At 53.9% G+C, this 56,996-nt stretch carries 57 protein-coding genes, 1 other RNA gene and 1 other annotated feature (2 of these 59 running past the window's edge); of the genes, 28 read left to right on the top strand and 30 right to left on the bottom strand.

All coding sequences use genetic code 11. From position 1 onward, the window contains the following. The 6 genes from sufS to QQZ17_RS06670 all read right to left on the bottom strand — a co-directional run. Nucleotides 1-648 carry the 5' portion of a cysteine desulfurase SufS gene (gene sufS / locus QQZ17_RS06695; RefSeq protein ID WP_152404876.1) on the bottom strand. It extends 573 nt beyond the left edge of the window, so 648 of the gene's 1,221 nt are visible here — the first part of the coding sequence; it begins with the start codon at nt 646-648; the stop codon falls past the left edge of the window. Next, nucleotides 645-1,916, bottom strand: a complete 1,272-nt coding sequence (gene sufD, locus QQZ17_RS06690; RefSeq protein ID WP_152404877.1) for a Fe-S cluster assembly protein SufD — start codon at nt 1,914-1,916, stop codon at nt 645-647. The genes sufS and sufD overlap by 4 nt, the downstream gene beginning before the upstream one ends. Then, on the bottom strand, nt 1,891-2,637 hold the full coding sequence (gene sufC, locus QQZ17_RS06685; protein ID WP_152404878.1) for a Fe-S cluster assembly ATPase SufC: 747 nt from the start codon (nt 2,635-2,637) through the stop codon (nt 1,891-1,893). The genes sufD and sufC overlap by 26 nt, the downstream gene beginning before the upstream one ends. Nucleotides 2,638-2,646: 9 nt before the next feature. Further along, nucleotides 2,647-4,134: a Fe-S cluster assembly protein SufB gene (sufB, locus tag QQZ17_RS06680; RefSeq protein ID WP_152404879.1), complete on the bottom strand. Its 1,488-nt coding sequence runs from the start codon at nt 4,132-4,134 to the stop codon at nt 2,647-2,649. An 8-nt stretch (nt 4,135-4,142) separates the two neighbouring features. Further along, a complete protein-coding gene (sufA, locus tag QQZ17_RS06675; RefSeq protein WP_152404880.1) occupies nt 4,143-4,511 on the bottom strand; it encodes a Fe-S cluster assembly scaffold SufA in 369 nt (122 codons plus the stop codon). Between the two features lie 473 nt (nt 4,512-4,984). Further along, on the bottom strand, nt 4,985-5,860 hold the full coding sequence (locus tag QQZ17_RS06670; protein ID WP_152404881.1) for a LysR family transcriptional regulator: 876 nt from the start codon (nt 5,858-5,860) through the stop codon (nt 4,985-4,987). A gap of 124 nt (nt 5,861-5,984) precedes the next feature. On the opposite strand from QQZ17_RS06670, the gene QQZ17_RS06665 reads away from it, so the two are divergent. Then, nucleotides 5,985-6,836 carry a Vmh family MBL fold metallo-hydrolase gene (locus QQZ17_RS06665; protein WP_152404882.1) on the top strand — a complete coding sequence of 284 codons (852 nt, stop codon included), beginning with the start codon at nt 5,985-5,987 and terminating at the stop codon, nt 6,834-6,836. 70 nt (nt 6,837-6,906) lie between these two features. On the opposite strand, the gene QQZ17_RS06660 is transcribed toward QQZ17_RS06665, so the two are convergent. The 3 genes from QQZ17_RS06660 to ydiJ form a co-directional block, all read right to left on the bottom strand. After that, on the bottom strand, nt 6,907-7,095 hold the full coding sequence (locus tag QQZ17_RS06660; RefSeq protein WP_042320056.1) for a YdiH family protein: 189 nt from the start codon (nt 7,093-7,095) through the stop codon (nt 6,907-6,909). Between the two features lie 100 nt (nt 7,096-7,195). After that, nucleotides 7,196-7,606 (bottom strand): 1,4-dihydroxy-2-naphthoyl-CoA hydrolase, encoded by a 411-nt coding sequence (gene menI / locus QQZ17_RS06655; protein ID WP_152404883.1) that lies wholly within the window; start codon nt 7,604-7,606, stop codon nt 7,196-7,198. Continuing rightward, nucleotides 7,603-10,659 (bottom strand): D-2-hydroxyglutarate dehydrogenase YdiJ, encoded by a 3,057-nt coding sequence (gene ydiJ / locus QQZ17_RS06650; RefSeq protein WP_152404884.1) that lies wholly within the window; start codon nt 10,657-10,659, stop codon nt 7,603-7,605. Before ydiJ ends, menI begins: the two co-directional genes overlap by 4 nt. Nucleotides 10,660-10,864: 205 nt before the next feature. Here ydiJ and ydiK point away from each other — a divergent pair, with 205 nt between their 5' ends. From ydiK to QQZ17_RS06605, 9 genes are all read left to right on the top strand, one after another. Next, entirely contained in the window at nt 10,865-11,977 is a 1,113-nt protein-coding gene (ydiK, locus tag QQZ17_RS06645; protein ID WP_152404885.1) for an AI-2E family transporter YdiK, read from the top strand. A 186-nt stretch (nt 11,978-12,163) separates the two neighbouring features. Continuing rightward, an RNA gene (gene rprA, locus QQZ17_RS06640) (antisense sRNA RprA) lies at nt 12,164-12,271 on the top strand. 151 nt (nt 12,272-12,422) lie between these two features. Next, nucleotides 12,423-12,779 (top strand): YdiL family protein, encoded by a 357-nt coding sequence (locus tag QQZ17_RS06635; RefSeq protein WP_152406335.1) that lies wholly within the window; start codon nt 12,423-12,425, stop codon nt 12,777-12,779. Nucleotides 12,780-12,908: 129 nt separating this feature from the next. Then, nucleotides 12,909-14,126: an MFS transporter gene (locus tag QQZ17_RS06630; RefSeq protein WP_152404886.1), complete on the top strand. Its 1,218-nt coding sequence runs from the start codon at nt 12,909-12,911 to the stop codon at nt 14,124-14,126. A gap of 246 nt (nt 14,127-14,372) precedes the next feature. Next, nucleotides 14,373-15,617, top strand: a complete 1,245-nt coding sequence (locus QQZ17_RS06625; protein WP_152404887.1) for an MFS transporter — start codon at nt 14,373-14,375, stop codon at nt 15,615-15,617. A 23-nt stretch (nt 15,618-15,640) separates the two neighbouring features. Continuing rightward, nucleotides 15,641-16,507, top strand: a complete 867-nt coding sequence (gene ydiB / locus QQZ17_RS06620) for a quinate/shikimate dehydrogenase (RefSeq protein ID WP_284554118.1) — start codon at nt 15,641-15,643, stop codon at nt 16,505-16,507. Nucleotides 16,508-16,540: 33 nt separating this feature from the next. Continuing rightward, the gene (gene aroD, locus QQZ17_RS06615) at nt 16,541-17,299 is read left to right on the top strand and encodes a type I 3-dehydroquinate dehydratase (protein WP_152404889.1); all 759 of its coding nucleotides are present in this window, start codon (nt 16,541-16,543) and stop codon (nt 17,297-17,299) included. Nucleotides 17,300-17,444: 145 nt separating this feature from the next. Next, nucleotides 17,445-19,040 carry an acyl CoA:acetate/3-ketoacid CoA transferase gene (locus QQZ17_RS06610; RefSeq protein WP_152404890.1) on the top strand — a complete coding sequence of 532 codons (1,596 nt, stop codon included), beginning with the start codon at nt 17,445-17,447 and terminating at the stop codon, nt 19,038-19,040. 13 nt (nt 19,041-19,053) lie between these two features. Further along, a complete protein-coding gene (locus QQZ17_RS06605) occupies nt 19,054-20,205 on the top strand; it encodes an acyl-CoA dehydrogenase (RefSeq protein WP_152406336.1) in 1,152 nt (383 codons plus the stop codon). A gap of 85 nt (nt 20,206-20,290) precedes the next feature. Here QQZ17_RS06605 and QQZ17_RS06600 read toward each other — a convergent pair whose 3' ends face one another. Next, nucleotides 20,291-21,181 carry an AraC family transcriptional regulator gene (locus QQZ17_RS06600; RefSeq protein WP_152404891.1) on the bottom strand — a complete coding sequence of 297 codons (891 nt, stop codon included), beginning with the start codon at nt 21,179-21,181 and terminating at the stop codon, nt 20,291-20,293. 328 nt (nt 21,182-21,509) lie between these two features. Here QQZ17_RS06600 and QQZ17_RS06595 point away from each other — a divergent pair, with 328 nt between their 5' ends. The 5 genes from QQZ17_RS06595 to fadK all read left to right on the top strand — a co-directional run bounded on the left by QQZ17_RS06595 (nt 21,510) and on the right by fadK (nt 26,584). Continuing rightward, complete coding sequence (locus QQZ17_RS06595) at nt 21,510-22,277, top strand: electron transfer flavoprotein (protein ID WP_152404892.1); 768 nt, start codon at nt 21,510-21,512, stop codon at nt 22,275-22,277. 20 nt (nt 22,278-22,297) lie between these two features. Next, nucleotides 22,298-23,233: an electron transfer flavoprotein subunit alpha gene (locus tag QQZ17_RS06590; RefSeq protein ID WP_152404893.1), complete on the top strand. Its 936-nt coding sequence runs from the start codon at nt 22,298-22,300 to the stop codon at nt 23,231-23,233. Between the two features lie 56 nt (nt 23,234-23,289). Then, nucleotides 23,290-24,579: an FAD-dependent oxidoreductase gene (locus QQZ17_RS06585; protein WP_152404894.1), complete on the top strand. Its 1,290-nt coding sequence runs from the start codon at nt 23,290-23,292 to the stop codon at nt 24,577-24,579. After that, nucleotides 24,576-24,869, top strand: coding sequence for a ferredoxin family protein (locus QQZ17_RS06580; RefSeq protein WP_046480326.1), 294 nt, complete (start codon nt 24,576-24,578; stop codon nt 24,867-24,869). The genes QQZ17_RS06585 and QQZ17_RS06580 overlap by 4 nt, the downstream gene beginning before the upstream one ends. Before the next feature lie 86 nt (nt 24,870-24,955). Further along, nucleotides 24,956-26,584, top strand: a complete 1,629-nt coding sequence (fadK, locus tag QQZ17_RS06575) for a medium-chain fatty-acid--CoA ligase (RefSeq protein WP_152404895.1) — start codon at nt 24,956-24,958, stop codon at nt 26,582-26,584. A gap of 419 nt (nt 26,585-27,003) precedes the next feature. Here the strand turns inward: fadK and ppsA are convergent, their stop codons facing one another. Beyond that, entirely contained in the window at nt 27,004-29,382 is a 2,379-nt protein-coding gene (gene ppsA / locus QQZ17_RS06570; RefSeq protein WP_152404896.1) for a phosphoenolpyruvate synthase, read from the bottom strand. Nucleotides 29,383-29,715: 333 nt separating this feature from the next. Between ppsA and ppsR the strand changes: the two genes are divergently transcribed. The 3 genes from ppsR (at nt 29,716) to hemP (ending at nt 32,078) form a co-directional block, all read left to right on the top strand. Next, nucleotides 29,716-30,549 carry a posphoenolpyruvate synthetase regulatory kinase/phosphorylase PpsR gene (ppsR, locus tag QQZ17_RS06565; protein WP_094465393.1) on the top strand — a complete coding sequence of 278 codons (834 nt, stop codon included), beginning with the start codon at nt 29,716-29,718 and terminating at the stop codon, nt 30,547-30,549. Nucleotides 30,550-30,705: 156 nt separating this feature from the next. Beyond that, nucleotides 30,706-31,752, top strand: a complete 1,047-nt coding sequence (gene aroH / locus QQZ17_RS06560; RefSeq protein WP_152404897.1) for a 3-deoxy-7-phosphoheptulonate synthase AroH — start codon at nt 30,706-30,708, stop codon at nt 31,750-31,752. A gap of 143 nt (nt 31,753-31,895) precedes the next feature. After that, complete coding sequence (hemP, locus tag QQZ17_RS06555) at nt 31,896-32,078, top strand: hemin uptake protein HemP (protein WP_152404898.1); 183 nt, start codon at nt 31,896-31,898, stop codon at nt 32,076-32,078. Between the two features lie 4 nt (nt 32,079-32,082). Here hemP and selO read toward each other — a convergent pair whose 3' ends face one another. The 14 genes from selO to thrS form a co-directional block, all read right to left on the bottom strand. Further along, on the bottom strand, nt 32,083-33,525 hold the full coding sequence (selO, locus tag QQZ17_RS06550; protein WP_152404899.1) for a protein adenylyltransferase SelO: 1,443 nt from the start codon (nt 33,523-33,525) through the stop codon (nt 32,083-32,085). Between the two features lie 61 nt (nt 33,526-33,586). Then, nucleotides 33,587-34,300, bottom strand: coding sequence for an EAL domain-containing protein (locus tag QQZ17_RS06545; RefSeq protein ID WP_178823907.1), 714 nt, complete (start codon nt 34,298-34,300; stop codon nt 33,587-33,589). 223 nt (nt 34,301-34,523) lie between these two features. Beyond that, nucleotides 34,524-34,988 (bottom strand): C40 family peptidase, encoded by a 465-nt coding sequence (locus tag QQZ17_RS06540; protein ID WP_152404901.1) that lies wholly within the window; start codon nt 34,986-34,988, stop codon nt 34,524-34,526. A gap of 77 nt (nt 34,989-35,065) precedes the next feature. Next, nucleotides 35,066-35,815, bottom strand: coding sequence for a vitamin B12 ABC transporter ATP-binding protein BtuD (gene btuD / locus QQZ17_RS06535; RefSeq protein WP_152404902.1), 750 nt, complete (start codon nt 35,813-35,815; stop codon nt 35,066-35,068). Beyond that, complete coding sequence (locus tag QQZ17_RS06530) at nt 35,815-36,366, bottom strand: glutathione peroxidase (protein ID WP_152404903.1); 552 nt, start codon at nt 36,364-36,366, stop codon at nt 35,815-35,817. Before QQZ17_RS06530 ends, btuD begins: the two co-directional genes overlap by 1 nt. A gap of 63 nt (nt 36,367-36,429) precedes the next feature. Then, nucleotides 36,430-37,410, bottom strand: a complete 981-nt coding sequence (btuC, locus tag QQZ17_RS06525) for a vitamin B12 ABC transporter permease BtuC (RefSeq protein ID WP_152404904.1) — start codon at nt 37,408-37,410, stop codon at nt 36,430-36,432. A 100-nt stretch (nt 37,411-37,510) separates the two neighbouring features. Further along, the gene (gene ihfA, locus QQZ17_RS06520; protein WP_001229265.1) at nt 37,511-37,810 is read right to left on the bottom strand and encodes an integration host factor subunit alpha; all 300 of its coding nucleotides are present in this window, start codon (nt 37,808-37,810) and stop codon (nt 37,511-37,513) included. A gap of 4 nt (nt 37,811-37,814) precedes the next feature. Next, entirely contained in the window at nt 37,815-40,202 is a 2,388-nt protein-coding gene (gene pheT, locus QQZ17_RS06515) for a phenylalanine--tRNA ligase subunit beta (protein WP_152404905.1), read from the bottom strand. Between the two features lie 15 nt (nt 40,203-40,217). Further along, nucleotides 40,218-41,201: a phenylalanine--tRNA ligase subunit alpha gene (gene pheS, locus QQZ17_RS06510; protein ID WP_152404906.1), complete on the bottom strand. Its 984-nt coding sequence runs from the start codon at nt 41,199-41,201 to the stop codon at nt 40,218-40,220. Nucleotides 41,202-41,263: 62 nt separating this feature from the next. Further along, nucleotides 41,264-41,387: a sequence feature (Phe leader region), on the bottom strand. Beyond that, the gene (gene pheM, locus QQZ17_RS06505; RefSeq protein WP_001386830.1) at nt 41,338-41,382 is read right to left on the bottom strand and encodes a pheST operon leader peptide PheM; all 45 of its coding nucleotides are present in this window, start codon (nt 41,380-41,382) and stop codon (nt 41,338-41,340) included. (Overlaps the previous feature by 45 nt.) Nucleotides 41,388-41,506: 119 nt before the next feature. Continuing rightward, nucleotides 41,507-41,863, bottom strand: coding sequence for a 50S ribosomal protein L20 (gene rplT / locus QQZ17_RS06500; protein WP_000124850.1), 357 nt, complete (start codon nt 41,861-41,863; stop codon nt 41,507-41,509). A gap of 93 nt (nt 41,864-41,956) precedes the next feature. Beyond that, nucleotides 41,957-42,154: a 50S ribosomal protein L35 gene (gene rpmI, locus QQZ17_RS06495; protein ID WP_003030583.1), complete on the bottom strand. Its 198-nt coding sequence runs from the start codon at nt 42,152-42,154 to the stop codon at nt 41,957-41,959. Between the two features lie 96 nt (nt 42,155-42,250). Beyond that, the gene (infC, locus tag QQZ17_RS06490; protein WP_052746887.1) at nt 42,251-42,793 is read right to left on the bottom strand and encodes a translation initiation factor IF-3; all 543 of its coding nucleotides are present in this window, start codon (nt 42,791-42,793) and stop codon (nt 42,251-42,253) included. Nucleotides 42,794-42,796: 3 nt separating this feature from the next. Beyond that, a complete protein-coding gene (thrS, locus tag QQZ17_RS06485; RefSeq protein ID WP_043000876.1) occupies nt 42,797-44,725 on the bottom strand; it encodes a threonine--tRNA ligase in 1,929 nt (642 codons plus the stop codon). Between the two features lie 362 nt (nt 44,726-45,087). Between thrS and QQZ17_RS06480 the strand changes: the two genes are divergently transcribed. The 3 genes from QQZ17_RS06480 (at nt 45,088) to yniD (ending at nt 46,465) form a co-directional block, all read left to right on the top strand. Continuing rightward, nucleotides 45,088-45,399: a DUF6506 family protein gene (locus QQZ17_RS06480; protein WP_152404907.1), complete on the top strand. Its 312-nt coding sequence runs from the start codon at nt 45,088-45,090 to the stop codon at nt 45,397-45,399. A 27-nt stretch (nt 45,400-45,426) separates the two neighbouring features. Continuing rightward, nucleotides 45,427-46,236, top strand: a complete 810-nt coding sequence (locus QQZ17_RS06475) for a helix-turn-helix domain-containing protein (protein ID WP_152404908.1) — start codon at nt 45,427-45,429, stop codon at nt 46,234-46,236. Between the two features lie 121 nt (nt 46,237-46,357). Continuing rightward, entirely contained in the window at nt 46,358-46,465 is a 108-nt protein-coding gene (yniD, locus tag QQZ17_RS06470) for a small membrane protein YniD (RefSeq protein WP_086512613.1), read from the top strand. 135 nt (nt 46,466-46,600) lie between these two features. On the opposite strand, the gene QQZ17_RS06465 is transcribed toward yniD, so the two are convergent. After that, on the bottom strand, nt 46,601-47,359 hold the full coding sequence (locus tag QQZ17_RS06465) for a DUF481 domain-containing protein (RefSeq protein WP_152404909.1): 759 nt from the start codon (nt 47,357-47,359) through the stop codon (nt 46,601-46,603). Nucleotides 47,360-47,645: 286 nt separating this feature from the next. On the opposite strand from QQZ17_RS06465, the gene pfkB reads away from it, so the two are divergent. The 3 genes from pfkB (at nt 47,646) to QQZ17_RS06450 (ending at nt 49,936) form a co-directional block, all read left to right on the top strand. Continuing rightward, nucleotides 47,646-48,578 (top strand): 6-phosphofructokinase II, encoded by a 933-nt coding sequence (gene pfkB / locus QQZ17_RS06460; RefSeq protein WP_152404910.1) that lies wholly within the window; start codon nt 47,646-47,648, stop codon nt 48,576-48,578. A gap of 100 nt (nt 48,579-48,678) precedes the next feature. Beyond that, the gene (gene ghoS / locus QQZ17_RS06455) at nt 48,679-48,969 is read left to right on the top strand and encodes a type V toxin-antitoxin system endoribonuclease antitoxin GhoS (RefSeq protein ID WP_152404911.1); all 291 of its coding nucleotides are present in this window, start codon (nt 48,679-48,681) and stop codon (nt 48,967-48,969) included. Between the two features lie 106 nt (nt 48,970-49,075). Continuing rightward, entirely contained in the window at nt 49,076-49,936 is an 861-nt protein-coding gene (locus QQZ17_RS06450; RefSeq protein WP_152406337.1) for a fructosamine kinase family protein, read from the top strand. 42 nt (nt 49,937-49,978) lie between these two features. Here the strand turns inward: QQZ17_RS06450 and QQZ17_RS06445 are convergent, their stop codons facing one another. Next, nucleotides 49,979-50,515 (bottom strand): YniB family protein, encoded by a 537-nt coding sequence (locus QQZ17_RS06445; RefSeq protein ID WP_152404912.1) that lies wholly within the window; start codon nt 50,513-50,515, stop codon nt 49,979-49,981. A gap of 137 nt (nt 50,516-50,652) precedes the next feature. Here QQZ17_RS06445 and hxpB point away from each other — a divergent pair, with 137 nt between their 5' ends. The 4 genes from hxpB to tcyP all read left to right on the top strand — a co-directional run bounded on the left by hxpB (nt 50,653) and on the right by tcyP (nt 54,441). Then, entirely contained in the window at nt 50,653-51,321 is a 669-nt protein-coding gene (hxpB, locus tag QQZ17_RS06440) for a hexitol phosphatase HxpB (protein WP_152404913.1), read from the top strand. A gap of 148 nt (nt 51,322-51,469) precedes the next feature. Continuing rightward, nucleotides 51,470-52,231, top strand: coding sequence for a 2-dehydro-3-deoxy-D-gluconate 5-dehydrogenase KduD (gene kduD / locus QQZ17_RS06435; protein WP_152404914.1), 762 nt, complete (start codon nt 51,470-51,472; stop codon nt 52,229-52,231). Nucleotides 52,232-52,326: 95 nt separating this feature from the next. Beyond that, nucleotides 52,327-52,917, top strand: coding sequence for a metal-dependent hydrolase (locus QQZ17_RS06430; protein WP_152404915.1), 591 nt, complete (start codon nt 52,327-52,329; stop codon nt 52,915-52,917). A 132-nt stretch (nt 52,918-53,049) separates the two neighbouring features. Further along, nucleotides 53,050-54,441 (top strand): cystine/sulfocysteine:cation symporter, encoded by a 1,392-nt coding sequence (tcyP, locus tag QQZ17_RS06425; RefSeq protein ID WP_054176635.1) that lies wholly within the window; start codon nt 53,050-53,052, stop codon nt 54,439-54,441. A gap of 52 nt (nt 54,442-54,493) precedes the next feature. On the opposite strand, the gene cedA is transcribed toward tcyP, so the two are convergent. The 3 genes from cedA to QQZ17_RS06410 all read right to left on the bottom strand — a co-directional run. Then, nucleotides 54,494-54,748 carry a cell division activator CedA gene (gene cedA, locus QQZ17_RS06420; RefSeq protein WP_152404916.1) on the bottom strand — a complete coding sequence of 85 codons (255 nt, stop codon included), beginning with the start codon at nt 54,746-54,748 and terminating at the stop codon, nt 54,494-54,496. Nucleotides 54,749-54,929: 181 nt separating this feature from the next. Continuing rightward, complete coding sequence (chbG, locus tag QQZ17_RS06415) at nt 54,930-55,688, bottom strand: chitin disaccharide deacetylase (protein ID WP_152404917.1); 759 nt, start codon at nt 55,686-55,688, stop codon at nt 54,930-54,932. Between the two features lie 11 nt (nt 55,689-55,699). Further along, nucleotides 55,700-56,996, bottom strand: the 3' portion of a protein-coding gene (locus QQZ17_RS06410; protein WP_152404918.1) for a 6-phospho-beta-glucosidase. It continues 59 nt past the right edge of the window; 1,297 of the gene's 1,356 nt are visible here — the last part of the coding sequence; its start codon lies off the right edge, out of view — the gene reads right to left on this strand; the stop codon is at nt 55,700-55,702.

The following is a 56,996-nucleotide window of genomic DNA, read 5'->3' as shown; positions in this document are numbered from 1 at the left end:
GTCCAGCGCCTGAACGTCTACCGGGTGGTGCATCACCGCCTGCGCACCGTCCACCAGCACCTTCGCGCCATGCTGATGCGCCAGCGCGGTCATTTCGGCGATCGGGTTTTCAGTGCCCAGCACGTTTGAGACGTGAGTGATCGCCAGCAGTCGGGTTTTCTCATCAAACAGGGTGGGCAGGACTTCCTGTTGCAATGTGCCGTCGGCGTTCAGCGGGATCACCCGCAGCTCGGCCCCCACGCGCGCGCACAGCATCTGCCACGGCACAATGTTGGCATGGTGCTCCATCTCACTGATGATGATGTTATCGCCCGCATGCACGTTCTCTGGTCCCCAACTGTTGGCGACCAGGTTAATGCCCTCCGTCGTACCACGCACAAACACCAGTTCTTCCGCCGAGCGCGCGTTAATAAACAGCGATGCCAGCTTACGCACGTTTTCCATTTTTTCGGTCGCCTGGGCGCTGAGGGTGTGGATCCCCCGATGCACCGCCGCATAGCCGTGACGATAAAACTCGGCTTCTGCGTCAATCACCTGCGCCGGTTTTTGTGCGCTGGCGGCGCTGTCAAGATACGCCAGCGGCAGGCCGTTCACTTCACGCGTGAGGATGGGGAAATCCGCACGCACCTTGTCGATGGGAAATGTCATGCTACGCCTCCCGGCAGACGCTGACCGATCCGCGCCAGCACCTGGTGTTTCAGTACCTCGTCGCTCAACGCTTCCGTCAGTTCTGCGGCAAAGGCATAAAGGATCATCTGCTGCGCATCCCGCTGAGCTATCCCGCGCGAACGCAGGTAGAACATCTGCTCATCGTCAATGCGCCCTATCGTCGCTCCGTGGCTGCACTTCACGTCATCGGCGTAAATCTCCAGTTGTGGTTTGGTATCCACCTCCGCGAGCTTTCCGAGCAGCAGGTTGTTGTTCGTCATCTGCCCGTCCGTTTTGATCGCGTGTTGGGCAACGTTAATCAGCCCGTTAAACACCGCACGGCCCTTATCGCTGACGATCGTTTTATGCAGTTGTCGGCTGTTGCAGTAGCCTTTGTTGTGCTCAAGCCAGGTGCGGGTATCGCAGACCTCATTTTTCACCGGCATCGCCAGGCTGTTGATCCTGAGCGTCGTGTTCTCTCCGTTCAGTTGAGTACTGGTGTTATGACGCAGCACCGCATCGCCAAGCAGAAAACTGTGGCTGTGGGCCGAGGCATCCGCCGCCAGCAAAATATCGTTATGGGCGAAGTGATGGCTGAGCGGATTTTCAAACACCAGCTTGATGTGACGCAAGTGCGCGTTTGCCGCCACGTTCATGGTCAGGCGCGCGCCGGTGAAATGTCGGGCATCGTTCAGACTGACGTAATGTTCGATGATCGTCGCCTCCGCGCCTTCCGCCAGCTCAAGGTGATGGCGATAGTGCGCCGTGTTTACTTCCTCAGCGGATACGCCCTGGGTGATGTGCATCAGCACCAGCGGTTTTACCGGGCGCTGATTACGCTTAACGCGGATATGCGTTACGCCGCGCGCCAGGCCTTCAGTAAGATGCAAAAACACCTCTGGCTGTACCGCAGCCGGCAGGGTCTGGCGTTCATCGTTGATCGCCACCTCAAAGCCGCTGTTTTCCCAGTTGTCGCTAAGCGCCGGGCTGAACTGACCGTCAACAAACACCAGCCGCAGCGCCTCAACGTTGAGCGCTAACGCGTCGCGCTGCGCCGGGGTAACATCGGCGTTACGACTGACAAACAGACTGTTGGTGAGGCCTTCCAGCGGCGTATATTTCCAGTTCTCATGCTTGCGCGTCGGCAGCCCCAGGCGCAGAACCTGCTGGAGATGCTGTTGCGCCTGCTGTGAGCGCGTCTCGCCCTGCGCTTCAAACAGATGATGCCATTGTTGCAGCGCATTACTGCTGTTCGGTAAGCCAGCCATATCCCTGCTCCTCCAGTTGTTTGACCAGCGTGAAATCGCCAGACTTCACAATCCGCCCCTGATACAGGACGTGGACAAAATCAGGTTTGATATAGTCAAGAATACGCTGATAGTGGGTGACAATAATGAACGAGCGCTTACCGTCACGCAGTGAGTTGACGCCATCGGCAACCACTTTCAAGGCATCAATATCCAGCCCGGAATCCGACTCATCGAGAATACACAGTTCCGGCTCCAGCACCGCCATTTGCAGAATGTCATTACGCTTCTTCTCGCCACCGGAAAAACCGACGTTCACCGAGCGGGTTAGCAGATCTTCCGGCATCTTCAACAGCGCGATTTTCTCTTCCATCAGATCCTGAAAATCGAAGCGATCCAGCGATTCCTGTCCGCGATAAGTACGCACCGCATTGAGCGCCGTTTGTAGGAAAAACTGATTGCTGACGCCAGGGATTTCCACCGGATACTGGAAGGCCATAAAGATGCCTTCACCCGCTCTCTCTTCCGGCGCCAGGTCGAGCAGGTCTTTCCCTTTAAACATCACCGACCCGCCGGTGACTTCATAATCTTCACGCCCTGCCAGCGTCGCAGAGAGCGTACTTTTCCCGGAGCCGTTCGGTCCCATAATGGCATGCACTTCCCCTGGACGAACCTCAAGGCTCAACCCACGCAGGATCGCTTTCTCTTCCACACTGACCTGTAAATCTTTAATCGTTAACATGTTGCTTCCTTAACCGACGCTGTGTTCAAGGCTAATGGCTAATAATTTTTGCGCTTCAACGGCGAACTCCAGCGGCAACTCAGAGAACACGTCCTTACAGAAGCCGTTGACGATCATCGAGATCGCATCCTCTTCGCTGATGCCGCGCTGCAGGCAGTAGAACAGCTGATCTTCACCAATCCGCGAGGTGGTTGCTTCATGCTCCAGCTGCGCGCTGTTGTTCCGGCATTCGACATACGGGAAGGTATGCGCCCCGCAGTCGGCGCCAATCAGCATTGAGTCGCACTGGGTGAAGTTACGGGCATTGGTGGCCGTCGGCATAATTTTGACCAGACCACGATAGCTGTTCTGGCTGTGTCCGGCAGAGATCCCCTTTGAGATAATGGTCGACCGGGTGTTCTTGCCAATGTGGATCATCTTGGTGCCGGTATCCGCCTGCTGATGTCCGCTGGTCAGCGCCACCGAATAAAATTCGCCGATGGAGTTGTCGCCACGCAGAATGCAGCTTGGGTATTTCCAGGTAATTGCCGATCCGGTCTCTGACTGGGTCCACGACATTTTGCTGTTCTCACCCTCGCACAGCGCACGTTTGGTGACGAAGTTCAGAATACCGCCGGTGTTGTTATCGCCGGGGAACCAGTTCTGAACGGTGGAGTATTTCACCTCGGCGTCTTTGTGGATGATCACTTCCACTACCGCCGCGTGAAGCTGATAGCTGTCGCGCACCGGTGCTGAACAGCCTTCGATATAGCTCACATAGCTGCCTTCATCCGCTACCAGGATCGTGCGCTCAAACTGCCCGGTCTTCTCGGCGTTAATGCGAAAGTAGGTGGAAAGCTCCATCGGACAGCGCACGCCTTTCGGCACATAAATAAAGGTGCCATCAGAAGCGACCGCCGCATTTAGCGCGGCGAAGAAGTTATCGTTGCCGGGTACGACGGTGCCAAGATACTGTTTCACCAGTTCGGGATGATCGTGAATCGCTTCGCCGAACGAGCAGAATATGATCCCCTGCTCCGCCAGTTTTTCACGATAGGTGGTGGCAACAGAGACAGAGTCAAAGATGGCGTCAACTGCCACCTCACGGCCTTCGCGCACCGGTACACCGAGCTGTTCAAAGGCAGCCTCCACCTCTTTACTGAGGAAAGCATTCGCCCCGGTTTGCTGTACCGCTCCCGGTTCCGACACGCAGGTCTCATCACAATTCCCGCACGAGGGCGCGGAATAGTAGCTGTAGTCCTGATAATTCAGCTTCTCATAGTGCGCCTTTAACCAGTGCGGCTCCTGCATGTCGACCCAGGCCCTGTACGCATTGAGGCGAAACTCCAGCATCCACTCAGGTTCATTACGTTTGGCCGAAATGGCGCGTACCACCTCTTCGTTGATCCCTTTCGCCAGCTCATCCGTTTGCAGTTGGGTAAAGAAACCCTCCTTGTAATTCAGAGGGCCGCCGGTCCAGGTTTTGACATCGTCAGTTGCTTCAGTATTACGAGACATAGTACCGCCTATACCCCAAAGCTTTCGCCACAGCCGCATTCGTTCTGGGCCTTCGGGTTATGAAATTTGAATAACTGGTTTAATCCTTCGCGGACGTAATCCACTTCCGTGCCGTCGATGAATGGCATCGCCTGCAGCGGGACGTAGAGCTTCGCACCCTCAACCTCGAACAGCAGATCGTCTTTCTCCGGCTCGCTGACGGTATCCAGCACATAGCCAAAACCGGCGCATCCCGTCTGCTTAACGCCCAGGCGCACGCCCAGCATGCCAGGCTGCTTTGCGACCAGTTCGCGAATATGCGCTGCTGCCGCAGGGGTGAGCGTCAATCCGCGCCAGGCGAAATCGTCCGGATTAAATGTTCCTGAATGCAATTCCATAGGGTTACCTCGCATAATGAGCCATCAGGCTATAACACCATGTTAGTGATAACGATTCTCACTTCAACCCCTCAACAGCAGGGGCATTCTGGCGTTTCACCCTTTTTGACCACTTTTATTAAGCATAGACCCTGCCGCGCGGGTTAAGAGGAATGGATGAATTTGTTCAATGCATTGATTGATAATGACTTTAACGTTCATCATCGACCTGGCAGGTCAAAACAGTAAAGATGTATAGAAAATGACTATTTCAGGGATAGGAATAACATGAGGAGGGTGAAAGCACAGAAAAACAAAACCCTTAAGGTTGTCAGTAACAGCCTTAAGGGTTCCGGCCCCATCCGGCGCTTATCTCCGGCACTCACGATGGCTTAGCTCTTGAAGGGGCGATAAGAATAGTCTCATATTGCCGAAGGTCATTTTTAACACAAATTGCTATCCCGCACTTTTTTGTGGCGGATCAATTCCATGCGTTACGACATCGTTGCCTGGATTGCCTCCAGAAACAGCCGAAGCCCAACGGGCTGATGCTCACGGGAAAGATACAGACCGTACACGGCAAGGCGTCGGGGTTGCAGCATCGGCAGCAGGCGTACCAGTTGCCCCTGCGCGAGTCCTTCACGCGCTTCCTTTTCCGGCACCAGCGCGATCCCCATGCCTGCCAGCGCAGATTCGCACAGCAGAGACGAGATCCCGGCGCTCAGATTTCCCTTTATCGCCACCGAGGCCGCCTCGCCCCGTTCGTCGAGAAAATGCCACGATTTCCCGGCAAACCCACTGTAATACAGGCAGTTATGCTGAGCGAGATCCTCCAGCGTCTGCGGGATGCCGTGCTGGCGCAAATACGCCTCTGACGCACACAGAACCGATTCGCAGTCGCCGAGTCGGCGGGCAATCGTACCTGGCTCGGGGTTATCGGTAATACGAATCGCGACATCAATGCGTTCACCGACCAGACTGACCGGCTGATTGTTTATCTCAACTTCAATGCGCAATTCTGGATACCGTGCTAAAAAACCTGGCAGCACCGGCGCGAGAATGTGCATTGCCGTAAAGTGCGCACACGCGACGCGCAGCGTTCCGGTGGGAATCTCTGTCGCCGACGCCGCACCAATCGCCTGCGACAGCTGCGCCAGCGTTCGCGTCTTCACCAATGCCTCTTCTCCGGCTGGCGTAATCGTCAGCCTGCGCGATGAACGATGAATCAACCGCGCGCCTGCCCATTTCTCCATCTCATCAAGATAACGGCTCACCATCGGTCGGGAGAGTCCCAGTGCCCGCGCCGCCGCACTCAGGCTGCCTAAATCGCAGATATGATTGAATACCGTCGCCGCCATGACTCTGTCCATTGCTACCCCATCCGATCGTTTTATGAAACTCAGCATGTCCTGATACAGGAATTCTAACAGATCCAAATTTCCTTAAAATACAGGCCACACCCAGAACAATTTCATCTGCATAAGGTTATCCCTCATGAAAAGTAAACTGCTGACCCTGTTGTTGCCTGCTGTCGCCTCTCCACTGTTTGCCGCACCGCTGCAACTTGACGTCTATAACCCACAGGAAAACGCCATCTTCCCTGTTTCCTCAACGCTGGTATCCGGCCCGACGGAAGCGATATTGTTTGATGCGCAGTTCAGCACTAAAGACGGGGCAAAACTGGTGGAGATGATTAAATCCCGTGGCAAAACGCTGAAAGCCATCGTGATTACCTCCGGCGATCCAGATTTCTATTTTGGCCTGGAGCCGATTGTGAAGGCTTTTCCTGACGCGAAGGTACTGGCGACACCATCGGTCGTTGAGCATATTCGTGCCACCAAAGAGGCTAAGCTGCAGTATTGGGGACCACAGATGAAGGATGGCGCGCCAACGGCGCCGATCGTTCCGCAGACCACCGCTGAAACGCGTTTTAGCGTAGATGGTGAAACGCTGGAATTGCGTCATCCTAATGATTACGCGGCGTATGTCTGGGTACCGGCTAACCGGGCGATCCTCGGCGGCACGGGCGTGGCGGCAGGCATTCATGTCTGGACGGCTGACACCCAGACACCGGAGCAACGCGCATCATGGCGTAATATCCTGACTGAAATGCACAGCCTGCAACCAAAGCAGGTCATTCCCGGTCATTACCTTGGTCAACGCCCAGCAGGCGATGGCGCTATCCGCTTCACGCAGGATTACCTGCAATCGTTTGAACAGGCGCTGGCATCGAAACAAGGTTCGGCCTGGGTCATTAAGACGATGAACGCCGCGTGGCCAGGACTGGCAGATGAAAGCTCGCTGGAATTGAGCGCGAAAGTGAATTCGGGCGAGATGACGTGGTAGCACCGCTGCGTAAGGACCAAAAAAAACCCGACTCAGGTGTCGGGTTCTCTTTACGCTGACAATCACAGAATCAATGAACGCCAAGGCGCCAGGCAAAATAGATCTCTTCTTTTAACTCGGTGGAAGAGAGCGTCAGTAAATCGGTAAATTCGAGCTCAAGTTGTTTTAGTTTTTTAAGGTATTGGGCTGGAGAGAGCTCTGTTTTATCACGACGTAAAAACTCAATTGCCAGTTGGGCCGGGTCTAGTTGGCTAGTCATATCATCCTCGCTTATGGTCAAAACCTGCACAGTATATCACCTTTTGCTGCGCAGATTATGACCAAAAGCAATAGTGATCACACTTTTTCCGGTGACAACGTCACACAACGGCCGTTGTCAACCGCGAGGTACAGCACAGTCGCTGCTGCTCATCGTAGATGTCAATCTGCCAGACCTGATGTCGGGAGCCGGTATGAATTGCCTTACAAACTCCCTTTACGCGCCCTTCCCGCGCGGAGCGAACGTGATTAGCATTGACCTCCAGCCCCACCACTTTTTGCTCGCCCTGAGTACACAGGTAACCCGCAACCGAACCGATGCTTTCAGCGAGCACAACAGAGGCTCCGCCGTGTAGCAGGCCAAACGGCTGCTTCGTGCGCCCGTCAACGGGCATTGACGCTTCAAGCGTATCGTCGCCGATATGCTCAAAGCGAATATCCAGCAGGCCAACCATATTGCCTTCCCCCATCGCATTGAGGGCGTCGAGGGTCACTTCACGTTTCCAGATCATCCAATAATCTCCAGTAATGCCTGCACAGGATGGCGCACGCCAGTGCCTTCGACGCGTTTCACCTGGCTGCGGCAGGAATATCCCGTCGCGAGGCAACGACTACGCGGCAGTCGCTCCATCGCCTGGTGCCACGACAACTCGTAGATACCCAGCGAACTCGCATGGTTCTTTGCCTCATGACCGTAAGTACCGGCCATACCGCAACACCCCACGCTGACATTTTCCAGCTTCGCGCCAAAGCGGGCAAAAATTGACGCCCATTGCGCCGGCGCGCCGGGCAGCGCGGTCACTTCGGTACAGTGGCCGAAGAAATACCAGGATTCACCGCTAACGTCACGCGGTTCGTGCGAGGCCAGCGCCGTTGCCAGCCACTCATTAGCGAGTTGGACATGGAAATCGCCGCGCTGTTCGCCTAGCGCCAACTTGTACTCATCGCGATAACAGAGCACCAGCGCCGGATCGACGCCGACCATCGGCATGCCCAGTGTCGCCACGCGGTTCAAAAAATCAGAGGTCTTTTTGGCGGTCTTCGCAAAACGCGTCAGGAATCCTTTGATGTGCTGTGCTTTACCGTTTGGCGAGAACGGCAGAAGAACCGGCTGCATCCCCAGTTTTTCGACCAGACGGACGAAATCCGCCACGACCTGCGCGTCGTAATAGCTGGTAAACGGATCCTGCACCACCAGCACCGTATTGGCTTTCTGCGCATCCGTGAGCGCTTCGAGCTGTTCCAGCGTCATGTTCGCCGAGCGATGACCAACCATCTGCTGTTGCAATGACGGCGTCGACAGCAGCGGCAGATCGACCATGCCAATATGTTTTGCCGACAGCTTGCGCACCAGCGGCTGATTAATAAAGAAGTTGAAGGTCTTCGGCGCCCGCGCCATCAGCGGCGCATAGGTTTCGACCGTCGCCACCAGATGGTCACGCAGCGGGCGCAGGTAGCGGGTATGGTAAAGCTGCAGGAAGCGCGAGCGGAATTCCGGGACGTCGATTTTGATCGGACACTGCGTCGAACAGGCCTTACAGGCCAGACAGCCGGACATCGCCTCCTTCACTTCATGCGAGAAGTCATACTCGCCCTTACTGGCATGCCAGGTGTTACGGGTGCGCGAAATCAGAGACCGCAGACTGGGCCGTTTGCTCGCCAGCGCGTTTTCCAGTCGTACCGGATCAACACCGCGATCCGCCAGCAGACGCAGCCATTCACGCACCAGCGTCGCGCGCCCTTTTGGCGAATGGATGCGATTGAGGCTGATTTTCATCGACGGGCACATCGGGCTCTTCGCATCAAAGTTAAAGCACAGACCGTTACCATTACATTCCAGCGCGCCTCGCCAGGTCTGGCGCACGGCCAGCGGGATTTGTCGGTCCCAGGTGCCGCGTTTGACCGCATCGACTTTCATCATCGGCGCGTCGATACCTTCCGGCGGACAAATTTTCCCCGGATTCAGCCGGTTTTGCGGATCGAACGCCGCTTTGACCTTCCGCAGTTCCGCGAAGAGTTCATCGCCGAAAAACGCCGGGCTGTATTCGGCGCGAAAACCTTTGCCGTGTTCACCCCACAGCAGACCGCCATATTTCGCCGTCAGCGCCACCACCTCATCGGAGATTTGCTTCATCAGCACTTCCTGCTGCGGGTCGCACATATCCAGCGCCGGCCGCACATGCAGCACCCCGGCGTCGACGTGGCCGAACATACCGTAGCTCAGGCCGTGGCCATCAAGCAGTGCGCGAAATTCTGCGATGTAGTCGGCAAGATGTTCCGGCGGTACGCAGGTGTCCTCGGCAAACGGGATTGGTTTTGCCGCGCCTTTCGCATTTCCCAGCAACCCCACCGCTTTTTTACGCATTGCGTAGATACGCTCAACGCCCGCCAGTTCAGTACATAACTGCCAGCCAATCACCCCCGCCTCTTCACGCGCAATCAGCTCATCCAGGCGCTCGCACAGGGACGCAACCTGTCCGTCGATAACGGCTTCATCATCACCGGCAAATTCGACGATGTTCAGGCCGAGCATCTCTTTGTCCGGGACGTCGGTAATCAGTTCGCTCACCGAATGCCAGATGATGTCTTCACGCGCCAGATTCAACACTTTTGAGTCAACCGTCTCCACCGACAGCGCGCGCGCGTCCACCATGAACGGCGCATTCCGCAGTGCGGAGTCAAAAGAGTCGTATTTCACGTTCACCAGTCGGCGCACTTTCGGCAGTGGCGTAATGTCCAGCCGCGCTTCCGTAATGAACGCCAGCGTCCCTTCCGAACCGGTGAGGATCCGGGTTAGATCGAATTCACTCATGTCATCGTTAAAGACATGGCGCAAGTCGTAACCCGTCAGGAAGCGGTTCAGTTTGGGGAATTTATCAATGATCAACTGACGCTTTTCGCGGCAGCGCTCAAACACGGTGCGATAAATACGGCCAATGGCGGTGTTGCTCTGACCAAGCGTCTGTGCCAGTTCAACCGGCAGCGGCTGCGTATCGAGAATATCGCCACCCAGCAGTACTGCCCGCACGCCCAGCACGTGATCGGACGTCTTCCCGTAGACCAGCGACCCCTGCCCGGAGGCGTCGGTATTAATCATCCCCCCCAGTGTCGCCCGGTTACTGGTGGACAGTTCCGGGGCAAAAAAATAGCCATACGGTTTGAGATACTGATTCAGTTGATCCTTGATCACCCCGGCTTCCACCCGCACCCAGCCCTCTTCCGGGTTGATCTCAATGATGCGGCTCATATAGCGGGACATATCGACGATGATGCCCTGGTTCAGCGCCTGTCCGTTAGTCCCCGTACCGCCGCCGCGCGGGGTAAAAATCAGCGAGATAAAGCGTGGTTGCGCCGCCAGACGGGCAATCAGCGCCACATCGGCCGTTGAACGGGGGAAAACCACGGCATCGGGGAGAAGTTGATAGATACTGTTATCTGTCGACATCGTCAGACGATCGGCATAACTGGTTGCCGTATCACCGGTAAATTCTTGTTGCTCCAGCTCTTGCAAAAAATTAAGCACCAACTGAACGACGCCGGGTGCCTGAGAAATTTGTGGAATCATTATCGTGACCCTTTCCTGCGGTCTGTGTGTTGTGGGAGTTAATCGTTTGCTTATTGTTGTATCACATTTTTTTCTAATACACCCAACAGAAATACTGGCAGAATCCGCCTGTCAAAAACCGCTGAAATTGCTCATCATTATGAGACGTGTTTCACACGGTCGTGTCGCGTCAACGATCTGACGCACTACATAGGTGAAAGAGTTTATGGTCAATATTCGTCAGCCCAGGGATATCGCACAAGTGCTGCTGTCGGTGCTGTTTTTAGCCATCATGATTGTGGCGTGTCTCTGGATTGTTCAACCTTTTATTCTGGGCTTTGCCTGGGCCGGGACTATCGTCATTGCGACCTGGCCGGTTTTACTGCGCCTGCAAAAATTACTCTGGGGGCGGCGTTCGCTGGCGGTTCTGGTGATGACGCTCTTATTAGTGCTGTTGTTTGTGATCCCGATTGCGCTGCTGGTCAACAGTCTCGTTGATGGCAGCGGCCCTCTGATTCACGCCATCACAAGCGGTGATATGACGCTACCGGATCTGGCCTGGCTGAACAGCATTCCACTGGTCGGCGCGAAACTGTATGCCGGCTGGCATAACCTGCTGGATATGGGGGGGACGGCGATCATGGCGAAGGTCCGTCCGTACATTGGCACCACGACCACCTGGTTTGTCGGTCAGGCCGCTCACATCGGTCGCTTTATGATGCACTGTGGCCTGATGCTCTTATTCAGCGCCCTGCTGTACTGGCGCGGTGAGACGGTGGCGATGGGTATTCGTCATTTTGCCTACCGTCTGGCCGCAAAACGTGGCGACGCGGCGATGCTGCTGGCCGCACAGGCAATCCGCGCGGTGGCGCTGGGTGTGGTCGTCACAGCGCTGGTGCAAGCGGTGCTGGGCGGCATCGGTCTGGCCGTTTCCGGCGTACCTTACGCCACACTGCTCTCCGTGGTGATGATCCTCTCCTGCCTGGTACAACTGGGGCCGTTACCGGTTCTGATTCCAGCCATTATCTGGCTTTACTGGACTGGCGATACCACCTGGGGAAGCGTGCTGCTGGCGTGGAGTTGCGTGGTCGGGACACTGGATAACGTGATTCGCCCGATGCTTATCCGTATGGGTGCAGATTTGCCGCTGATCCTGATCCTCTCTGGCGTTATTGGCGGCCTGATTGCGTTTGGCATGATTGGTCTGTTTATCGGTCCGGTACTGCTGGCCGTTTCCTGGCGACTGTTCTCGGCCTGGGTCAACGAAGCGCCTGTGCCGGGCAGCAAACCAGAGGAACTTCTCGAGGAACTGAGCGAAATCGAAGGCCTTAAAAAATAACACGATAGCAGGCGACTCCGGTCGCCTGATTGTTTAATCTCGCTAATCAATCACGTACTTCTGCTTATCTGTAGCGCCTGTTACCGCTTCGTCATCCCTGATTTGTGTCGCAAATTCTTTACAGTTTTTAAACTATTGAGACGAATCTGATCGACGCTAAAACGCCCGATACCCTACTATTAGGTCACGGTTATAGATCAAGACATTGATTTATAAGTATGGAAATCCCCTGAGTGAAACAACGAATTGCTGTGTGTAGTCTTTGCCCATCTCCCACGATGGGCTTTTTTTTATCCTGAAATCGCCTCCGTCACTTGCCTGCAAGTAATATTCACAGACCGATAACAAAGAATATTGCACAAGATATTGTGACTCTCTTCATGCCGAAATCTGTTTAATAGTGTTATTTATGCCTTATTGTTTTTTAATATGGGGTCATTCAATGATGAACGCTTATGAACTACAGGCATTACGTCAAGTTTATGCAATGACCATTGAAGAGTGCGTGTCATGGATTGCGCCAGATTATAATGTCACCAACTGGCAGCAGTGGGAAAATGGCGAATGTGAACTGCCTCCCGCGATTGTTGCAACACTACTGGAAATGCGCAGAAAAAGAAAACTACGTATTAATGCCATTATAGAGAAGATAAACAATCGCATTGGCAATAATACCATGCGTTTCTTTTCTGATTTAACCGATTTCCAGTCAGTCTACCGTGATGGCACTTTTCTTGACTGGAAAATTTATCAATCCGTTGCTGCCGAACTCTATGCCCACGACCTGGAACGATTGTGTTAGACCACATATTTCCTGCCACCGGCGATTCATACTAAGAAACGTTAAATAAACAGATCGATTGTACTTTTAAGGCACGGGTATTTAACCCGTACCAGGGAAAATCATTAGCAATTTCGCTGAGCAGGCATCATGAAAAATCACTATTTCCCCACCGCGATGGGGCTGTATCTCAATTACCTGGTGCATGGCATGGGAGTCATCCTGATGAGTCTCAACATGGCATCGCTCGAACAACAGTGGCAGACAAATGCCGCAGGTGTGTCTGTCGTTATCTCCTCATTAGGGATCGGGCGCTTAAGCGTCCTGTTTTGCGCCGGATTGCTATCCGACCGGTTTGGTCGCAGACCCTTTATTATTCTGGGGATGCTCTGCTATGTGACGTTCTTTTTCGGTATTCTGACGACCCATAACATCATCATCGCTTATGCGTTCGGGGTCCTCGCCGGCATGGCGAACAGTTTTCTGGACGCGGGCACCTATCCCAGTCTGATGGAGGCCTTCCCTTCTTCGCCGAGCACCGCCAACATCCTGATTAAGGCCTTTGTCTCCGGTGGGCAGTTTTTACTCCCCATCATCATCAGTCTGCTGGTCTGGGCGGAACTGTGGTTTGGCTGGTCATTTATCGTTGCCGCCGCGATCATGTTGATTAACGGCCTGTTTTTACTTCGCTGCTCTTTTCCCCCGCATCCTGGGCGCCGCGTCGCGCCGGTCGCACCGGTACACGAACAGCGCCCGGCAGAAAAACATCGTTGCGCATTTATCGATCTGGCCAGCTATACCCTGTATGGCTATATCTCGATGGCCACGTTTTATCTCATCAGCCAGTGGCTGGCGCAATACGGTCAGTTTGTCGCCGGAATGTCGTATACGCTGTCGATAAAATTGCTGAGCATTTATACCTGCGGTTCGCTGCTTTGCGTATTGATTACCGCCCCGCTGGTACGCAAAACGGTACGTTCAACCACCTTACTGATGCTGTACACCTTCGTCTCATTTATCGCCCTGTTGACGGTGTGCCTGCATCCCACGGTGTATGTTGTGATTGTCTTTGCTTTTGTGATCGGCTTTTCGTCAGCCGGAGGGGTGGTACAGATAGGCCTGACCCTGATGGCAGCCCGCTTCCCGCATGCCAAAGGGAAAGCCACCGGCATTTATTACAGTGCAGGCAGCATTGCGACTTTCACGATCCCGCTGGTGACGGCCCATCTTTCACAAAGAAGCATCGCCGATATTATGTGGTTTGATACCGGCATTGCCGCCATGGGTTTCCTGTTGGCGCTGTTTATCGGCTACCGCAGCCGTCTCGAAACAAAACGCCAGTTGATGATATCGCCTTTAGCGGAATAAGGCTGAATCCGTCGTAAGCAATATTGTTATCGCTGACTGCAATATAATTTGTATAACGTCAATAACATCAGCAAAACGTCGCAGGAGAAGTGGGCTTTCACACTTTCATCTGCAATATACCTGGTAATGAAAACGTCATGTTATGTAGTTCATGCCGTTGCACAGCCGTATATTAATAAAAAATCGCCGGATATAAAAATGCCGACGAAAACAGAATTAAATTAACCGGCAAGGAGCGTTGAAAAAATGTCACAGAATAAGGCCTTCAGTACGCCATTTTTCCTGGCGGTCATCTGTATTTATCTCAGCTATTTTCTCCACGGCATTAGCGTCATTACGCTGGCGCAAAATATGACTTCCCTCGCCGCTAAGTTTTCTACCGACAGCGCGGGGATCGCCTATTTAATTTCCGGTATCGGGCTGGGGCGTCTGGTCAGTATTCTGTTTTTTGGCGTCCTGTCGGATAAATTTGGTCGTCGGGCAATCATTCTGCTGGGCGCCGCGCTCTATATTCTCTTTTTCTTCGGTATTCCTGCCAGTCCCAACCTGATGGTGGCCTTTGTGCTCGCCGTATGCGTTGGCGTCGCTAACTCTGCACTGGACACCGGAGGCTATCCGGCGCTGATGGAGTGTTTCCCGAAAGCGTCAGGTTCGGCGGTGATCCTGGTCAAGGCAATGGTCTCCTTCGGGCAGATGCTCTATCCGATGCTGGTCGGCTATATGCTGCTCAACAACATCTGGTACGGCTATGGTGTGATCATTCCTGGCGTTCTGTTTGTGCTGATTACCCTGATGCTGCTGCGCAGTAAATTCCCTGGCCAACTGGTGGATGCCAGCGTCGCCAAAGAGTTGCCGCAGATGAACAGCAAACCGCTGGTCTGGCTGGAAGGCGTGGCTTCTGTCATGTTTGGCGTAGCGGCGTTTTCCACCTTCTATGTCATCGTGGTCTGGATGCCGAAATACGCTATGGCCTTCGCCGGAATGGAAGAAGCGGATGCGCTGAAAACCATCACCTGGTATAGCCTGGGCTCGCTGGTTTGCGTCTTTATCTTTGCCGCGCTGCTGAAAAAAATGGTTCGCCCCATCTGGGCTAACGTCTTTAACGCCGGTCTGGCGACCGTGACCGCCGCTGTCATTTATCTCTGGCCGTCTCCGCTGGTGTGTAACGTGGGCGCGTTTGCGATTGGTTTCTCCGCAGCGGGGGGGATTTTACAACTGGGCGTGTCGGTAATGTCGGAATTCTTTCCGAAAAGCAAAGCCAAAGTCACCAGCGTTTATATGATGATGGGCGGCCTCGCGAATTTTGTTATTCCGTTGATTACTGGCTACCTCTCCACCATCGGCCTGCAATACATCATTTTACTGGACTTCGTTTTTGCCCTGCTGGCCTTCATCACCGGCATTATCGTATTTATTCGCTATTACCGGGTCTTCAATATTCCGCAGAACGATATCCGTCTGGGCGAACGTTATTTTTCAACAAAAAGTTAAGCGACAATTTAAGGAGTCATGTTATGGATGTAACCGCGAAATATGAACTGATCGGCTTGATGGCTTACCCTATCAGACACAGTCTGTCACCTGAAATGCAAAATAAGGCGCTAGAGAAAGCCGGATTGCCGTTTACCTATATGGCCTTTGAGGTCGACAACAGCACCTTCGCAGGCGCCATCGAAGGGCTGAAAGCGTTAAAAATGCGCGGTACCGGCGTATCGATGCCCAATAAGCAGTTGGCCTGTGAGTTCGTTGATGAACTGACTCCGGCGGCGAAACTGGTGGGCGCCATTAATACCATCGTCAATGATGACGGTTATCTGCGCGGTTACAACACCGATGGCACGGGCCACATTCGCGCGATTAAAGAGAGCGGTTTCGATATCAGGGGTAAAACCATGGTATTACTGGGTGCCGGTGGTGCATCCACTGCCATCGGCGCGCAGGCGGCCATTGAGGGGATCAAAGAGATTAAACTCTTTAACCGTAATGATGAGTTCTTCCAGAAAGCGCTGGATTTCGCCAAACGAGTGAATGAAAACACGGACTGCGTGGTGACAGTGACAGATCTTGCCGACCAGCAGGCCTTCGCAGACGCGCTGGCGACGGCGGATATCCTGACCAACGGCACCAAAGTCGGCATGAAGCCACTGGATAATGAATCTATCGTCAGCGACGTGAGTCTGCTACGTCCGGAACTGCTGGTCACGGAATGTGTCTACAACCCGCATATGACGAAGTTACTGCAGCAGGCGCAACAAGCCGGTTGCAAAACAATCGATGGTTACGGCATGTTGTTGTGGCAAGGTGCTGAACAGTTCAAACTGTGGACCGGTAAAGATTTCCCGCTGGAATATGTAAAACAGGTAATGGGGTTTGCGGCCTGACGGCCAGGAACTAAGACTGATAAAAGGTATTAAATGAAAACCGTAACCGTAAATAACCTCGTGGTTGGCGAAGGGGCTCCAAAAATAATCGTCTCGCTGATGGGTAAAGATCTCGCCAGCGTCCGCTCAGAAGCGCGGGCCTATCGCGACGCGGATTTCGACATTCTGGAATGGCGCGTTGACCATTTTGCCGATGTCGCCTCTGCCGATGCCGTGCTGGAGGCTATCCGCGCGATCCGTGCCGAGATGCCTAAAACTCCCCTGCTGTTTACCTTCCGCAGCGCGAATGAAGGGGGTGAGCAGGCTATTTCGACTGACGCCTATCTCGCGCTGAATCGCGCGGCTGTCGACAGCGGTCTGGTCGATATTATCGATCTCGAACTGTTTACCGGTGATGAGCAGGTCAAGGCGACGGTTGACTATGCGCACAGCAAAAACGTCAAGGTCATCATGTCCAACCATGATTTCCACAAGACCCCAGCAGAAGAAGAGATCGTGGCGCGACTGCGCAAAATGCAGGAACTCGGTGCCGATATTCCGAAGATAGCCCTGATGCCACAGAGCCATAGCGATGTTCTGACGCTGCTTTCCGCCACGCTGAAAATGCAGGAGCAGTACGCCGACCGTCCGGTTATCACCATGTCGATGTCAAAAACCGGTGTGATTTCGCGCCTGGCGGGTGAAGTCTTCGGGTCAGCGGCAACCTTTGGTGCGGTTAAAAAAGCCTCCGCGCCCGGACAAATATCCGTTAGCGACCTGCGCACGGTATTAACGATTTTACATCAGGCTTAATGCACTAAATAAAGGCGGGAAGAATATCCTCCCGCCATAAAATATAAATTTCACCCCATAGTGAATATTTCACATAAATATTCAGCGGATGCCTACGCCTGAACACCAGCGATGTACGGTTTCTGCCGGGTACCCAGGAGTTAATATGAAACCTGAAAGACCACCCCGCGTGAATGGTCGCGTGCCTGTGCTCTCGGCCCAGGACGCGGTTAATTATATTAAAGATGAAGATGTGCTGTGTATATTAGGTGCAGGTGGCGGTATTCTGGAAGCCACCACCTTAATTACCGCATTAGCCGATAAATATAAACAGACGCAAACGCCGCGTAATTTATCGATTATCAGTCCGACCGGTCTGGGCGATCGCGCCGATCGCGGAATCAGCCCGCTGGCCCAGGAAGGGCTGGTGAAATGGGCCCTGTGCGGACACTGGGGGCAGTCGCCGCGTATTTCGGACTTAGCGGAACAGAACAAAATTGCCGCCTATAACTATCCGCAGGGCGTACTGACCCAGGCGCTGCGCGCTTCTGCCGCTCATCAGCCGGGGATCCTCAGCGATATTGGGATCGGTACTTTTGTTGACCCACGCCAACAGGGTGGCAAGCTCAATGAGGTCACCAAAGAGGACCTCATCAAACTGGTGGAGATTGATAACAAAGAATATCTCTACTACAAAGCGATTGCGCCCACCGTGGCGTTTATCCGCGCCACAACCTGCGACAGCGAAGGCTACGCCTCGTTTGAAGATGAGGTGATGTACCTCGACGCGCTCGTGCTGGCTCAGGCGGTACATAACCACGGCGGCATCGTGATGATGCAGGTGCAGAAGATGGTCAAAAAAGCCACGCTGCATCCCAAATCCGTGCGTATCCCCGGCTATCTGGTGGATATCGTGGTCGTTGACCCGGATCAGACGCAACTGTACGGCGGCGCGCCGGTGAACCGTTTTATCTCGGGCGATTTCACCCTCGACGACAGCACTCAACTCTCCCTGCCCCTCAACCAGCGCAAACTGGTCGCTCGCCGCGCGCTGTATGAGATGCGTAAAGGCGCGGTGGGTAACGTCGGCGTCGGCATCGCGGATGGCATTGGGCTGGTGGCCCGGGAAGAAGGCTGTGCGGATGACTTTGTGCTGACCGTCGAAACCGGCCCCGTTGGCGGCATCACCTCACAGGGCGTCGCCTTCGGCGCGAACGTCAACACTCGCGCCATTCTTGATATGACCTCGCAGTTTGACTTCTACCACGGCGGAGGACTGGACGTTTGCTATCTGAGCTTTGCGGAAGTCGACCGTCATGGCAACGTCGGGGTACATAAATTCAACGGCAAAATCATGGGTACCGGCGGTTTTATCGATATTAGCGCCACCTCGAAGAAAATTGTTTTCTGCGGCACGTTAACCGCCGGCAGTCTGAAAACAGAGGTTGCCGACGGTAAATTAACCATCGTCCAGGAAGGCCGGGTGAATAAATTCATCAGCGAACTGCCGGAAATCACCTTCAGCGGAAAAATCGCGCTCGAGCGCGGACTGGACGTGCGCTATATCACCGAGCGCGCGGTATTTACGCTGAAAGAGGACGGTCTGCATCTTATTGAGATTGCCCCAGGGGTGGATCTGGAACGCGATATTCTGGCCAAAATGGATTTCGCACCGGTTATTTCGCCGAACCTGAAACTGATGGATGAAAGATTATTTATCGACGCCACCATGGGTTTTGAACTGCCGGAAGCGGCTAATTAAAAGGAGTACGATGATGGACTTTTCTTTAACCGAAGAGCAAGAGCTGCTGCTTGCCAGTATTCGAGAACTGATCACCAGCAATTTTCCGGAAGAGTATTTCCGTACCTGCGATCAGACGGCGACCTACCCCAGAGAGTTTATGCGCGCGCTGGCCGACAACGGTATTTCTATGCTGGGCGTACCGGAAGAGTTCGGCGGCATTCCGGCAGACTACGTGACGCAAATGCTGGCCCTGATGGAAGTGTCAAAATGTGGCGCCCCGGCCTTTTTGATCACCAACGGCCAGTGTATTCACAGCATGCGCCGCTTTGGTTCGCCAGAGCAACTGCGCAAAACAGCGGAAAGCACACTGGAAACCGGCGATCCGGCCTATGCGCTGGCGTTAACCGAGCCGGGTGCGGGTTCTGATAACAACAGCGCCACGACCAGCTACACGCGCAAAGACGGCAAGGTTTATCTGAACGGTCAGAAGACGTTTATTACGGGCGCAAAAGAGTACCCGTATATGCTGGTGCTGGCGCGCGACCCGGAGCCGAAAGATCCGAAGAAAGCCTTTACCCTCTGGTGGGTGGAGTCCAATAAGCCGGGGATCAAAATCAACCCGCTGCACAAAATCGGCTGGCATATGCTCAGCACGTGTGAAGTCTATCTCGACAACGTTGAGGTGGATGAAAGCGACATGGTGGGCGAAGAAGGCATGGGCTTTCTCAACGTGATGTACAACTTTGAGATGGAACGACTGATCAACGCTGCGCGCAGTACCGGTTTTGCCGAATGCGCCTTTGAGGATGCCGCGCGTTATGCCAACCAGCGCATTGCGTTTGGTAAACCGATTGGACACAACCAGATGATCCAGGAAAAACTGGCGCTAATGGCTATCAAAATCGACAATATGCGCAATATGGTGCTGAAGGTGGCATGGCAGGCCGATCAGGAGCAGTCGCTGCGTACCAGTGCCGCCCTGGCGAAACTGTACTGCGCCCGGACGGCAATGGAAGTGATTGACGATGCAATCCAGATTATGGGCGGGCTGGGTTATACCGACGAAGCGCGCGTCTCCCGATTCTGGCGCGATGTACGTTGTGAGCGTATTGGCGGCGGGACGGATGAGATCATGATTTATGTCGCAGGTCGGCAGATCCTGAAGGATTATCAGAACAAGTAAACGCCAGGCCGGATACGGTGCTTGCACCGCTATCCGGCGGTTCGTTCGCTAACCGATATTTGCTAACCGATAATGGAATAAAAACTCAGGCGTCAGACAACAGGCAGGCCTGCTCTGCCAGATTGTTTTTAAACTGTTTACGGTAATCGCCTGGCGAACAGCCAACGTGGCGCAGAAACAGCTTCGCGAAGTGGTCGACATTCTCGTACCCAACGCGCCAGGAAATTTCGGCCTGTGAATAATCGGTATTGGTTAGCGCAAATTTCGCTTCGGTCATCCGCCGCTGAATCACATAATTGATCGGCGAAATATGGTACTCGCGGGTAAATTCGTGGCAAATATAGCTGACGCTGGCACGAAATTTTTTTGATAACTGCTCAAGCGTAATTTTCTCCCGATAATTATTATTGAGGTAGACCAGAATATCTTTAATCAGAACATCTTTTTTAATATGGCCCTGTTCCGAACGATAAGCATTTTTAAAGTTTTCGTAAAAGAGAACCGTCAACGCATAGGCAAATGCATCGCACACAGACGACGTCAGCCCATTTTTACTTTGCGGCAGCATCACGCTGAGTTCATTAAAAATACTTTTGATCACCTCTTTACCCTGGCCGACGGCAACCACCGGACAGGAATGCGATTGCAGCAGTTGGTTCTCTTCCCAGTCCTGAAAGCAAAAGCCGTACAGCGCGCAGGTGTAGGTAGTGGCAGGCGCGTTCACATCCGACGTCACGGCATGCAGTCGCCCCCGCTCCACGACGACGATATCATCCTCGTGGGCCACATAAAGTGAAGAATCGATAATTAATCTGACAATGCCTTTTTTAACGTAAATCAGCTCCGTCTCATTATCATGGACATGATGACCAGACTCCCATCGGGGATCATCACTAATGACAAATCGGGAAAATCGCGGGGTCTTACCCTGGTCAAAAAGGCTTTCCATTGCATTATCAAAGCAGCGTTGATACATGACAACCTCCACAAGCAGATAGTAATCCTGAACAATATAATAGGGATAAAATAAAGCGAGTACGGCGGTTATACAACTGCATTTAGTGAGGGCAAAACAAGATTATTTCTCTCACCTGCAAGATAATACGTTTAATTCTCGCAAATTATTTTCTGCTCAATTCTTTTGCATGAGCGATCGCACTTTTTTTGCAAGATACCTGGTAACGAAAACAGATTGCTCCGTCGATAAAAAGCCACCGTCTGTCGCACACTAATTCCAGCCAATTTTCACTTTCCGCCGGGGTGGCCTGACCGTCACTGTCGGTATGCGACTCACAGGAGATGCCATGAAAATAATAACCTGCTTTAAGCTGGTACCTGAAGAACAGGACATTGTTGTTACACCCGAGCAAGCGCTCAGCTTTGACAATGCGGACACCAAAATCAGCCAGTTCGACCTCAACGCTATCGAGGCCGCAACGCAGCTGGCCACAGAAGCGGAAGATGAGATCGCTGCGCTGACGGTGGGCGGTTCATTATTGCAGAACTCGAAAGTGCGTAAGGATGTGCTCTCCCGCGGGCCACACGCACTGTACCTGATGCAGGATGCACAGCTGGAACACGCGCTGCCAAAAGATACTGCGCAGGCCATCGCCGCCACGGTGGAAAAAATCGGTTTCGATCTGATCCTGTTCGGCGAAGGCTCTGGCGACCTTTACGCACAACAGGTTGGCCTGCTGGTCGGTGAGATCCTGCAACTCCCGACCATTAACGCCGTCAGCCGCCTCCAGCGTCAGGGCGATAAGCTGGTTGTTGAACGCACGCTCGAAGAGGACGTTGAAGTGATCGAGCTGTCGCTTCCTGCGGTTCTCTGCGTCACATCGGATATTAACGCCCCGCGCATCCCCTCCATGAAGGCCATTCTTGGCGCCGGGAAAAAGCCGGTGCACACGTGGCAGGCCAGTGATATCGGCTGGAGCCAGGGCGCACCACGGGCAGAGCTGGTCGCCATTACCGTACCGCCGCAAACGGCACGTAAGCACATCATTCTGGATAACGATTCGCCGGAAGCCATCGCCGAACTGGCTGAACACCTGAAAAAAGCCCTGAACTGAGCCCAACGGAGAACACAATCATGAGTCAATTAACCCACGTCTGGGTATTTAGCGATAACGTTGAACGCTATGCGGAACTGATGGCCTGCGCGCGTCAGTGGGGTCAGCAGGTTTACGCCATTGTTCAGGGTTCCGAACAGGCGGCACGCGTTAAGCCGCTCGGTGCTGACGGTATCATCGTGCTGGAGAAGACGTCTGAACTGCAGCGAATTGAAAACTACGCCGAAACGCTGGCCGCGCCGATCCGGGAAAAAGGCAACGGGCTGCTGCTGATGGCGGCAACTAAACGCTGCAAAGCGCTAGGCGCGCGTCTGAGTATTCAACTCGATGCGGCGTTGGTGAACGATGCGACGGCGGTGAGCGTCGACGAAAACGCGCTATTTGCCGAGCATCGTATGTATGGCGGACTGGCGTTTGGCAAAGTAAAACTGAACAGCCCGCTGGCCATTATCACCCTCGCGCCAGGCATACTGGAGCCGGTCGCGGCAAATCCCGCGCATGACTGCCCGGTAGTCACCGCCGAATGGGTTGCCCCGCAACAGGAGATCCTGTGTCAGGAACGACGCGCCAAATCACTCAGCAGCGTTGATCTGAGCAAAGCAAAACGTGTGGTGGGCGTGGGTCGCGGTCTGGCGGCGCAGGACGACCTCAGCATGGTGCGCGAACTGGCCGCAGTGCTGGGCGCGGAAGTGGGCTGTTCACGTCCGATCGCCGAAGGGGAAAACTGGATGGAGCGCGAGCGTTATATCGGCGTTTCCGGCGTGCTGCTGAAGTCTGAACTGTATCTGACGCTGGGCATCTCCGGGCAGATCCAGCATATGGTTGGCGGCAATGGCGCCAAAGTGATTGTCGCCGTGAATAAAGATAAGAACGCGCCAATCTTCAACTATGCCGATTACGGACTGGTGGGCGATATCTACAAAGTGGTCCCTGCCCTGATCGCGCAGCTGCGCTAACTCTCACCTTTACCCACATCTCCCGCTGTGCAAACGGCGGGAAGGGAGCTTTAAGCATGTCGGATGAAAAATTTGATGCCATCGTCGTCGGTGCTGGCGTAGCGGGAACGGTGGCGGCATACATCATGGCGAAAGCCGGACTCGATGTTCTGGTCATCGAGCGCGGCAACAGCGCGGGCAGTAAAAATATGACCGGGGGTCGCCTCTACGCCCACGTGATCGAGCGCATTATGCCCGGTTTTGCCCAACAGGCACCCGTTGAACGTAAAGTCACCCGCGAGAAAATCTCGTTTATGACGCAGGAAAGCGCGACCACGCTGGACTACCATCGCGAACAGGCGGATGTCCCTGGTCAGGCGTCATACACCGTGTTGCGCAACCGCCTCGATCCGTGGCTGATGGAGCAAGCTGAAGCGGCTGGCGCGCAGTTTATTCCCGGTGTGCGCGTGGACGCGCTGATTCGTGAAGGCAACCAGGTGACGGGCGTACAGGCCGGCGATGACATTCTCGAAGCCAACGTGGTGATCCTCGCCGATGGCGTCAATTCGATGCTGGGCCGTTCGCTGGGCATGGTCCCTGCTTCCTCGGCACACCATTACGCCGTCGGCGTGAAAGAGCTGATTGGTCTCTCCCCGGAGCAAATCAATGACCGCTTTAACCTGTCCGGAAATGAAGGTGCGGCCTGGCTGTTCGCCGGCTCCCCGTCAAACGGCCTGATGGGCGGAGGATTCCTCTATACCAATCGCGACTCCGTTTCCCTCGGCCTGGTATGCGGACTGGGCGACATGGCCCATGCACAGAAAAGCGTACCGCAGATGCTGGAAGATTTTAAACAGCATCCCACCGTTCGTCCGTTAATTCAGGGCGGCAAGCTGCTGGAATACTCGGCGCATATGGTACCGGAAGGCGGACTGGCGATGGTGCCGGAACTGGTGGGTGACGGCGTGATGATTGTCGGCGATGCCGCAGGCTTTTGTCTGAACCTCGGTTTCACGGTGCGCGGAATGGATTTAGCCATCGCCTCTGCCGAAGCGGCGGCGCACGCAGCGATTGTGGCAAAAGCGCGCCAGGACTTCTCTGCCCGCACGCTGGCGGAATACAAAAGCGAACTGGAGAAAGGGTGCGTCATGCGTGATATGCAGCATTTTCGCAAGATGCCGGCGCTGATGGAGAATCCCCGCCTGTTCACCCAGTATCCGCGCATGGTGGCAGACATCATGAGCGACATGTTCACTATCGATGGCCGCCCGAATCAGCCGATGCGCAAAATGATCCTGTCGCATGCAAAACAGGTCGGTCTGATGAATCTGCTGAAGGATGGCATTAAGGGAGTCACGGCACTATGAGTCAGGACAATCGCGTTAACGTCGACGTCAAGCTTGGCGTCAATAAATTCCATGTTGATGAAGGACACCCGCACATCATTCTGGCGGCTAACCCGGACAGTAAAGAGTTTCAAAAATTGCTGAACGCCTGCCCCGCCGGACTCTATAAACAGGATGAGGCGGGTACGATTCACTTTGATTCTGCGGGCTGTCTGGAGTGCGGAACCTGCCGGGTACTGTGCGGTGAGACGATCCTCGAAAAATGGGAGTACCCCGCAGGCACCTTTGGCGTCGATTTCCGCTACGGCTGATGGGTACAACTGCCGGATAGTGATGCCTGGCGTCTTATCCGGCCTGCGAACACCTCACTACCCACTTGATTTACCGGGAACCTCCGATGAGTGTCACATTAACGTTTGACGCCGGGCGGCGGGACGCATACCGCAAGCTTGGCTTTTGGGGCGATGCCTCGCTGGGAGACTACTGGCAGCAAACCGCGCGCAGCGTGCCGGAAAAAATTGCCGTCGTGGATAACCACGGTACCGCATTCACCTATACCGCCCTCGACCATGCGGCAAGCTGTCTGGCAAGCTGGATGCTGGCGAACGGCATTCAGTCCGGCGACCGCGTCGCCTTTCAGCTTCCCGGCTGGTGCGAATTTACCGTTATCTATCTCGCCTGCCTGAAAATCGGCGCAGTATCCGTTCCCCTTCTGCCCGCCTGGCGCGAAGCCGAACTGGTATGGGTGCTGAACAAGTGTCAGGCGAAACTGTTTTTCGCCCCGACCGTGTTTAAACAGACGCGTCCGGTCGATTTGATCTTGCCTCTGCAAAATCAGCTGCCGCATCTGCAACACGTTATCGGCGTCGATAAACTGGCACCGGCCACCACCTCACTCGCCCTCAGCCAGATAGTAGCGGACAGCGCGCCGCTTGCCCGTCACATTCCGGTTCACGGTGACGAACTGGCCGCCGTGTTGTTTACCTCTGGCACCGAGGGAGTACCGAAAGGGGTCATGCTCAGCCACAACAATATTCTCGCCAGCGAGCGGGCCTACTGCGCCCGTCTGAATCTGACCTGGCTGGACGTCTTTCTGATGCCGGCGCCGCTGGGACACGCCACCGGTTTTTTACACGGCGTGACGGCACCGTTTCTGATCGGCGCGCGCAGCGTGCTGCTGGATATTTTTACCCCAACGGCCTGTCTTGATCTGCTGGAACAGCAGCGCTGCACCTGCGTGTTAGGGGCTACACCGTTTGTTTACGATCTGTTGTGTACCGTTGAACAGCAGCCCGCCGACCTCTCTTCGCTGCGTTTCTTTTTGTGCGGCGGCACCACCATTCCCAGGCGCATTGCCCGCGACTGTCAGCAGCGCGGCATTAAGCTGCTCAGCGTCTACGGCTCGACGGAAAGCTCGCCACATGCGGTAGTGAACCTTGACGATCCGCCCTCCCGCATGATGAATACCGACGGCTATGCGGCGGCAGGGGTGGAGATCAAGATTGTTGATGAAGCGCGTAACACGGTTCCGCCCGGCGTTGAAGGTGAAGAGGCATCACGCGGGCCGAACGTGTTTATGGGCTATCTCGATGAGCCAGAGCTAACCGCCCGGGCGCTGGATAGCGAAGGCTGGTACTACAGCGGCGATCTCTGTCGGATGGACGAGGCGGGCTATATCAAGGTCACCGGGCGCAAGAAAGATATCATTGTCCGGGGCGGCGAAAACATCAGCAGTCGCGAGGTGGAAGACATTCTGTTACAGCATCCCCGTATTCACGATGCCTGCGTGGTTGCCATGCCGGATGAGCGTTTAGGTGAGCGTTCCTGTGCCTACATCGTACTGAAAGCGCCGCATCATTCTCTGTCGCTGGAAGAGGTTGTTGCCTTCTTTAGCCGTAAACGTGTGGCGAAGTATAAGTATCCGGAGCACATCGTGGTGGTTGAAAAGTTGCCCAGAACGGCATCCGGGAAGATCCAGAAGTTCCTGTTACGCCAGGATATCATTCAGCGGTTAGCGTCGGAATGACGTGAGGTACAAATTGCCGGATGACGGCGTACCGCCTTATCCGGCCTACAGGGGCATTGTGGGTGTATGTATTGCCGGATGACGGCGTATCGCCATCCGGCCTACAGGGACATTGCGGGTGTATGTATTGCCGGATGACGGCGTACAGGGGCATTGCGGGTGTATGTATTACCGGATGACGGCGTATCGCCATCCGGCCTACAGGGACATTGCGGGTGTATGTATTACCGGATGACGGCGTACCGCCTTATCCGGCCTACAGGGGCATTGTGGGTGTATGTATTACCGGATGACGGCGCATCGCCATCCGGCCTACAGGGCATTGCGGGTGTATGTATTGCCGGATGACGGCGTATCGCCATCCGGCCTACAGGGGAATCGCTGTAGGCCTGATAAGCGTAGCGCCATCAGGCATTACCTTACTTCTTCAGTTCAGCCAGGCTCAGCCAGGTCTGGACAACGGTATCCGGGTTCAGCGACAGGCTGTCGATTCCCTCTTCCATCAGCCAGGCGGCAAAGTCTTCGTGGTCAGACGGACCCTGACCGCAAATCCCGACGTATTTACCCTGTTTCTTCGCTGCGCGAATCGCCATCGACAGCAGTGCTTTTACCGCGTCGTTACGCTCATCAAACAGTTCGGATACCACGCCGGAGTCACGATCCAGACCCAGCGCCAGCTGCGTCATGTCGTTAGAACCGATCGAGAAGCCGTCGAAGTATTGCAGGAACTGTTCAGCCAGCAGGGCGTTGGACGGGATCTCACACATCATGATGATCTTCAGCCCATTCTCACCGCGTTTCAGCCCCTGACGCGCCAGCTCTTCCACAACCGCTTTTGCCTGCTCAACGGTACGCACGAATGGGATCATGATTTCGACGTTAGTCAGCCCCATGTCATTACGCACGCGTTTCACCGCGTCGCATTCCAGCGCGAAGCAATCACGGAAGCTGTCCGACACGTAGCGGCCCGCACCACGGAAGCCCAGCATTGGGTTCTCTTCATGCGGCTCGTAGCGCTCACCGCCGACCAGGTTCGCGTATTCGTTAGACTTAAAGTCAGACAGACGCACGATCACCCGTTTCGGCCAGAATGCCGCACCGAGGGTGGCAATCCCTTCCGTCAGGCGCCCCACATAAAATTCACGCGGAGAATCAAAGCCTTTCATCATCTCGCGGATGTCGTTCTGCAGTTTGGCATCCTGGGAGTCAAACTCCAGCAGCGCACGCGGGTGCACGCCAATCATACGGTTGATGATAAATTCCAGACGCGCCAGACCAACGCCTTCGTTAGGCAGACAGGCGAAGTCAAATGCCCTGTCCGGGTTACCGACGTTCATCATCACCTTCAGCGGCAGATCCGGCATGGTATCGACGCTGGAGCTCTTAACGCTGAAATCGAGCAGGTCGGCGTACACGTAGCCCGTGTCACCTTCTGCGCAGGAAACGGTGACCTTCTCGTCATCCTTCATACGCTCAGTGGCATCGCCACATCCCACCACCGCTGGAATACCCAGTTCACGCGCGATAATGGCCGCGTGACAGGTACGACCGCCGCGGTTAGTGACAATCGCCGCCGCTTTTTTCATGATCGGTTCCCAGTCCGGGTCGGTCATGTCGGTGACCAGCACGTCGCCAGGCTCAATGCGGTTCATCTCGCTGATGTCCTGAATGACTTTTACCGGACCCGCACCGATGCGGTGGCCGATGGCACGCCCTTCCGCAATGATTTTGCCCTGCGCATGCAGCGTGTAACGCTCCATCACCTGACCGCGAGAACGCACGGTTTCCGGACGCGCCTGTACGATGAACAGCTTGCCGGTGTGACCGTCTTTCGCCCACTCGATGTCCATCGGACGACCGTAGTGTTTCTCTATCTGCACCGCCTGCTTCGCCAGTTCCTGCACTTCGTCGTTGGTCAGAGAGAAAATGTCGCGGCTTTCCTGCGGCACATCTTCAATGGTGACCTGTTTGCCGTGCTCCTGAGTTGGTGCGTAGACCATGCGGATTTTTTTCGAGCCCATCGTGCGACGCACAATAGACGGACGATTGGCTGCCAGGGTCGGTTTGTGGACGTAGAACTCATCCGGGTTCACCGCGCCCTGCACCACCATCTCACCCAGACCCCATGCCGAGGTGATGAACACCACCTGGTCAAAGCCGGATTCGGTATCGATGGAGAACATCACGCCGGATGAAGCCAGATCGGAACGCACCATCCGCTGAACGCCCGCAGAGAGCGCCACGCCGCGGTGGTCATAGCCCTGGTGAACACGATAGGAGATCGCGCGGTCGTTAAACAGCGACGCGAACACGTGCTTCACGGCGACCAGTACGGCGTCAAAGCCCTGGACGTTGAGGAAGGTTTCCTGCTGACCGGCAAAAGAGGCGTCCGGCATATCTTCCGCCGTTGCAGAAGAACGCACGGCGAAAGACGCATGCTGATCGTCCGCAGAGAGTTGCGCGTAGGCATCGCGGATGGCATTTTCCAGCTCAGGCTGGAAAGGAGTGTCGATAATCCACTGGCGGATCTGTGCGCCTGCCTTCGCTAATGCGGTGACATCATCAATATCCGTCTGATCCAGCAGTTCATAGATGCGCTGGTTTACGCCGCTTTGGTCCAGAAACTGGTTGAACGCATCGGCGGTTGTGGCAAAACCATTCGGTACCGATACACCCATACCGGAAAGGTTAGTAATCATTTCACCCAGGGAGGCATTTTTGCCCCCAACTCTGTCTACATCATTCATGCCGAGTTGGTTATACCAAAGCACCAGCGGTGACGAGCCATTGTTGGACATCGAACAATCCTTTTGTGATAAATGAACGAGTTTAGGAAAAGCTTAATTACGTATTTATCTTTGCATATTTAACCCGCTTAAAAAAACGGTGAATCGTTCAAGCAAATATATTTTTTATTTTTTCGGACAGTTTACCCATTTGCGCAAACCCACGAGTGGCGGGCGATCCCCACAAAATGTGTCGGTATAAACATCTGTTCCAGAAAATGAAATGTACTTTTCATAAAATATAAAAATACCATTTCATTTTTAAAATGAGCGTTATTTTCTACGCTTCAGAGTAATTTTAATTTATGCTTTCAGAGAATTATGACTGACTTCCAGGGTGTGAAAATGGATAATGCTGTAGATCGTCACGTATTTTATATTTCCGATGGTACGGCAATTACCGCTGAAGTATTGGGCCATGCGGTGATGTCGCAGTTCCCCGTCACTATCAGCAGTATCACGCTACCGTTTGTCGAAAATGAGAACCGTGCCCGTGCCGTTAAGGACCAGATCGACGCCATTTTTCAACAAACCGGCGTGCGTCCACTGGTGTTCTATTCGATTGTATTGCCGGAAATCCGCTCCATCATCCTGCAAAGCGAAGGCTTCTGTCAGGATATCGTGCAGGCGCTGATCACTCCGCTGCAACACGAAATGAAACTCTACCCCACACCGATTGCCCACCGGACTCACGGGCTGAATCCGGGTAACCTGATCAAGTATGATGCGCGGATCGCCGCCATCGATTACACCCTGGCCCACGATGATGGCATTTCGTTGCGCAACCTCGACCAGGCGCAGGTGATTTTGTTGGGCGTCTCGCGCTGCGGCAAAACGCCCACCAGTCTCTACCTGGCGATGCAGTTTGGCATCCGCGCGGCGAACTATCCCTTTATTGCCGACGACATGGACAATCTGGTTCTGCCCGCGTCGTTAAAACCCCTACAACATAAACTGTTTGGTCTGACGATTGACCCTGAGCGTCTGGCGGCCATTCGCGAAGAACGCCGGGAAAACAGCCGCTACGCGTCCCTGCGCCAGTGCCGTATGGAAGTGGCTGAAGTCGAGGCGCTCTATCGTAAAAACCAGATCCCATGGTTGAACAGTACTAACTATTCGGTTGAGGAGATTGCCACTAAAATCCTCGACATCATGGGACTAAGTCGACGCATGTACTAACAAACTAGTTCGTGAGTTCTGTTTTTTTGTTATCATACCGTTCTGTCGCGAGGTGTGATCCACCTCGCACTTGAAATCAGCAGGGATTGGTTTAAGGTTGTGCCCATCACTTCCCGGTACCTCTGCCGTAGAAGCCACAAATTTCTGAGAATTGTCATGAACAGAACCGATGAACTGCGTACCGCGCGTATAGACAGTCTGGTTACGCCCGCTGAACTTGCGCAACGGCATCCTGTGTCGTCCGCCGTCGCCAGCCACGTCACCGACTCCCGACGCCGGATAGAAAGAATACTGAATGGCGAAGACCGCCGTTTGCTGGTCATTGTGGGACCGTGCTCCATTCACGATCTTGACGCCGCTCTGGAGTACGCCACGCGTTTACAGGCGCTGCGTACTCAGCACCAGGCGCGCCTGGAAATCGTCATGCGCACCTATTTTGAAAAGCCACGCACTGTCGTCGGCTGGAAAGGTCTCATTTCCGATCCGGACCTCAATGGCAGCTATCGCGTGAACCACGGTATTGAACTGGCGCGCAAACTGCTGTTGCAGGTCAATGAACTGGGCATCCCGACCGCCACGGAATTTCTCGATATGGTGACCGGGCAATTTATTGCCGATCTGATCAGTTGGGGCGCCATTGGCGCGCGAACCACCGAAAGCCAGATCCACCGCGAAATGGCCTCGGCACTCTCCTGCCCGGTCGGCTTTAAAAACGGCACCGACGGAAATACCCGTATCGCCGTTGACGCGATCCGCGCCTCCCGCGCCAGTCATATGTTCCTCTCGCCTGATAAGACCGGTCAGATGACCATTTATCAGACCAGCGGTAACCCCTATGGCCATATCATTATGCGTGGCGGCAAAAAGCCAAACTACCATGCTGAAGATATTGCGGCGGCCTGCAGTACGCTGCATGAATTTGATCTGCCTGAACATCTGGTCGTTGATTTCAGCCACGGCAACTGCCAGAAACAGCATCGTCGTCAGTTGGATGTCTGTGATGATATTTGCCAGCAGATCCGTAACGGATCGACGGCCATCGCCGGTATTATGGCGGAAAGTTTTCTGCGTGAAGGTACGCAGAAAATCGTCAGCGGACAGCCGCTGGTCTACGGTCAGTCGGTAACCGATCCTTGCCTTAACTGGGAAGACACTGAACTGCTGCTGAGCAAGCTGGCCTGCGCGGTTGACAGTCGTTTCTGACCGCTCGCCCATCCTTTCGGGGATGGGCAATTCTTCTCCCCTTTTCGCAAACTACCACATTTAATACTTGTTGTTGTCGCGCACATTATTGATAATAAAAATCATTGTGACATTAATTATTATTAATCAGCCGTGATACCCGTATGGATAACATTGAAGCACCCCGTCTTAAGGAACAAGAAAACGCGGTTCCCCCGCCTGCGCCCATCCGCAAGATCAGCAGTCAGAAACTGTTAGGTGATGACGGTAAGGTAATTATCGATCACGACGGTCAGGAGTACCTGCTGCGTCGAACGCAGGCAGGTAAACTCTTGCTGACCAAGTAGAACATCAGCTTGAACAGCTGACTTCCAGACGCTTTCCCCAGTCCGGCGGACGATGGCTGTAATCATCATCGCGCTCGCGGAAAGGCTCCCGCAGTACGGCGTGCAAGCGATGCAGTTCGCTCATATCGCCTTTTTCCGCCGCTTCAATAGCTCGTTGCGCCAGCCAGTTACGTAGCACCACGGACGGATTGGCGCTTTGCATCAGCGACTGGCGCGTCGCATCGGCGACTTCATCGCGCTGTAAACGCGTTCTGTAGCGCGAGAACCAGTCGTCAAATGCGGCACGGTCGATAAATTCATCGCGCAAGGGCGATGCGCTGCTCTGCTGTTCGGTGACGCTCAGCATGCGGAAGGTGCGGGTGTAGTCACTGCGCTCGCGGGCCATCAGGCTGAACAATTCGTTCAGCAGTTCGTTGTCATCCCTTTGTTCGGTCATGAAGCCCAGTTTCTGCCGCATCCGCTGACCGTAGCGCGTCAATAGCGCCGCCTGGTAGCCGTCGAGGGCATCATTCAGCGCCTCAACCGGGATAAAGGGCGACAGGCTTTGCGCGAGTCGCTGTAGATTCCACAGACCCACCGCAGGTTGATTATCGAAACTGTAGCGCCCCTGATGGTCTGAATGGTTACAAATGAACCCCGGCTCATAATCATCCAGAAAACCAAACGGACCGTAGTCCATCGTCAGTCCAAGAATCGACATGTTATCGGTGTTCATCACCCCGTGCGCAAAACCTACGGTTTGCCAGTCGGCTATCAGTGACGCGGTCCGCGCGACCACGTCGCGAAACCAGAGAATGTACTTATCGGCTTCCTGCTGGAGGTGCGGCCAGTAATGGCGAATCGCGAAATCCGCCAGTTGCTGAACGTTTTCCGGTTCGCGGCGATAATAGAAATGCTCAAAATGGCCGAATCGCATGTGGCTTTGCGCCAGTCGCATCAGCATCGCCCCCGCCTCCACCGTTTCACGGTAAACCGGCGTTTCGCTGGTGACAATCGCCAGCGCCCGGGTTGTCGGTATCCCCAGATAGTGCATCGCTTCACTGGCGAGGCTTTCACGGAGAGTGGAGCGCAATACCGCACGACCATCCCCCATGCGCGAATACGGCGTCAAACCCGCGCCTTTCAGATGCCAGTCCATCGTGCTGCCATCGGCAAGCAACTGCTCACCCAGCAAGATGCCACGCCCGTCGCCCAGTTGGCCCGCCCAGACGCCAAACTGATGACCGCTATAGACCTGCGCCAGCGGAGACATTCCCGCTAGCAGTGTCTCACCGCCCCAGACCCCCGCCGGGCCGTCAGGATGAAAAAGCGAGTCGGGGATACCCAGTTGTTCGGCAAGCGCATCATTGTGCCAAATCAGCCGTGACTTATTCAGCGGCGTTGGCGACAGTGCGGTAAATGTTGCTGGCAGTTCATCGCGCCAGCGGGCTGTAAAAGACAGGGTCATAGGGCCTCCTGCCTGTAGTGTAGACGGTTAATACCGGCATAAACACCAGCAAACAGAAAGGTTATCCGTGGAGTAACTGGGTTACCTGATCCGCGGTGACAGCAGGCCACAGACCGCCCTGCATGGCACCAAAACCGAATGGCATCACGCGGGTCAACATCGCTTCGTTGTCGATACCGGCGATCATCAGCGATTCACAATAAGGGGAAACTTGCGTGAGAATGGCGCGCATGAACGGTTCGAAGGAGAGCTGCGTAGCCCGGCGATGAACAAAATTCCGGTCCAGTATTATGCGTTTAAATAACCCATCGAATATGGCTTTGTTGGCACTTTCTCCTGCACCGAAATTGGCCAGTACCAGAGGAAAACGTTCGACAAGCGCGGTCAGCGTTTTATTCTCTTTTCCGTCAGACAGTTCGGGAAAATTCTCATTAATCATCAATTCCAGAAATGAAAATCGTTTAACGGCAGAAACGCGCTCACTATCCATTAATAATAACGGTACAACTGCCGGGGTTATATAAATCCAGGCGACAAGTTTATGTTGAATAAAAAAGTGTTGGCACGTTTCGAGCAGGGCCAGTTTTTCGACAAACAGTTGGCACTGCTCTTCGGGAGAAAGTCGCGGAAGCACCAGATCCGTAGGGATGCGAACCTTGTCGTCATCACTGACAAAGTTTGCGATAATACTTAAACCGATAAGTTTCCGTTGTACATTCCGGGCGGGCTGAAAATAGAGTTCAGAATGGTACACATTATCCAGTGAAATATTCATCACGGTAGCCCCACACACTGGGAGTGATTCGGCAACCTATTACACAGGATGTCGTCATCCATCTTTTTTAATGACAGAGGGGAAATGTTCATGTTGTCCTTTTCACCCGGAGTCCCGGTTCCTTTGTTTTCAGCTTATCCTGATTATAAACACTTAGCCAGCATTGTTCTTTTCCCGACAATAAAAGCGAGGCGCGCCCTCAATCAGAAATAACACTTTGCAACTAAATCCGTCTCGCCTGCCAAAAGTTTTTCCGCCAGTAAACATTATCCAGCGACGAGCGCATCACGCCACGACTGGTTGACGCATGAATAAATTGACCGTTGGTATCATAAATACCCACATGTAAACCGCTCTCTCCCGATCCGGTTTTGAAAAACACCAGATCGCCAGGCAGTAATTCATCTTTATCGATTTCCGTCCCCAGTTTTGCCTGTTGACGGGTTTCACGCGGCAGTTGCAAAGCGAACTGGTCGCGCATGGTCATCAGCACAAAGCCGGAACAATCCACGCCACCGCGGCTCATGCCGCCGTAACGATACGGTGTACCGCGCCAGGTCTGGAGTTGATCATTTAATCCGGCAATAACGGTGATGGAATCAGAGAGCCGGGCATTGGGCGGCGGCGCTCGGTGGCTACTACATCCTGCCAACAACAGTGCTGTGCAAAAAAGAAACCAGAAACGCATTCAGGCGAATCCTCTGTTTTTCTATTCTTCACCCCATATAGCGGGTATTTACGCGGGTTTTCAAGAAACCATTTCGTTTAAGTGGTTGATATAACCATTCTGTGACCTTCGATGTCAAGACGCCGGAAGTGCAGCCCATAGGCTCGTGTTAAATGCGCCGGTGTCAGCACCTCATCACGCGGACCGCTGGCAAGCAGTTTCCCCTGTTTGAGCAACCATGCCCGATGCGCGTGACGCAAGGTATGATTCAGATCGTGACTACTCATCACGATGGCAATCCCCTGCTCACACAGGCGATTCAGAATGCGATCCAGCGCATTCTGTTGTGCAACATCGAGGCTGTTCATGGGTTCATCAAGTAGCAGCAACTGCCCCTGCGGATTGGTCTCTGGCGCGATTTGCAGGATCACGGCAGCAAGGCGTACACGCTGCCATTCACCGCCCGAGAGTTCCTTCGCATTGCGCCCGAGCTTGTCTGCCAGCCCCAGCGACTCGGCCACCGCAGTAAGCTGGTCAGTCCGCGTTTTGTCCGCCTGATGCAGCGTCAGAAAGTGCCATACCGGCATCGCAAAGGGCGGATTCTGCTGCTGCGCCAGATAAGCGCGATGCCGGGCAAGTTTGGCTGCGGGCCACGACGCCAGCTCAGTACCGGCCAGGGTGATGGTTCCCGCGCCACTGGTTAGGCCAGCCATTCGCGCCAGCAGCGTGCTTTTCCCGGCACCGTTCGGCCCTACCAGATGCAGGATTTCCCCCGCGCGGATCTCCCCACACAAAGGCCCCAACCGGGGGATATCGGCAACATCCTGTAACTGCATCAGTGAAGACATTATTTAGCCAACGCGAGTTTGATACTTTCCATGACGATAGGATCTTCCGGCGTCATATCAGGTGAAAAACGCTGTACTACCTTGCCATCCCGGCCCACGAGGAACTTCTCGAAGTTCCACAGGATATCGCCCGGATTAAGCGGCGCGCGCCCTTTGCTGACCATTCGCTCATAAAAACCGCTTCCTTCAGGGGCCACCGCCGTCGGCGCAGCGGCAATCAGCTTCTGGTACAGCGGATGGCGCCCGTCCCCGTTCACCTCAATCTTGCTGAACATCGGGAAGGTCACGCCCCAGGTCGTGGCACAGTAAGTTTTAATCTCATCTTCGCTGCCAGGTTCCTGTCCGAGGAACTGATTGCAGGGAAAGCCCAGCACGGTAAAGCCACGATCGGCCCACGCTTTCTGAATATTTTCCAGTTGCTCATACTGCGGGGTCAGACCGCATTTTGACGCCACGTTCACCACCAGCAGCACATTGCCCGCATACTTTTCGAGGGTCGTGACCTCGCCATCAATCGTCGTCACTTCAGTGTTCAGAATCGAGTCTTGCATAGCCTCTCCAGGATCGTGAGTGATTCAAATACCAGCATCTAATCATAGACCGTCTTGTCATACCTAACGTCCGGCTTTGAGTAACAGCCAGATAAAGACCGGCGCCCCGAGCGTCGCGGTGACCACGCCAATCGGTAACTCCGCAGAAGCAAGCGCCAGCCGAGCCACTACATCCGCCAGCAGCAGCGCAATGGCGCCCGCCAGCGCGCAGGCAGGCAACAGGACGCGATGGTCCGTTAAGCCGCACAGGCGTAGAATATGGGGGATCACCAGGCCAATAAAACCAATGGCCCCCGCAAGCGCCACGCTCACCCCGACCATCCACCCGGTAGCGACCACCAACAAATTACGCCAGAACCACAGGGGAAGTCCCAACTGTCGGGCAGACGTTTCTCCCAACGCCAGCATGTTCATCGCCTGTGACTGACAGCAGATCCACACCAGTACCGGGATCAGGGCCAGCATCAGCCATGCCTGCTCCCAGTTGACGCCGCCAAACCCACCCATCATCCAGTACATTAACTGACGCAGATCGAATGAGGTTGAAAAATAGATGGCCCAGGTCATCAGGGCGCTACAGATAATCCCCAGCGCCACCCCGGCAAGCAGCAGGCGACTGGTCGAAAGATGACGGCGGGCAAAACGCAAGAGGATCAGGGTAATGACCAGCGCGCCGACAATGGCACACAGTCCGAGCACCCAGTGTGGAAGCACGCCCTTCCCCAGCAGCACTGCGGCGATCAGTCCCACGCCTGCACCGTTGGAGACGCCGAGCAGCCCCGGTTCCGCAAGCGGGTTTTCAAACAGTGCCTGCATCACTGCGCCGGACAAGGCCAGCGCCGCCCCTACCAGCAGCACGGCCAGCGCGCGCGGAAGGCGAATTTGCCAGACAAAGAGTTCACCGCGCGGCGTCAGCCAGTCAGCAGGCGATATCCACTGCTCTCCGGCGCACAGACTTAACAGCAGTGTCAGTAGCATCAGTACCGACAGGCTCAGGATCCAGCGCACATGTTGTCGCTGTTGTTGACGGGCAAAAGTCAGCATGATTTCCGTTCAACTGAAAAAGATGTCATTGATTCTACGGTGCGACATCTTCGCAGAAAAGAAAAAAGGCCGCAAAAGCGGCCTTTTTGGTTAGATCTGATTACTCATCTTTGGGCGAAGCGTTTTCGACTCGGCTCTTTAACTTCTGTCCGGGTCTGAAGGTCACTACGCGCCGTGCTGTAATGGGAATATCTTCGCCCGTTTTCGGGTTACGTCCCGGACGTTGATTCTTATCACGCAGATCGAAGTTACCAAAACCAGAGAGTTTTACCTGCTCACCGTTTTCCAGAGCACGACGGATCTCTTCGAAAAACAGTTCGACCAGTTCTTTGGCATCCCGCTTGCTAAGCCCAAGCTTATCAAACAGATATTCTGACATTTCAGCTTTTGTAAGCGCCATAGGTTCAATCCCTCAATGATGCCTGGAATCGCTCTTTTAATGCCTCTACACATTTGGCGACGGTAGCGGCAATCTCCTCTTCTTCGAGTGTACGGCTGGTATCCTGAAGGATCAGGCTAATGGCGAGGCTCTTATACCCCTCCGCAACACCCTTACCACGGTACACGTCAAATAAGTTTACGCCAACTACCTGATTTACGCCAACTTTCTTACACTCGGATAAAATATCAGCAGCGGGAACGTTTTCTGCGACAACGACAGCGATGTCGCGACGGTTCGCCGGGAAGCGTGAAATCTCGCGCGCCTGAGGCACCACGCGGTCTGCGAGCTTGTTCCACTCCAGTTCGAACACCAGAGTACGGCCATTGAGATCCAGCTTACGTTCCAGTTCAGGATGAACAACACCAATGAAACCAATGCGTTCACCTTTCAGATAAATCGCTGCAGACTGTCCTGGATGCAGTGCAGGATTGGCCTCTGCTCTGAACTGAATGTCGCCGAGTTTATCGGTCAGATCCAACACCGCTTCCAGATCGCCCTTCAAATCATAGAAATCAACGGTCTCTTTTGCCAGGTCCCAGTGCTCATCGTAGCGGTTACCACAGATAACGCCAGCCAGCATCAGATCCTGACGAATGCCCAGGTTGGCCTGGGTATCCGGCACAAAACGCAGCCCGCTTTCAAAAATACGTACGCGGTTCTGCTGACGGTTCTGGTTGTATACCACCGTTGCCAGTAACCCTGTCCACAGCGACAGGCGCATTGCCGACATTTCGATGGAGATTGGGCTTGGCAGCAGCAGCGCCTCTTCACCTGGGTGGAGCAACTGCTGTACTTTCGGATCGACGAAGCTATAGGTAATGACTTCCTGGTAGCCTTTGTCGTTCAGCAAGGTTTTCACACGTTTCAGCGACAGATCCGCTTCACGATGCGTCCCCATGATAAGACCGGCCTGGATGGGTTCGTCAGGGATGTTGTCGTAGCCATACACGCGGGCGACTTCTTCAACCAGGTCTTCTTCAATTTCCATGTCGAAACGCCAGCTCGGCGCAACGGCCTGCCACTCGCCTTCGCCTTCTGTCACATCACAGCCCAGACGACGCAGAATGTCGCTCACCAGCGCATCAGCAATGTGATGACCAATCAGGCGATCCAGTTTGCTACGGCGCAACGTAATGGTGGCACGCTTCGGCAGCGTCGCTTCATCCGTCACATCAATGACCGGACCGGCTTCGCCGCCGCAGATGTCCATCAGCAGACGGGTGGCACGTTCCATCGCTTTGTACTGCAGCGCAGGATCGACACCGCGCTCATAGCGGTGAGAAGCATCGGTATGCAGGCCATGACGGCGCGCACGACCGGTAATCGACAGCGGGCTGAAGAATGCACATTCCAGCAGCACGTTTTGTGTTTCATCGTTCACGCCTGAATGTTCGCCACCAAAGATGCCGCCCATCGCCAGCGCTTTCTGATGATCGGCAATCACCAGCGTATCTGCGTTCAGCTTCGCTTCACTGCCATCGAGCAGCACCAGCGTTTCGCCCTCTTTCGCCATGCGAACGACAATCCCGCCTTCAATGCGGTCTTTATCAAAGGCGTGCATCGGCTGACCCAGTTCGAGCAACACGTAGTTGGTAACGTCAACCACCGCATCAATGGAGCGAATACCACAACGACGCAGTTTTTCTTTCATCCACAACGGTGTAGGCGCTTTCACATTGATGCCTTTCACCACACGACCCAGATACCGCGGGCAGGCGTCGGAGGCTTCTACGGTAATCGGCAGGACATCGCTGACAGTTGCCGCAACCGGCACGATTTCCGGCTCAACCAGCGGCGCTTTGTTCAGCACAGCCACATCGCGGGCCACACCGATGATCCCTAAGCAGTCAGCACGGTTAGGCGTGACGCTGATCTCAATGGTATTGTCATTAAGCTTCAGATACTCGCGAATGTCGGTACCGATCGGCGCATCTACCGGCAGTTCAATAATGCCGCTGTGATCGTCGGAAATGCCCAGTTCGGAGAAAGAGCACAGCATGCCTTCGGACGGCTCGCCGCGCAGCTTAGCCGCTTTAATTTTAAAATCGCCCGGCAGAACGGCACCGATAGTCGCAACCGCCACCTTCAACCCCTGACGGCAGTTTGGCGCGCCGCAGACGATGTCCAGCAGACGCTCACCACCGACGTTAACTTTCGTCACGCGCAGCTTGTCCGCATTTGGGTGCTGGCCACATTCAACCACTTCACCCACCACCACGCCGTTAAATTCACCGGCGACCGCGTCAACACCGTCAACTTCCAGGCCTGCCATGGTGATTTGATTCGACAACGCGTCGCTGTCGATAGCCGGGTTAACCCACTCGCGTAACCACAGTTCACTGAATTTCATTGTTTTATCCTGCCTTTATTTAAACTGTTTGAGGAAACGCAGATCGTTTTCGAAGAACGCACGCAGGTCAGTGACACCGTAACGCAACATGGTCAGACGCTCCATACCCATCCCAAACGCAAAACCCGAGTAGATTTCCGGGTCGATGCCGACGTTACGCAGAACGTTCGGATGCACCATGCCGCACCCCAGCACTTCCAGCCATTTGCCGTTTTTACCCATTACGTCCACTTCTGCAGACGGCTCAGTAAACGGGAAATAAGAAGGACGGAAGCGAATCTGCAAATCTTCTTCAAAGAAGTTGCGCAGGAAGTCATGCAGCGTCCCTTTCAGGTTGGTAAAGCTGATGTTGGTATCCACAATCAGGCCTTCCATCTGGTGGAACATCGGGGTATGCGTCTGATCGTAGTCGTTACGATACACGCGACCCGGCGCGATAATACGAATCGGCGGCTGCTTTTCTTTCATGGTACGAATCTGGACGCCAGACGTCTGGGTACGCAGCAGACGCGTTGCATCAAACCAGAAGGTATCGTGATCTGCACGGGCCGGATGGTGACCCGGAATATTCAGCGCATCAAAGTTGTGGTAATCATCTTCGATTTCCGGACCGGTCGCCACGGTGAAGCCAAGCTCACCAAAGAAGCTTTCAATACGATCGATGGTACGGGTTACCGGATGCAGACCACCGTTTTCAATACGACGACCAGGCAGAGAAACATCGATGGTTTCCGCCGCCAGTCGTGCATTCAGCGCGGCGTTTTCCAGATCCGCTTTACGTGCGTTGAGCGCCTGCTGTACCTGCTCTTTCGCTTCGTTAATCACCGCACCGGCTGCAGGACGCTCTTCAGGTGGCAGCTCGCGCAGAGTCGTCATCTGAAGGGTCAGGTGCCCTTTTTTGCCCAAATATTCGACGCGCACATTGTCTAACGCGGCAACATCTGACGCCTGGTTAATGGCCGCCTTCGCACTGGCTACCAGTTCTGCGAGATGTGACATGGTTTTCCTCATTGTGTCGGTGAAGACACCGGTTCGTTGAACGTAATCTCTCGATTTCGGGCACAAAAAAAGCCTCCATCAGGAGGCTTTTTTGCGCTGTTTTTCGTTTCTTCTTTCACGCGCTAGCCTCCCGGAGTCAGGTGCTAAAGTAAAAAAAGAAGCGGAAAATAGCAGCATTCATGCTTGCGTTACCTTGTGTGGTAAAACCGGAGAACCTTTATTGAAAAGGGTTACGGATCAATTGTCAACTCATTGACGGTACAACAAATAAAAGAGAGGGAGCCAGGCTCCCTCTTTTCACTGGCTTATGCCAGAGCTGCTTTCGCTTTTTCGACCAGAGCGGTGAACGCTACTTTGTCGAATACTGCGATGTCAGCCAGGATCTTACGGTCGATTTCAACAGAGGCTTTTTTCAGGCCGTTGATGAATTTGCTGTAAGAAATACCGTTCTGACGTGCTGCTGCGTTGATACGCGCAATCCACAGTTGACGGAACTGACGCTTACGTTGACGACGGTCACGGTAAGCATACTGACCTGCTTTGATAACGGCCTGGAAGGCAACGCGGTATACGCGAGAACGCGCACCATAGTAGCCTTTGGCTTGTTTCAAAATTTTCTTGTGACGTGCGCGTGCAATTACACCACGTTTTACGCGAGCCATATGTGCTCTCCTGTATCTATTCTGATTTGCCCTTCATCTTTCACCACGGTGAAATCGATTGGGCATTAAAAAGTTAAAAAAAACGTTAACGGCTTATGCGTACGGCAGGCACGCGATAACCAGGCCCAGATCGCCTTTAGAAACAAGGCCTTTTGGACGCAGGTGACGTTTACGCTTAGTCGATTTTTTGGTCAGAATATGACGCAGGTTTGCGTGCTTACGCTTAAATCCACCACCACCGGTTTTTTTGAAGCGCTTAGCAGCACCGCGTACGGTCTTAATTTTTGGCATTTTAATAACTTCCACTTCGCATTGTTAATAAACGAAACATAGGCGAACAACGGCTGTGGAACCCGCAGGCTCCACAGACATTGCTACTTGAAGGCCTTACTGTTTCTTCTTAGGAGCGAGCACCATGATCATCTGGCGGCCTTCGATCTTCGTAGGGAAGGATTCGACTACTGCCAGTTCACTCAGATCGTCACGGACGCGCGTCAGCACTTCCATACCAATCTGTTGGTGGGCCATCTCACGACCGCGGAAACGCAGCGTGATCTTGGCCTTATCGCCATCTTCCAGAAAGCGAATCAGGCTGCGGAGTTTTACCTGATAGTCGCCATCATCGGTACCAGGACGGAATTTAATTTCCTTAACCTGGATAACTTTTTGCTTTTTCTTCTGTTCCTTAGAAGACTTACTCTTTTCATAAAGGAACTTGCCGTAGTCCATGATACGACAAACTGGCGGTTCGGCGTTAGGGCTGATTTCAACTAAATCTACTCCAGCTTCTTCAGCTTTTTCGATAGCTTCTCTCAGACTCACAATACCCAAAGCTTCGCCTTCCAGACCTGTTAAGCGAACTTCCAGGGCGCGAATCTCGCCATTGATACGATTCGGACGTGCCGTTTGAACTCGTTTTCCGCCTTTAATACCTTATTCCTCCAGTTGTTGAAGACTGCGGCTGCGAATCTCTTGTTGCAGCTTCTCAATCACTTCACTTACGTCCAGGCTGCCCAAGTCTTTGCCACGACGGGTACGCACGGCAACTTTGCCGGCTTCTACCTCTTTGTCGCCACAGACCAACATGTAAGGGACACGACGTAAAGTGTGCTCGCGGATTTTAAAGCCTATCTTCTCATTTCTCAAGTCTGCTTTTACACGAATGCCCGCATTTTGTAGTTTCTGCGTCAATTCGTTAACGTATTCAGACTGTGAATCGGTAATGTTCATCACCACTACCTGAACCGGCGCAAGCCAGGTCGGGAAGAAGCCGGCGAACTCTTCAGTCAGGATACCGATGAAACGTTCCATAGACCCAAGAATTGCGCGGTGAATCATAACCGGTACCTGACGCTCGTTGTTTTCGCCCACATACGAGGCGCTCAGACGAGACGGCAGAGAGAAGTCCAGCTGTACAGTACCGCACTGCCATGCGCGATCGAGACAGTCATACAGGGTAAATTCAATTTTCGGACCGTAGAACGCGCCTTCACCCAGTTGGTATTCAAATGGGATATTGTTTTCTTCCAGCGCAACGGCCAGATCCGCCTCAGCACGATCCCACATTTCATCGCTACCGATACGTTTTTCGGGACGAGTGGAAAGTTTGACGACGATTTTCTCGAAGCCAAAGGTGCTGTACATATCGTAGACCATACGGATGCACGCGTTAACTTCATCGCGGATTTGCTCTTCAGTACAGAAGATATGCGCATCATCCTGGGTGAAGCCACGCACACGCATCAGACCATGCAGCGCACCTGACGGCTCGTTACGATGGCAGCTACCAAACTCTGCCATACGCAGCGGCAGGTCGCGGTAGGATTTCAGGCCCTGATTAAAGATCTGTACGTGACCCGGACAGTTCATCGGCTTGATGCAGTATTCACGGTTCTCAGAAGAGGTGGTGAACATCGCATCTTTGTAGTTGTCCCAGTGCCCGGTTTTTTCCCACAGCACACGGTCCATCATGAACGGCCCTTTCACTTCCTGATACTGATACTCTTTGAGCTTGGAGCGCACAAAGACTTCCAGTTCGCGGAAGATAGTCCAGCCGTCGTTATGCCAGAACACCATACCCGGCGCTTCTTCCTGCATGTGATACAGGTCAAGCTGCTTACCGATTTTACGGTGGTCACGTTTTGCCGCTTCTTCCAGACGTTGCAGATAAGCACTGAGGGCTTTTTTGTCTGCCCAGGCCGTTCCGTAGATACGCTGCAACATCTTGTTGTCGCTGTCGCCACGCCAGTATGCGCCTGCGGTTTTCATCAGTTTAAAGTGATGGCAGAAGCGCATATTCGGCACGTGCGGACCACGACACATATCGACATATTCTTCATGATGATACAAACCAGGTTTGTCATCATGGGCAATGTTTTCATCAAGAATGGAGACTTTATAAATCTCGCCACGCTTCACGAAGGTTTCACGCGCTTCGTGCCAGCTGACTTTTTTCTTAATGACATCGTAATTTTTCTCAGCGAGCTCGTGCATCCGCTTCTCGAGCGCATCGATATCTTCCTGGGTCAACGTACGGTCAAGGTCCACATCATAGTAGAAACCATTGTCGACAACCGGACCGATAGCCATCTTGGTATTTGGCCAAAGTTGTTTGATCGCATGACCTAACAGGTGTGCACAGGAGTGACGAATGATCTCCAGCCCTTCTTCATCTTTTGCGGTGATGATAGAGAGCGTCGCATCATTTTCGATCAGGTCAGAAGCATCAACCAGCTCGCCATTAACGCGGCCAGCGAGGGTGGCTTTCGCCAGACCAGGACCGATGTCCAGAGCAACATCCATGGGGCTTACAGCGTGGTCGTAATGGCGTTGACTGCCATCAGGAAGAGTAATAACAGGCATGTTATGTCCTTATTTGCAGTGGTGACCCATACGCAAGATCACATACAAAGAGAAAATTTGTTTGTTTACAGTTAGTTGTGAAGCCATCTAACCAACAATTGCTAAATTGGCACACAATCTGGGACACATCAGCATTCGCTACGAGAGCGCTGCAATGTGGTCGAACGATGGTAACACTAAAAAAAGGGAGAATGCACCCTTCCGTTATATATTGGGATGAGTCACGAGGTTAGCACGCGTTTTTCCCCTCTGACAGAACGACATGTCGATGTCCCCAGCCTCGTGACTGGCGGATTGGTACAATACCGCTCACGTTATCAAACATAAGATCCCGGTTCGATAACAAAACAGGATAACGAGTCATGAGCGATATTTTAAAAGCGGCATTTATTTTTGTTGCGCCTCACGCGGTGGCTGAGACCCATAACGCCTGGGTAAAAACCGAACAGGTGCAGGTGAAAACGATCGCGGTGAGCGATTATCAGCAGGCGGGTAAACTCCTTGATGCGCTCTATGACGAGGGGATCCGGGCGATTGAATTGTGTGCGGGTTTCGGCCATCTTGGTGTTGCACATATGGTGAAGGCGGCAGCAGGCCGAATGCACGTAGGCGTCGTTCGCTTTGACCTTCATCCGGGGCTGGGGAACCAAAGTGGAGACTGTCTGTTTGAATAAGGCATTGAGTCGGAGGTAAACAGCGACATGCAACGACGCCGCGCGCCCAGTCCGGCGCTGGCTGACTGGATAGCCCATTTCTGGTGCTGGCAAATGTCAGCAGGGACACCGTTGCCCACGCTTTTTCCCGGGACCGGAGGCGAACTGCTGCTCAACCTGGGCGATCCTCTGCGCATTGCGACGATACCGCTTGATAGCCAACAGACAGCAAATTACCTTACTGTCCCAAAGGGCGAGGCTGTCCTGCTTCGCCCGCGCAGGTCCAGAATGACATTCATCCCCCAGGGAGAAATCGATTTATTGTCAATCCGACTGCGTTCTGCCACCTGCTTCCCCCTCCTGGGTGTCGCGATGGATGAACTGGATGATGTTCCCGTTTCCTTCACCGATATGGGTTTACGTTGGGCGATCCCGGAACTGATTAATTTGCCGTATGAAATGCGCATCAACCGGTTAGAACGCTGGCTGCTGGCCATTACTGACCGTTGCCATCTGGCAAACACCGCGCTCATTCAGGCGGTGAACCGACTGTATTATGGGGATGCTTTCTTGACGCTCCGTAACCAGTTGGGGTTGACTGAACGGACAATGCTACGACGCGTTCATCAATTTACCGGCGTCGATGCACGCTATTTTTGCCGCACAGCCCGATTTCAGAGAACGCTGCGCCATCTGCTGACAGAAGGCGATGTTCTGAACAGCGCACTCAACCACGGCTACTACGATCAGGCCCATTTCATCAAAACATGTCGCCTCTATACCGGCCTGACGCCGACTGAACTTTTGAAGCTTCAGTACCGGCAGCCTAATTACTATACCAACGCGCTTGCAGAGTAGGTGCTATAGCCCCTTCCTTTTCCTTCCCTGTTGGACGAGGCAAGATGCATATCCATTCACTGATTGGCTGACAGTTTTGTTACACTAGGATTAACCGTCTGGAACCGACAGGAAATAAATGATGCCATCAAATCGCTTCGCCAAAAAACACTGGAAAATGGTGGTCGTCCTGATCGTCATCTGTGGTGCAATGCTATTGCTACGCTGGGCAGCAATGATTTGGGGATAGCGGCGAAACAGCGCCCCGTCGCGTCAGACATCGAGATTCTGGCGAAGTGAATATTCTGGATAAAGACGTGGCGGGTGAATTGTCATCAAACACCGTAATAAAAAAAGCCAGACTGGAGAACAGTCTGGCCTCGGCTTACATCCGGTAGCCCAGAGAGACGGTTGTACGTCTGTCCGTGTGCTCCGGCGCCGTCTCCGGCGGTTCTGAGTTCCACGTCACGTTGTACGCCACTTTCAGGCCAAAATGCTCATTGATTGCCACATTCAGCGCTGTCTCGGAGTTCAACGTTGTATCTTCAGCACCGAACACCGACACGCCTTGCGTAAATTTGGTGTTGTCTGAAATCTGCCATGCATACGCGCCAGAGGCATAGCCCAGCGGCTGGGTTTCCGTCTTGCCATCAGTATGTTCGTCGTAACGTACGCCCGGACCGAATTCAAAACGGAAGCTATGTACGGGACCGTTAAGGAACTGGCGACCATAACCGGCGGTGAACACATCGCGCTCACGGTAGCCGTTATAACGGTCCGTCAGCCAACTCGCCTGGCCGAAAAGGTAGTCATAATCGGTCACATTGTAACGACTACGACCGCCAACAGCATATTTCTCTGAAGAGCGTTCATCATTGGAAGACGTATTGCTCGCATTCCCCCACAGTGACCAGGCCGTTGATTGTCCGTACCAGGTCATGGTCGTGTCCGCGGTCAAAGAAGAACTTTTCGTGTTGCCTGACTGCGCAAGGTAACCGGCGTTGAGATTGCCTTCGAAGGGTTTCTTCGCACTTGAGGGGTCATCCATGACAGTAAAAACGGAATCATCGGCAGTTGCATACATCGACGCAAACACGCCTCCCGCCAGCAGAATGGCAGCGGGAACTGTCTTTAAAAGCTTCATTTATAAAGAGTCCGTACAACAAAAAAAGAGACCATTACGGTCCCGGAAACTTTCAGAGGGATCAATGGCTAACGCCCCAGGAAAGGTAACAAATTATAAAAAGGCTCGAATAACATAGCAATGAATTCTTATTTCATTTTTTGAATAAGAGAGCTCTCAAAACAATTAAATATTTATATAACCTTACGGCAAATAAAATAAATAAACTTTAATTAATCATATTGTTAATGACTTCACTTTAGGGCTATTCGGTGCCAGACTGAACGCAGCCTAACAGGAGGTAACGATGGTACGTATCTATACGTTGACGCTTGCGCCCTCTCTCGATAGCGCAACGATCACCCCGCAAATCTATCCCGAAGGGAAACTCCGCTGTACTGCCCCGGTATTTGAGCCCGGTGGCGGGGGCATTAACGTCGCTCGCGCCATTGCCCATCTGGGCGGAACCGCGACCGCCATTTTCCCCGTCGGCGGCGCAACCGGCGAACATCTGGTCGCCCTGCTTGCCGATGAAAACGTTCCGGTAGCAACCATTGATGCAAAAGACTGGACGCGTCAGAACCTGCATGTTCATGTCGAATCCAGCGGCGAGCAGTATCGCTTTGTGATGCCCGGCGCGGCATTGAATGACGATGAGTTTCGCCAGATAGAAGAACAGGTGCTGGAGATCGAGTCCGGCGCCATTCTGGTGATCAGCGGCAGTTTGCCGCCGGGTGTCAAAGTCGAAAAACTCAGCCAGTTGATTACCGCCGCGCAGAAACAGGGGATCCGCTGCATCATTGACAGCTCCGGCGACGCGCTGACGGCCGCGTTAGCCATTGGCAATATTGAACTGGTCAAACCCAACCAGAAAGAACTGAGCGCGCTGGTTAACCGCGAGCTCACCCAGCCTGATGACGTGCGCAAAGCGGCGCAGGAAATTGTCCGCAGCGGCAAAGCGCAGCGCGTCGTCGTCTCTCTCGGTCCCCAGGGCGCGCTGGGCGTGGACAGCGAAACCTGCGTGCAGGTCGTACCGCCGCCGGTTAAAAGCCAGAGCACCGTTGGCGCAGGCGACAGTATGGTGGGGGCAATGACCCTCAAACTGGCTGAAGGCGCCTCGCTTGAGGATATGGTGCGCTTCGGCGTTGCGGCCGGTAGCGCCGCGACCATCAACCAGGGAACGCGCCTGTGCTCCCACGACGACACGCAGAAAATCTACGCTTACCTTAGCCAGCCATAATGATTTCCCCCTCTTTTCGAGGGGGAATTTCTCCCAAACCTGTCGGCATACGCGTTCACCGTCTATGCTACAAACTCATGAGATTACAAAGGGGTGTCAAATGGCCAGTGGGGATATCACCCGATATGTTGTTACCATCACGTTCCACGAGGACTCCTTAACGGAAATAAATGAACTGAACAACCATCTCACCCGTGCCGGTTTTCTGCTCACTCTCACGGATGATGGCGGGAATGTGCACGAGCTGGGAACCAATACCTTTGGGTTGATTAGCGCCCAGAGTCTGGACGAGGTCAAAGCGCTGGCCGCAGGGCTGGCTGAAAGTGCGTTAGATAGAGCGCCGGAGGTCAGCGTGATGACCTGGGAAGAGTGGGAACACAGCGGACAATAAATGCCATTCCCGCGAAAACACGTCCACGGTGTGCGTTAGTTCGTGTTTTTTAACCGCATCTTTGCGCTAACCTTATGATCTGGCAGACAACATGGGGAGAGACATCATGTGGCAGGCTATCAGTCGTCTTTTAAGCGAGCAACTCGGTGAAGGCGAAATCGAACTGCGTAACGAACTGCCTGGCGGAGAGATTCATGCCGCGTGGCATTTACGCTATGCGGGACGCGATTTCTTCGTTAAATGTGATGAACGGGAACTGCTTCCGGGCTTTACGGCAGAAGCCGATCAATTAGAACTGTTATCACGCAGCCATACGGTGACGGTCCCCAAAGTGTGGGCGGTAGGTGCGGATCGTGATTACAGCTTTCTGGTGATGGATTATCTCCCTCCCCGTCCGCTGGACGCGCATAGTGCGTTTATTCTGGGGCAACAACTTGCCTATCTGCATGAATGGAGCGATCAGCCGCAGTTTGGGCTGGATTTCGATAACGCGCTTTCGACCACTCCGCAACCCAATGCCTGGCAACGCCGCTGGTCAACCTTCTTTGCCGAACAGCGCATTGGCTGGCAACTTGAACTGGCGGCGGAAAAAGGCATCGCCTTTGGTAATATCGACGCCATTGTCGAACATGTGCAACAGCGTCTCTCCTCTCACCAGCCGCAGCCCTCTTTGCTGCACGGCGATTTGTGGTCGGGAAACTGTGCACTGGGGCCAGACGGTCCGTATCTGTTTGATCCGGCCTGTTACTGGGGAGACAGAGAGTGCGATCTGGCAATGTTGCCGTTGCATACCGAACAGCCGCCGCAAATTTATGATGGTTATCAGTCGGTGTCGCCACTGCCGTTAGATTTTCTCGACCGACAGCCGGTGTACCAACTGTATACTTTGCTCAACCGGGCAAGACTGTTTGGCGGTCAACACCTGGTGATTGCACAGAAGGCAATGGACAGACTCCTCGCGGCGTAATAATGGCTGGCATCAAAGGCCGCCGGATGGCGGCCTTTTTGTTCAGACAAATCCCAGCAGCGAAAAGAATACATATCCGAGAACGATGATAATCACCGGCAGGATATAGAGCGGGAAAAACTGCAGAAAAATCGTATGATGCGGCACCACAATGCGCGACTCAATCTGTTCGCGAGACAGTCCTTCGCTGCCCTTGGCTTTCTCCAGAATCAACTGGTCTTCGACGCCTTCACGTAAAAACCGCGCCTGGCGACTCATGCGCGCGCCGGAATCCTGCATCGCCAGCCCGATAAAAATCAGCGCAAAAATCAGCCAGAACAAAATGTTCAGGCTATTGTGAAAATCCGGCGTCGGCGAGTTGTACCAGAAGAGGTTCAGAAACGGGGTATTCACTCGCATCATATCAATCATGACATGGGTAAAATCGAGCATCACCGCGTTAATCCCTTCCTGCTTTTCGCTGTGCGCATACATAAATTTCAGGGCTGAAATCAGCGTGGAGAGGAGTGTCGGGATAAATATCACCCATCCTACGATCCTTTTTAACACTGCTATGCGTCCAGCTTGTTGATACGTCATGAGTTCCCCTTGATGAAGACGCGTCGTTTTGGCTTAAGTCTACCTGCTGATAACCCTTTTCGCCCGATCTTTAAAAACGTTATGATAGCGGCTAACGCTGATTACCCTACATTTAATGCTCAACAGGAGAGGTTGTAATGTCAACCCCGCGTCAAATTCTTGCGGCAATATTCGATATGGATGGATTACTGATTGATTCCGAGCCGCTGTGGGATCGGGCTGAACTGGACGTACTGTCCAGCGTCGGCGTCGATATCACTCGTCGTCATGAACTCCCGGATACGCTGGGGCTGCGCATCGATATGGTTGTTGATCTCTGGTTTGCCCAGCAACCGTGGAACGGGCCGAGCCGCCAGGAGGTCACCGATCGCGTCATTACCCGCGCTATCGCCCTGGTTGAAGAGACGCGTCCGCTACTGCCTGGCGTCAAAGAGGCTATCGCGTTGTGTAAAGCACAAGGTTTGAAGGTGGGACTGGCGTCAGCGTCCCCTCTACATATGCTGGAAAAAGTCCTGGCGATGTTTGACCTGCGGGAGAGCTTCGATGCCCTCGCCTCTGCGGAAAAACTGCCCTACAGCAAACCCCATCCTCAGGTTTATATCGACTGTGCGGCAAAACTGGGCGTCGACCCGTTATGCTGTGTCGCGCTGGAAGATTCCGTCAACGGCATGGTGGCGTCTAAGGCAGCACGGATGCGCTCTATCGTCGTGCCGGATAAAGAGGTGCGACACGATCCGCGCTATATCCTCGCCGACGTCAGGCTCAATTCACTCACGGAACTGACCCTCGCCGATTTACGCGGCTAACCGGGAGCGGGCAATGGCGACATTGCCCGCCTCGTCAGACAGTTAATAAATTTAAAACAACGTTTCATTTTTAATTGTATTCCTTCCGTTCCTCTCCTATCCTTCTTTCAGGGCACATAACAGATAAAAACGGATAGCCGAGGTTACTATGATTCTGGATGCATTTCGTCTCACAGGTAAAGTCGCCATCGTCACCGGTTGTGATACCGGACTTGGACAAGGGATGGCGGTTGCACTGGCGCAAGCCGGTTGTGACATCGTCAGCGTGAACCGCAAAATTCCTCATGACACCGCCGCCAAAGTAGAAGCGCTGGGACGCCGCTTTTTCACCATTCAGGCCGATCTGAGCCAGCAGGAGGTCATCGCGGGCGTTGTCGCCCAGGCGGTTGAGAAATTCGGTCACATCGACATTCTGGTGAACAACGCCGGAACCATTCGTCGCGAAGACGCGCTCAATTTCAGCGAAAAGGACTGGGACGAGGTGATGAACCTGAATCTCAAGTCGCTCTTCTTTCTCTCCCAGGCCGTGGCACGCCAGTTCATCGCTCAGGGCCAGGGCGGCAAAATCATTAATATCGCCTCAATGCTATCGTTTCAGGGCGGGATTCGCGTCCCGTCCTATACGGCCTCAAAGAGCGGCGTGCTGGGCATTACCCGACTGTTAGCCAACGAATGGGCGCAGCATCAGATTAACGTCAACGCCATCGCCCCCGGCTACATGGCGACCAACAATACCCAACAACTGCGGGAAGATGCCGGGCGCAATCAAGAGATTGTCGATCGTATCCCGGCGGGTCGTTGGGGAACGCCAGAGGATCTGCAAGGCCCGGTCGTTTTCCTCGCATCACCCGCGTCGGATTACATCAACGGCTATACGCTTGCCGTCGATGGCGGTTGGTTAGCGCGATAAACGCGCATTATTGACAAAGAGTTACAACGTCACCACTTCCGCCCACTGTATAAAAATCCTATACTGTACGAATTCACAGTTTATCAGGTTTTATCATGACGGCGGAAGGTCACCTCCTCTTTTCAATTGCCTGCGCGGTGTTCGCTAAAAACGCGGAGCTGACGCCCGTGCTCGCACAGGGTGACTGGTGGCATATTGTTCCCTCCGCGATTATGACCTGTCTGTTACCGGACATCGATCACCCAAAGTCATTCCTCGGTCAGCGCCTGAAATGGGTTTCGAAACCGATCGCCCGGGCGTTTGGTCATCGCGGATTTACCCACAGTCTGCTGGCCGTCTTTGCGCTACTGGCCACCTTCTACCTGAAAGTACCGGAGAGTTGGGTCATCCCCGCCGACGCCTTACAGGGCATGGTGGTGGGCTATCTGAGTCATATTGCTGCAGACATGCTGACGCCAGCGGGCGTCCCCCTGCTCTGGCCCTGTCGCTGGCGCTTTCGCCTGCCGATTCTGGTCCCGCAGAAGGGTAATCAGCTGGAGCGATTTCTCTGCATGGCACTGTTTGCCTGGGCGGTATGGATGCCACAAACCTTGCCCCAGAACAGTGCAGTTCGCTGGTCATCCGATATGATTAACACGCTGCAATGGCAGTTCAATCGCTTTATAAAACATCAAATCGACCAGTAAAACAGCGGAAATCGCGTTTTTGGCATAAACAATTCCATTTGAATATAAGAGCCAGGTCACAGTTCTGCTAACCTTGCGACAACAGGATCGCTGTGACACAGCGGGACGAATAATAAAATCAGGAGAACGGGGATGAATTTTCCATTAATCGCGAACATCGTGGTGTTCGTCATTCTGCTGTTTGTGCTGGCGCAAGCCCGTCATAAACAGTGGAGTCTGGCAAAGAAAGTACTGGTTGGTCTGGTCATGGGCGTGGTCTTTGGCCTTGCGCTGCACACCATTTATGGTTCTGACAGCCAGGTGCTGAAAGATTCCGTCCAGTGGTTCAACATCGTCGGTAACGGCTACGTTCAACTGCTGCAAATGATCGTTATGCCGCTGGTCTTCGCCTCGATTCTGAGCGCGGTCGCCCGTCTGCATAATGCCTCTCAGTTGGGAAAAATCAGCTTCCTGACCATCGGTACTCTGCTGTTCACCACGCTGATTGCCGCGCTGGTCGGGGTGCTGGTGACCAACCTGTTTGGTCTGACCGCCGAGGGCCTGGTACAAGGTGGCGCAGAGACGGCACGTCTGAATGCCATTGAAACCAACTATGTCGGTAAAGTGGCCGATCTCAGCGTTCCACAGCTGGTGCTTTCGTTTGTACCGAAAAACCCGTTTGCCGATCTGACCGGCGCAAACCCAACCTCTATCATCAGCGTGGTGATTTTTGCCGCCTTCCTCGGTGTCGCGGCACTGAAATTGCTCAAAGATGACGCGCCAAAAGGCGAACGCGTGCTGACCGCTATCGACACGCTGCAAAGCTGGGTGATGAAACTGGTTCGCCTGGTCATGCAGTTAACGCCATACGGCGTCCTGGCGCTGATGACCAAAGTGGTGGCCGGTTCCAACCTGCAGGACATCATTAAGCTGGGCAGTTTTGTTATCGCCTCTTACCTCGGTCTGGGCATTATGTTCGTCGTCCACGGCGTGCTGCTTGGCGTAAACGGCGTGAGCCCGCTCAAGTACTTCCGCAAAGTGTGGCCGGTTCTGACCTTCGCCTTCACCAGTCGCTCCAGCGCGGCCTCTATCCCGCTGAACGTGGAAGCGCAAACCCGCCGTCTGGGCGTGCCGGAATCTATCGCCAGCTTCGCCGCCTCCTTCGGTGCGACGATCGGCCAGAACGGCTGTGCCGGTTTGTATCCGGCCATGCTGGCCGTTATGGTGGCGCCGACGGTTGGCATTAACCCGCTGGATCCGCTCTGGATTGCGACGCTGGTCGGTATTGTTACCGTCAGCTCCGCCGGGGTAGCCGGTGTCGGTGGCGGTGCCACTTTCGCTGCGCTGATTGTACTGCCGGCGATGGGCCTGCCTGTCACGCTGGTCGCGCTGCTCATCTCCGTTGAGCCGCTGATCGACATGGGTCGTACCGCACTGAACGTCAGCGGTTCGATGACCGCCGGTACGCTGACCAGCCAGTGGCTGAAGCAAACCGATAAAACCATTCTGGATAGTGAAGACGACGCCGAACTGGCGCATCACTAAATACCCCAAAAAACAGAAAACCGCCCTTCGGGGCGGTTTTTTTATACCGGAATTAATCTGCTATTTCGTTTTCCTGACGAACCTGATTTGCCCAGCGCTGGGCCGATTCCGCCTCGCTAAACGTCGGCGATCTCTGGAACGACTCCCCCATTAAGACAAACGCGACATACTTTCCGCGCAAGATCCACACGTCACGAAACGCGTCCATTTTTATCGCATGTTCGGGCGGTGCAGGTTCGACATGCGGAACATAGCTAATAACCGGGCGATTTTGTTGGCGAAGAGGTTTCATCATTAATTGCTTCACTAAGACAAATTCAAAAATCAGAAAAGAACTATCTTAGCCGATTTTACCCCCGCACGTCCTGCTCCGGGCGTGCGTTTGCGCAGGCGTTGACGAAATTAACAGGGCGAGAGAGGGATAATGAAGACAAGGACGCTACAGCAGGCAAAAAAAAGCGGCGCACCACGCGCCGCAAACTCAGGAGTCAGACATCAAGAAAACTGCCCAGACGGTAGCCGCGTTCCGCAATCGCATACTTGAGCGATGCCGAGGTCAGTACGTCCAGCTCAGTCAAACGGGGGTAACAATAGGCGCTCTGACGGATGGTATCGTCGATAAACGCCGGGTGACACATCACTTCCAGTGAGGATTCTCCAAGCCTTGCGGATTCGTCGAGAACATGCAGAAACAGCGCTTCAGTAATTTCTTCCCCATAAAACTCGCTGCTGAATCCCTGTGAACTGCGCAGCGTCGCCGGAAGATCCCCTGCCTGAAACACCGGCTGGCGATCGATGCGTAGCGCAATATTGCGCTCTGCGGCAAAACGCGCAACGAGGGGGAAGATCTGCGGGAACATATGCACATGGTGATGGCTATCCAGATGCGTAGGCTCCCGCCCGAACAGGTCAATGAAACGCTGATACTGACAGGCAAGCTCACGGGCGATTTCGTCCAGTGGCAACGTATCTTCCTCTGCCATCTGCCAGATCCATTTTCCCAGACGTCCTTCACGGGTTAATCCCGGCATCTCGGTCAGGGGTTTTCCCAGCGTCAGAACAAAGTGCATACCCACCGCCAGCGTTGGCAGATCGCGACTTAACGTGACTGCATGCTCAATGGCATCACCGTTCACCAGCGCCGTAGTAGAGGTCACTACACCGTGGCGACAGGCCTCCACGATGCCGTAGTTTTGCCCTTTGCTCAGGCCAAAATCGTCCGCGTTTACAATCAATAAGCGTTCCATAGCCAACCTCTTTAGTGTTGTGCGCCTTTCAGCTTCGCAATGCACCCGGCAAAGTTTGGCAACCACTTTTCGTGTGCCAGTATCAGTTCACGCGCCAGACCTTCTGCGTCGTGATCCGAATGCACCAGCGGACTCAGGTTCAGCGCCAGCAGCACGTCGTTAAACTCACCGCTCAGCGCCGCGTTGCTGGCAGCCACTTCAAAGCCTTTGATGGTATAGATCAATCCCAACACTTTCTCGTCAAAATGGGTGATGCGTGGCGTCGGCGTCGCCCCGTCGCGGCCCAGCGTGCAGGTCATCTCAACCGCCCAGTCAGCCGGAATATTATCAACGTGACCGTGATGCGGAATGTTGACGTAATGCTCGGTCTGCTTGTCATTGAAAATCGCATTAATAACTTCACAGGCTGCGTCAGAGTAGTACGCACCACCACGCTGTTCCAGTTCCTTCGGCTTAACGTTCAGTTCCGGGTTCTTATACAGATCGAACAGCTGCTTCTCGACCTGCTGCACGACCTGTGCCCGCGCACCGCCCTTGTAGTATTCCCCCATCTCAATCGCCAGCATCTCTTTTTGCTTGAAGTAGTACAGCAGATACGAGCATGGCAGCAGATTCAGGGAGCGAATCAGCCCTTCGCTGAACGGCAGATCAAAAATGTTTTTCACCGTAGATGCTTTAAGCTGGCCCGAGGCTACGCCATCCAACAGTTCGGCAAAGCGTGACTGGCCATTAACGATCACATCTTTGATGAACACCATATGGTTGAGGCCGAACAGGTCGATAGACAGGTCGTCACTCTCTTTCAGCGCCAACACATCGTGGATGAACATCTTCATCCCTACCGGAATGTTGCACACACCAATAAAGCGTTTGAAGCTCGTATGGCGATAGACCGCCTCAGTCACCATGCCAGCCGGGTTAGTAAAGTTAATCACCCATGCATTCGGACACAGCGCTTCCACATCTTTAATGATGTCAAAAATCACCGGGATGGTGCGCAGTCCTTTAAACAGGCCACCAGCACCGTTGGTCTCCTGACCCAGATAACCGTGGCTCAGCGGAATACGCTCATCCAGTTCACGCGCTTTCAATTGTCCTACACGCAGTTGCGTGGTTACGAAATCGGCATCTTTCAGCGCTTCGCGGCGATCCAGAGTCTTAAACACCTTCATCGGTACGCCAGCTTTTTCAATCATGCGCTGGCAAAGTTGGTAAATAATATCCAGTTTTTCTTCGCCGCCTTCGACGTCAACCAGCCACAATTCGGAAACTGGCAATTCGTGGTAGCGCTTAATAAATCCTTCCAGC

The organism is Citrobacter sp. T1.2D-1, assembly GCF_950098555.1.
GTDB lineage: Bacteria > Pseudomonadota > Gammaproteobacteria > Enterobacterales > Enterobacteriaceae > Citrobacter_A > Citrobacter_A telavivensis.
Note: the sequence above shows the minus strand (reverse complement) of the source record. Positions and strands in the feature narration are given on the sequence as shown.

Bases quoted from the DNA above. Each gene is read 5' to 3' on its own strand.
- QQZ17_RS06445 (WP_152404912.1), bottom strand. From the start codon at position 50,515: ATGACGTATCAACAAGCTGGACGCATAGCAGTGTTAAAAAGGATCGTA.
- menI (WP_152404883.1), bottom strand. From the start codon at position 7,606: ATGATCTGGAAACGTGAAGTGACCCTCGACGCCCTCAATGCGATGGGG.
- ydiB (WP_284554118.1), top strand. From the start codon at position 15,641: ATGGATGTAACCGCGAAATATGAACTGATCGGCTTGATGGCTTACCCT.
- kduD (WP_152404914.1), top strand. From the start codon at position 51,470: ATGATTCTGGATGCATTTCGTCTCACAGGTAAAGTCGCCATCGTCACC.
- ihfA (WP_001229265.1), bottom strand. From the start codon at position 37,810: ATGGCGCTTACAAAAGCTGAAATGTCAGAATATCTGTTTGATAAGCTT.
- thrS (WP_043000876.1), bottom strand. From the start codon at position 44,725: ATGCCTGTTATTACTCTTCCTGATGGCAGTCAACGCCATTACGACCAC.
- sufB (WP_152404879.1), bottom strand. From the start codon at position 4,134: ATGTCTCGTAATACTGAAGCAACTGACGATGTCAAAACCTGGACCGGC.
- pfkB (WP_152404910.1), top strand. From the start codon at position 47,646: ATGGTACGTATCTATACGTTGACGCTTGCGCCCTCTCTCGATAGCGCA.
- selO (WP_152404899.1), bottom strand. From the start codon at position 33,525: ATGACCCTGTCTTTTACAGCCCGCTGGCGCGATGAACTGCCAGCAACA.
- sufC (WP_152404878.1), bottom strand. From the start codon at position 2,637: ATGTTAACGATTAAAGATTTACAGGTCAGTGTGGAAGAGAAAGCGATC.
- aroH (WP_152404897.1), top strand. From the start codon at position 30,706: ATGAACAGAACCGATGAACTGCGTACCGCGCGTATAGACAGTCTGGTT.
- ppsA (WP_152404896.1), bottom strand. From the start codon at position 29,382: ATGTCCAACAATGGCTCGTCACCGCTGGTGCTTTGGTATAACCAACTC.
- QQZ17_RS06580 (WP_046480326.1), top strand. From the start codon at position 24,576: ATGAGTCAGGACAATCGCGTTAACGTCGACGTCAAGCTTGGCGTCAAT.
- hxpB (WP_152404913.1), top strand. From the start codon at position 50,653: ATGTCAACCCCGCGTCAAATTCTTGCGGCAATATTCGATATGGATGGA.
- tcyP (WP_054176635.1), top strand. From the start codon at position 53,050: ATGAATTTTCCATTAATCGCGAACATCGTGGTGTTCGTCATTCTGCTG.
- btuC (WP_152404904.1), bottom strand. From the start codon at position 37,410: ATGCTGACTTTTGCCCGTCAACAACAGCGACAACATGTGCGCTGGATC.
- hemP (WP_152404898.1), top strand. From the start codon at position 31,896: ATGGATAACATTGAAGCACCCCGTCTTAAGGAACAAGAAAACGCGGTT.
- sufA (WP_152404880.1), bottom strand. From the start codon at position 4,511: ATGGAATTGCATTCAGGAACATTTAATCCGGACGATTTCGCCTGGCGC.
- QQZ17_RS06540 (WP_152404901.1), bottom strand. From the start codon at position 34,988: ATGCGTTTCTGGTTTCTTTTTTGCACAGCACTGTTGTTGGCAGGATGT.
- QQZ17_RS06430 (WP_152404915.1), top strand. From the start codon at position 52,327: ATGACGGCGGAAGGTCACCTCCTCTTTTCAATTGCCTGCGCGGTGTTC.
- aroD (WP_152404889.1), top strand. From the start codon at position 16,541: ATGAAAACCGTAACCGTAAATAACCTCGTGGTTGGCGAAGGGGCTCCA.
- QQZ17_RS06465 (WP_152404909.1), bottom strand. From the start codon at position 47,359: ATGAAGCTTTTAAAGACAGTTCCCGCTGCCATTCTGCTGGCGGGAGGC.
- QQZ17_RS06625 (WP_152404887.1), top strand. From the start codon at position 14,373: ATGTCACAGAATAAGGCCTTCAGTACGCCATTTTTCCTGGCGGTCATC.
- ppsR (WP_094465393.1), top strand. From the start codon at position 29,716: ATGGATAATGCTGTAGATCGTCACGTATTTTATATTTCCGATGGTACG.
- QQZ17_RS06530 (WP_152404903.1), bottom strand. From the start codon at position 36,366: ATGCAAGACTCGATTCTGAACACTGAAGTGACGACGATTGATGGCGAG.
- QQZ17_RS06605 (WP_152406336.1), top strand. From the start codon at position 19,054: ATGGACTTTTCTTTAACCGAAGAGCAAGAGCTGCTGCTTGCCAGTATT.
- pheT (WP_152404905.1), bottom strand. From the start codon at position 40,202: ATGAAATTCAGTGAACTGTGGTTACGCGAGTGGGTTAACCCGGCTATC.
- QQZ17_RS06635 (WP_152406335.1), top strand. From the start codon at position 12,423: ATGAACGCTTATGAACTACAGGCATTACGTCAAGTTTATGCAATGACC.
- QQZ17_RS06660 (WP_042320056.1), bottom strand. From the start codon at position 7,095: ATGACTAGCCAACTAGACCCGGCCCAACTGGCAATTGAGTTTTTACGT.
- QQZ17_RS06665 (WP_152404882.1), top strand. From the start codon at position 5,985: ATGAAAAGTAAACTGCTGACCCTGTTGTTGCCTGCTGTCGCCTCTCCA.
- rpmI (WP_003030583.1), bottom strand. From the start codon at position 42,154: ATGCCAAAAATTAAGACCGTACGCGGTGCTGCTAAGCGCTTCAAAAAA.
- btuD (WP_152404902.1), bottom strand. From the start codon at position 35,815: ATGTCTTCACTGATGCAGTTACAGGATGTTGCCGATATCCCCCGGTTG.
- sufD (WP_152404877.1), bottom strand. From the start codon at position 1,916: ATGGCTGGCTTACCGAACAGCAGTAATGCGCTGCAACAATGGCATCAT.
- QQZ17_RS06450 (WP_152406337.1), top strand. From the start codon at position 49,076: ATGTGGCAGGCTATCAGTCGTCTTTTAAGCGAGCAACTCGGTGAAGGC.
- yniD (WP_086512613.1), top strand. From the start codon at position 46,358: ATGCCATCAAATCGCTTCGCCAAAAAACACTGGAAAATGGTGGTCGTC.
- ghoS (WP_152404911.1), top strand. From the start codon at position 48,679: ATGGCCAGTGGGGATATCACCCGATATGTTGTTACCATCACGTTCCAC.
- chbG (WP_152404917.1), bottom strand. From the start codon at position 55,688: ATGGAACGCTTATTGATTGTAAACGCGGACGATTTTGGCCTGAGCAAA.
- pheS (WP_152404906.1), bottom strand. From the start codon at position 41,201: ATGTCACATCTCGCAGAACTGGTAGCCAGTGCGAAGGCGGCCATTAAC.
- QQZ17_RS06610 (WP_152404890.1), top strand. From the start codon at position 17,445: ATGAAACCTGAAAGACCACCCCGCGTGAATGGTCGCGTGCCTGTGCTC.
- QQZ17_RS06595 (WP_152404892.1), top strand. From the start codon at position 21,510: ATGAAAATAATAACCTGCTTTAAGCTGGTACCTGAAGAACAGGACATT.
- QQZ17_RS06630 (WP_152404886.1), top strand. From the start codon at position 12,909: ATGAAAAATCACTATTTCCCCACCGCGATGGGGCTGTATCTCAATTAC.
- rplT (WP_000124850.1), bottom strand. From the start codon at position 41,863: ATGGCTCGCGTAAAACGTGGTGTAATTGCACGCGCACGTCACAAGAAA.
- QQZ17_RS06590 (WP_152404893.1), top strand. From the start codon at position 22,298: ATGAGTCAATTAACCCACGTCTGGGTATTTAGCGATAACGTTGAACGC.
- QQZ17_RS06600 (WP_152404891.1), bottom strand. From the start codon at position 21,181: ATGTATCAACGCTGCTTTGATAATGCAATGGAAAGCCTTTTTGACCAG.
- fadK (WP_152404895.1), top strand. From the start codon at position 24,956: ATGAGTGTCACATTAACGTTTGACGCCGGGCGGCGGGACGCATACCGC.
- QQZ17_RS06480 (WP_152404907.1), top strand. From the start codon at position 45,088: ATGAGCGATATTTTAAAAGCGGCATTTATTTTTGTTGCGCCTCACGCG.
- QQZ17_RS06545 (WP_178823907.1), bottom strand. From the start codon at position 34,300: ATGAATATTTCACTGGATAATGTGTACCATTCTGAACTCTATTTTCAG.
- QQZ17_RS06670 (WP_152404881.1), bottom strand. From the start codon at position 5,860: ATGGACAGAGTCATGGCGGCGACGGTATTCAATCATATCTGCGATTTA.
- QQZ17_RS06585 (WP_152404894.1), top strand. From the start codon at position 23,290: ATGTCGGATGAAAAATTTGATGCCATCGTCGTCGGTGCTGGCGTAGCG.
- ydiK (WP_152404885.1), top strand. From the start codon at position 10,865: ATGGTCAATATTCGTCAGCCCAGGGATATCGCACAAGTGCTGCTGTCG.
- QQZ17_RS06475 (WP_152404908.1), top strand. From the start codon at position 45,427: ATGCAACGACGCCGCGCGCCCAGTCCGGCGCTGGCTGACTGGATAGCC.
- ydiJ (WP_152404884.1), bottom strand. From the start codon at position 10,659: ATGATTCCACAAATTTCTCAGGCACCCGGCGTCGTTCAGTTGGTGCTT.